The following is a 57,671-nucleotide window of genomic DNA, read 5'->3' as shown; positions in this document are numbered from 1 at the left end:
GAAAGGCCAGAAACATCATCACAAGAAGTCGAGTACACCGCCGCCCGCCTCGCAGACACAATAAAGCGGCGCTGCACGCAAAGGCACGGGTATCCGGTCGCGGATGCCCGTGCCTTTTTTCATGATGGTTCTCCGCGCGATATCGGACCGCTTCGAATCGGTGCGGGCAGAATGCGCAGTGCGTGCGGCGACTATCGCGGCGCTGACGCGACGCGCCTACGCATCGCGTCGAGGCGCGCGGCGTCGACATGCCCTCGCGTCGCCATTGCTTCGAGCGCCGCCAGTGCCGATGCCGGACCGCAAAGCGACGCGGCTTTGGCGTCCGCATCGAGTTCGAAAGCGGCCGCGCGCTTTGCGCCGTGGGTGCGCCAGAACTTCCGGCACGCGAAGAAGGCCAGCACGAAGCCCGCTCCGGGAATGCTTACGCGCCAGAGTTCGTCATCGGGCGCGGTCGCGAATACGATGCACGGTATCGACAACATCGCCATCACCGATAGAACCGTGCACGCGAAATCGAGCAGCATCGCCTTGCGTTGCGTCGCGTGCCCGACTTCGTGCGCCACGACGATCCGAAGCAACGGCTCCGGCAATGCGAGCGTGGCGCCATCCACTTCGATCCGGTTGAACAAGGCTTCGTAGCAGGGACCGGCCGAGGTCGTCACGAAGCGCACATGCGGCGGCGCGACGTGCAGAAGCGCGGCGTCGTCGGCGACGAGCGCGAGAATGCGCCGTTCTTCCGCGCGAAGCCGCTTCATGATCACTGATCCGGATTGTCCGTCCACTGGCTGCGCGCCTGCCACGCATCGATCTCGGCGTTGAGCTTCGCGAGTTTGGTGCGCACCAGTTCGAGCCCGGGTCCGCCCAGCACGAGATGCCCGGGCGGCTCGGGCGATGTGACCGCTTCGATGATGACCTGCGCGGCCCGCGCCGGATCGCCCGGTTGTTTGCCACTGCGCTCCGCGATGGCCGCGCGCCGCGTGCCCGAGGTCTGCGCGTAATCGTCGATCGGATTGCGCGTCTGCTTCAGCGACCGACCCGCCCAGTCCGTGCGGAACGGGCCCGGCTCGACCGCGGTGACCTTGATGCCGAGCCCTTCGGTTTCGCGCGCGAGCGCTTCGCCCAGACCTTCGAGCGCGAACTTCGTCGCCGCGTAATAACCACTGCCCGGATTGCCGACCAGTCCGCCCACTGACGTGATGTTGACGACATGGCCCGAGCGACGCTCGCGCATGCGCGGCAGGACAGCCTTGATCATCGACGCCGCGCCGAAGAAATTCGCTTCGAACATCGCGCGCACCTCTTCGTCCTCGCCCTCTTCCACTGCCGAGAGATAACCGAAGCCCGCGTTGTTCACGAGCACGTCGATGTGATCGAAAGCGGCGTAGGCATCGTCGATTGCGGACTTGATTTCGTCCGCGCGCGTGACGTCGAGACGCACCGCGATCGCGCGGCCTTTGCCGCGTTCGACGAGATCCGCGACGCTATCCGGATTGCGTGCGGCGACGACCGCACGCCAGCCCTTGTCGATCACGGCGCAAGCGAGTTCGCGGCCGAAGCCGGTCGAGCATCCGGTGATGAACCAGACAGGCGTGTCGTGGTTGTCGTTGGAAGCGGACATCTCGATTCTCCATGAATAGCGCGCGGCACCCGGTCATGTCGGCCGGCATGCGCGCGCACGGGTTCGGGGTTTCGCCACATGGTGAAGCAAATTCGAGAGTCGCGCAGAGGCGCACCGCTTTGTACGGCGCGTGGCAAAGCCGAATGATCAGCGCAGTGCGGGCATGCGAATGGCGCGATACGTGCGCGGTTCGAACAGCACAGCCTGCTCCACGCGCGCGGCGACGTTTCTCCATCCCGCAAGCTCCTCGTCGAGCACGGCGAGCGTGAGAAGAATGCGTTCACGGTCGTGCTTCGTTTGCGCGAGCGTCGCGCTTTCGCGCAGGGATTCGAGCGCCGCCTCACGCTCCGCGATCTGCTTTGCGATCTTTTTCCTCAGGCAAATCAGCGATTCGTCCATTTTTGGTGTGTGCGAAGGTGATGTCCCCGAACCCTGCGCAAAGGCCGCGCCTGAGCGTCGAAATTTCGTCGGGACGTCATCCCGCGTCGCCCGCGCTGATTGCCGATTGCATGCTCTTCAACACCTTCGTCAGATAGCGCAGCAAGCCAACGACGTCGCCGAATTCGATGAAGCCCGGCTTCACACCGTCGCTGAACAGCAGCGTGCCGTCCAGCGCGTGATCGACGATCAGCCCGGCATACGCGGCATGCGGCATGTAATCGTCGCCTGCGAGGCTGAACGTATTGCCGTTAGCGGCGGCATCGCGCAGACGCATGAGAAATTGCACCTCCGGCGCGCGCGACGCCGAAAGCCGGTGAATGTCGAAGTAGTCTGCAATCGCGACAATCGCATTTGTGCACGGGACGATCAGTGCGAAGGCGACGCGCTTGTCCGCGGTGTCGAGAGACGGCCACGACAACTCGAATTGCGCGGGCGCACCTTTGGTCGGCGTGCCGTCCTCGCTGTGCGTGTGCGCTTCGGGGTGCGAGCGCTTGCGCGCGAGCAAAGGCTGCGCTTTCGCGAAGTCCGGCGGCGGCGCACCGCGTTCGATCCAGTCGGACAGCAGACTCGCGTAGGCATACAGCGCCGTCAATTGCGCTTCTATAAAGGCGACGCCTACCCGGCAGGCATCGGGGCTCTTGTGTTCGGACATACCGTCTCCCGGTCGTTTCCTGAATGCCATGGTGTTGCAATGTCCGGACCCGTCCGAAAGCCGTGGCGTTCTACGCAAGACCGTTAGTTGCACGATGGCGCACGTGTCGAATGCCCGTTCGTGACACGACTGTGGATGAAATGATACAAAATCCCTTACACGAATTTACCAATATCTGACGAAGCGCTATATTTCATCGACTACAGCGTAAGTCATCGGCTCAGGGCGCCGAGGCAACGCTGCTCACCCGCTTGCCCGGCAGCGGGATTTCTTCCGCTTCACCAGAAGCAGCACCCTGCACATCTCTAAGCACTCGACCTTCGCGCGATTTCTCGCGAAGCCGGGACGATCACGCTCGCGCTCATCGAATGCGCGGCGGCGTTCCTCAACAGGCCGCGTCGAGCGGCATTTCGCGTCACGCGGACAACACCAAGGAAAAGAAGAATGAAGAAGCACATCGTATCGGCTGCCGTACTCGGCACGTTCGGCATCGCGGCGCACGCGCAAAGCAGCGTCACGCTGTACGGGATCATCGACGCCGGCATCACGTATGCGAACAAGGTCGCGATCTCGACCGGTCATGACAGCGTCGTGAAGTATGGCGACGGCGTCGCTCAAGGCAGCCGCTGGGGCTTGCGCGGCACCGAAGATCTAGGCGGCGGTCTCAAGGCGATCTTCGTGCTCGAAAGCGGCTTCAACAGCGGCGACGGCACGCTCGGTCAGGGCGGCGCGGAATTCGGCCGTCAGGCGTATGTCGGTCTTACGAAGAACGAGTTCGGCTCGCTGACATTCGGTCGTCAATACTCGTTCTCGACCGACTATCTCGGCGGCAGTTACACGATGGGCAGCCAGACGCCCGCCGGCAACTACGCGTATCACATCAACGACCTGGATCAACTGACGTCGAGCCGCATCAACAACTCAGTCAAGTTCAGCAGCGCCAACTTCTACGGCGTCACGTTCGGCGCGATGTACGGCTTCTCGAACTCGACGAACTTCGCGGGTTCGCCCACGACGGGCACCGGCGCAACGGCCGTGCAAGGCTCGTCCAGCGCGTACAGCTTCGGCTTGAACTACGCGCAGGGCCCATTCGGCATCGGTGCGGCGTACACGAACATCCGCTTCCCGAACGGCGCGACGCCGCCGTTCAGCGTGAGCATCGCGAATGTGAACACGGGCGGCTTGCGCGACCTCGAAACCTATGGCGTCGGTGCGCGTTACACGATCGCAGCCGCGACGATCTGGGCGAACTGGACGCATACGAAGTTCGAGCCGATCACCGCCGCTTCGTCGAACCTGAACAACTATGAAATCGGCGGCAAGTACGCGTTCACGCCCGCTCTGAGCGGGGGCCTCGGCTACACGTTCTCGGATCTCGGCGGCAACTTCGATGGCAAGTGGCATCAGGTTAACGCCGTGATCGACTACGCGCTGTCGAAACGCACCGACGTCTATGCGATCGGCGCATACCAGAAGGCGTCGGGTAGCAACAACGGTACGCCGGTGCAGGCGGAAATCGGCTCGTCGTCGTCGTTCATCGGCAATGCGGGTGCGAACACGCAGTTCGTGACGCGCGTCGGCTTGCGTCACAAGTTCTGATCGAAGGCCGATACAGAAAAAGCGCGATGCCGTATCGAACGGCATCGCGCTTTTTGTATTCTGCGGCCAAAGAGAACGCCGGAAAACGCGTTCCTTCGCGCGGCGTTTCGCGCTACTTGCCGGATTCCGCTGGTTTCGGAGCCGAATTCGACCGCGCCAGACGATTCGTTTCCAGATACACGGCGCGCTCCGCGTCCGCCGGCGTCACTTCACCCGCCTTGCCGCCCGTGAGATCGATTCGCGGCGCGCCATTGACGAGACAGGTCCAGTATCGGTTGCCACGGCACCAGACCTTGATTGCGCTGCGCAGTTCTTTCTCGTCGAGTCCCATTTCCTCCGCGTGCTTCATCAGGTCCTCGAAAATGCCGACCTTCAGCGGGACCTTCGGCGCGGGATTCTTCGGAAATGCGAGCGGAAAGCGCTTTTGCAGCTTGCCGATGGTATGCACGACGGGATCCACTGGTTTCGATGGCGCCGCGGCAGGCCGGGACGCAGCCGCCGGTTTCGAAGGCGCCGCGGCAGGCCGGGACGGACCCGCAGCCTTCGATGCGCCCGCCGGCGCGGGACGCCGCACGCGCGGCGCCTTCTTCGCTGCGTTGCTGGCAGCCTGTTTTGCGAGTTGCTCTTTCAGTCCGGCGAGTTGTTCGAAGCCCATCACATCGTGCCCATAAAAAACGTATCGGAATTTTAACAGCCTCCGGTGACGAGCTCATTGCGGACGACCGCGGCGGTCTTTCCGGGCGACGATCAGAGTGCGAAAAGACCGCCCGCCAGCGTCATGCTCACTGCCCGCCCGAATAGATATTGCAGAATGGCCGCGGCGTACAGTTGGGCGATATGCCCTTCCAGTTCGACATGCTCCCGCTCGCGCTCTGGCCTGCGGTTACGCCGCCAAAGGCCGTGTCGCCGGAAGGCGCCGCGCTTTGCGCACTCTGTTGACGGGGTGCGGGGATGGACTGCAAGGTATCGGTGGGCTCTTGCGCCTGAGCCAGATCGACGAGTGAAAACGCGGCCACGAGTGTGGTCGTTATGAGGACGGTCTTCATGACTTTCTCCTTCAACGAAGGCTTACCGCTGCCTGACGATGGAATCGCCAGGTGAACCAGGTGCGCAGGAACAGCGCACTCGTAAACCATATACCCGGACCGACGCAAAAGTAATCCTGTGGCCCGGGAGAAACGGCACTGCGATTCGAATTCGATTCCGTGCATGAACGTTCGGCATATCGGCGGCAGGCTCGCGCCGGCGTCGCCGTCAACTGCTCGATGCGTGCTCAGGCGTCGCGCGCATAGCGTGCGAGGAACATTTCGGCGGCCGCTTCCGCTACTTTCTTTTGCTCGGCCTTCGATAAAGGCGGCTGCCCCATCGTCACTTGCGGCCAGAACGCGAAACCCTTGACGATCCCGTGCAGTTGCTGCCCGGCGAAGACCGGGTCCGCGACCGCGAGCCGGCCGTCGGCGGCCGCTTTTCTGATCCACGCCGTCACGTCTTCCTCGCGCTCGCCGATGCGCGCCACCATGTCTCGCGCCCGTTCCGGCGAATGAATGCCCGCCGCGATCGCCACACGCGCGAGCGATAGAAAAGCCTCGTCGTTCATGAGACGCAGCTTGCGCGACAAGAGCACGAGCAATTGCGCGCGCAGCGGTTCATCGGTGCTATAGACGGGCGCATCGCCGGTTTCGCTCGCATCCCACAGTCGATGAAGGATCGCGGCGAACAAGGTCTCCTTGCTGTCGAAGTGGTTGTACACCGTGCGCTTGGACACGCCCGCGCGCGCGGCGATCCGGTCCATGCTGGTTGCGTCGTAGCCCGCGGCGATGAATTCCTCCACGGCCGCGTTCACGATCGCGGCGCGTTTCCGGTCGGTCAGGCGCTGGGGAATGTCGTTCATGTCGCTCGAATCCATCCTCATATTTTACACCGTCCGGTTTACTTTTTTCTCGAAATTAAACTACACTGCTCAGTCTACTTTCCGCTTCGGGCTCACGCCCCACCACGCCCATGATCTGGTTCGCCGACAACATCAGCCGTGCCCTGGGTCTCGCCGCAGCAAAGCGCGGTCGCGCGTTATCGAGCGCGTCGCCGCAGCATGATGGCGAGCGTTTTCGCAATGTGAAGCCGCGTCCGGTCGAAGGCATCGGCAAGACGCTGCGCATCGTGTGGAACGTGCTCTTCAACAAGCCGCGCAGTACGGTGCCGGCGCAGGCGCCCGTCGTCGATACGCTCACGCGCGCGGCGCTCGATGCCGCGCCCGAGCGCAGCCTGTTCCGTCTCGGCCATTCGACGATGCTCTTCAAGCTGCGCGGCGAATACTGGCTGACGGATCCGGTGTTCGGCGAACGCGCTTCGCCGTTCAAACGTGTCGGGCCGAAGCGCTTTCATGCTCCGCCGATCGCGCTCGACGATCTGCCGCCGTTGCGCGGCGTGATCCTGTCGCACGATCACTACGATCATCTCGATCGCGAAACCGTGCTCGCGCTCGCCGCGACGACCGAAGTCTTTCTCACGCCGTTGGGCGTCGGCGACCGCTTGATCGACTGGGGCATCGATGCAGCGAAAGTGCGCCAGCTCGACTGGTGGCAGAGCGCGCGGATCGAAGGCCTCTCGTTTACCGCGACGCCCGCGCAGCATTTCTCCGGCCGCAGCCTCTTCGACGGCAACAGCACGCTGTGGGCGTCGTGGGTCATCGTCGACGATGACGTGCGCGTGTTCTTCAGCGGCGACACCGGCTATTTCGACGGCTTCAGGACGATCGGCGAGCGTCTCGGTCCGTTCGACGTCACGCTGATCGAGACCGGCGCTTACGATGCGCAATGGCCGTACGTCCACATGCAGCCCGAGGAAACGGTGCAGGCGCATATCGATCTGCGCGGACGCTGGCTCGTGCCGATTCATAACGGCACCTTCGATCTCGCGATGCATTCGTGGCAGGAACCCTTCGAGCGCGTGACGGGGCTGGCGCTCGCGCGCGGTGTCGCGGTGGCGACGCCGCGCATGGGTGAGCGGCTCGATCTCGAAGCGCCGCATCGTGGCGAGCGGTGGTGGCGCGAAACCGCCGATGCGCCGAAGCCGGCGTCATCGTGGCGCTTGTGCGCATCGCGGGCCGAGAGCGTGAAATAAGGGGCTGGCGATCACGCGCCGTCGAACAGCTTCGGCAAGTCATCGAGGCCGGCCAACTCCCAATCCGGCCGCTGGCCCATTTCGTCGAACGTGCTGCCGCCGCGGTTGATCCAGCCCGTCGGAAAACCGAAGTAGCGCGCGCCGGTCGCATCCCACGGATTCGACGACACGAACAGAATCGCCGCGCGCGAAAGCCCGAACGCCTGCTCCGCAAGCGCATATGCGCGGTCGTGCGGCTTGAAGATGCGCGCCGGATCGACGCTCAGCAGATAGTCGAAACGATCGCGCAATCCGGCATGACCGACCACCGAGCCGATCGAATGCGGCGAGCCGTTCGACAACACCGCGAGTTTCAGTCCACGTTCACGGAGCCTGAGAAGCGCATCGGGCACTTCGGGAAAGGAACGCAGTTCGAGATACGCGTTGCATAGCGCTGCGCGCGTTTCATCGTCGAGATCGAGCCCGAGATGGCGGCATGTGTAGCGCAATGCATCTTCGGTTGCCTGCTCGAACGTGACATAGCGATTCATCAGGCTGCGCAGCCATGTGTATTCGAGCTGTTTCTGCCGCCATAGCGCGCTGATTTCGCGGCCGCGTCCGGCATAGCGTTGCTCGCATCGATCGACGACGGAATGCACGTCGAAGAGCGTGCCGTAGAGATCGAACGCAATCGCCTTGATGTGGTGCATGCTGCCTCCTCGTGAACGATGTCAACCGCCCTTTCCTTCTCTCAGCCGCGCCCGATGCGCGGCCACCTTCGCGCGATTTCCGCAAATCGCCATGCTGCACCAGCGCCGCGCATGCCCGCGCGTATGATCCGCGAACAGCAGCGTGCATGTCGGACCTTCGCACGCCTTCACGTACGTAAAGTCTTCTTCGCAGACGAGCTTCGCAAGCGCTTCGACGATCGGCATCAGCAATGATTCGGCCGTCGGCCAGCGGCGCTGCATGCCGAACGCGAGACCGCTTGCGGCATTCGCATCGGCGACGATCGCACCGTGTTGCTCATCGCGCTGCAACACGCGATTGAGCGGCTCTAGCTCCCTCAAATCCTTCACCGACAACGGCCTGCCTTTTCTCTTGTGCACGAACGCGCGAAACCACTCGCGCAATCCGCGCGCCTTCGCCGCGACCTCGTCGAGTTCCGCGGGCGCGATGTGCGAACGCATATACGCAAGCACCTCGGCGGGCACGAGCTGCGCCTGTTCGAGCCACGACAGCAGGCCTTCGCCGTCGCCTATCCAGTCGACGGGCTCATCGACCGGGGTGGCGATCGAGTTCAGAAAGTCGAGGCCGGGCGCGTCGGCCAGAAAAATCGCGGGAATGGGACGGTAGTCCATTTTTCTCTGTCGAGGCGGGTGTCATCGATGATTTCATCGTAACCGCTAAAAAAGCTCTTGACAAGTTACTTCTTCGATTTGTAACCTCAATATCACTGTTTTAACGGTTACACAATATTCTCACCCGGCATCCGGAGAAACGCTCATGTCCCACATCGCGCATCGCCATATCGAGGTCGACGGCTTCAACGTGTTCTATCGCGAGGCCGGTCCGGCAAACGCGCCGAAGCTTCTGCTCCTGCATGGTTTTCCGAGTTCGAGCCATATGTTTCGCGACCTGATTCCGCTGCTCTCCGATCGCTTTCATATCGTCGCGCCCGACCTTCCCGGCTTCGGCCTCTCCGATATGCCGAGCCGCGACGCGTTCTCGTACACGTTCGAAAACATCGCCAGCGTGATCGGCCGCTTTACCGAAGTGATCGGCTTCGATCGCTTTGCGGTGTACGTGTTCGACTACGGCGCGCCGACCGGCTTCCGCCTTGCGCTGAAGCATCCCGAGCGCATCACGGCGATCGTTTCGCAAAACGGCAACGCTTATGAAGAGGGTTTGAGCGACGGCTGGAATCCGATTCGCACGTACTGGCAGGCGCCGACGCAAGCGAACCGCGATGCGCTGCGTGCGCTGCTCACGAAGGACACGACGAAATGGCAATACACGCACGGCGCGCCCGATGCCTCCGCGATCTCACCCGATGGTTATTCGCTCGACGATTACTACATGAACCGCCCCGGCGCGCATGAAGTGCAACTCGATCTCTTCGCCGATTACCGCAGCAACGTCGCGCTCTATCCGGCGTTTCAGGCGTATTTCCGTGAGCATCGGCCGAGGTTGCTCGCCGTGTGGGGCAAGCACGATCCGTTCTTCCTGCCATCCGGCGCCGAAGCATTCAAGCGCGATATTCCGAATGCCGAGGTGCGCTTCTTCGATACGGGCCACTTCGCGCTCGAGACGCACGCCGCGCCGATCGCAGCGGCCATCATCGGGTTCCTCGCCCGCTGACACGCGGGTCCATCACCGCGCTCATTTCTCAGGGAGAAGCATCATGCGTGCAATCGTGCTCGACAAGTTCGGCGGTCTCGACAGCCTCGTCCATGCCGAGATTCCAGAGCCGGAACCGCTCGCGGGACATGTCGTCATCGAGATCAAGGCGTTCGGCATCAACCACGCCGAAATGCATATGCGGCGCGGCGAATGGGCCGAGGCCGCGAAGGTGAGCGGCATCGAATGCGTGGGCATCGTGAAATCGTGTCCGGGCGGCGAGTTTGCCGTCGGCGCAAAGGTGGCCGCGTTGATGGGCGGCCTCGGACGCACCATCAACGGAAGCTATGCAGAATTCACTCGCGCGCCGGTTTCGAACGTGGCGCTGATCGAATCCGATCTGCCCTGGGCGGAGCTGGCCGCGATTCCGGAAACCTATGCGACGGCGTGGACATGTCTCTTTCGCAATCTCGAGATCGAGGCGGGCCAGACCGTCGTGATTCGCGGCGCGACTTCGTCGTTCGGGCAAGCCGCGGTCAATCTCGCGGTGAACGCGGGTGCGAAGGTCATCGCGACGACGCGCAATCGCGATCGCTTCGCGAAGCTCGAAGCGCTGGGGGCATCGCGTGTGGAGCTCGAAGGGCCGGAGCTGGGCAAGCGCATCGCGGAATCGAAGCAGATCGACGCGGTGCTCGATCTCGTCGGCAACAGCACGATCCTCGATTCGCTCACGATGTTGCGCCGTGGCGGCCGCGCGTGTCTTGCGGGCTGGCTCGGCGGGCTCGCGCCGATTGCCGATTTCAATCCGCTCCTGCAAATGTCGAGCGGCGTGCATCTGACTTTCTTCGGCAGCTTCGTGTTCGGCACGCCCGGCTTTCCGTTGTCCGATGTGCCGTTGCAGGCGATCGCCGCGGATGTCGCCGCAGGACGCTTCAGCGCGAAGCCATCGCGCGTGTTCTCGTTCGACGAGATTCACGAAGCGCATCGCGTGATGGAAGCGAACGAGGCGAACGGGAAGATGGTCGTCGTTCACTGAAACGGGAGAGATTCGCCTCGCGCGAATCTCGATGAAACGGGCCGCAGCTTCGAGCGAGGCTACGAGCGTCTGAGCCGACGTCCGAACTCTTCGAGATGGGCCTGAATCTCGGCTGCTTTCTCTGCGTCGATATCCCCTAGCATCTCCCGCTCGATCAGCTCGATCGCTTTCATGCAGCGGCGCACGACCGTGCGTCCTTCATCCGTGAGACGCAACACGACGATCCGTCCGTGATTCGGATCGGGTTCACGCGTGACCCAGCCGCGCGAGGACATCGCGATCATGACTTCATTGGCCGATTGCGGCGTGATGAACGAACGCTCCGCGAGTTGCGCGTTCGACGCCTCCCCACGCGCCTCCAGCACGGACAGCGCCGTGAATTGCGCGAGCGTGAGGCCGAACGGCACGAGCGCATCGGTCAGGCGGCGCTTCAGAATGCGGTCCAGGCTGCCGATCAGATACGTGAGATGCGGCCGCGACGCCGCTTTGCGCGCGGGTCGCGGCGCGGTTGTCTCGGATGCAGCTTTCTTCGGTACTTTGCCATTCATCGCGGTGGTTCCTTGCGTCGTGGAGTGGCATCTTACCGCGCCCGCTCCGCGACGTTCCCGCGCGCTCAGGCGTCGCGCTCCGGCCGCGCCAGGATCACGGCCGCATCGTCCCGCCCGGCGGCATGCAGCGCCTCCACCTGCGCCGCGCGATGCGTCAGCACCGCACGCTGATTGATCGAGCCTTTGTCGGTGATTTCGCCCAGATCGAGTGACGGCGCGATATCGAGCAGACACAGTCTCGCGACGGTTGTCGCGCTTCCCGTCGAGGTGCGGTTCAGACGCGTCAGCAGTTCTTCGAAATAGGCGCGCACCGCCGGCGCGGCGACGACATCGCGCGCGCTCGCGACGTCGGCCAGGCCCGCGAGCCGCCTGCATGCGTCGAGCCGTGGAAACACCAGCAGCCCGACGTCATCGCGGTTGAGCCCGGTGACCACGACATCCTGAATGTACGCCATGCCTTCCGAGATCACACGCGCGCGCATCGGACCGACGCTGACGAAAGTGCCTGAACTCAGCTTGAAATCCTCCGCGATGCGGCCATCGAACAGCAAGCCCGACTCGGGCCGCTCGGGATCGGCGAATTTCGCGGCGTCGCCGCTGCGGTAATAGCCTTCCTCATCGAATGATTCGGCAGCGGCTTTCGCATCGGCCCGCCAGTAGCCGCGCATCACATTCGGGCCGCGAAAGCGCAGTTCCAGCTTGCCGTCGACCGGCGCGAGCTTCACTTCGCAACCAGGCGCAGGCACGCCGATATAGCCCGCAGTCGTCACGGCGCCACCCGTGGTGAACAGGCACGACGGCGATGTCTCCGTCATGCCGAGCCCTGCCATGATGCGGATACGCTCGCCGCAATGCCGCTGCGTCACGTCATCGAGCCGGTTCCACGCGGCCTGCGAAAGCCCCGCGCCCGCGAAAAAGAACATCTTCACGCGGGAGAAGAAGGTGTCGCGCAGCGACGCGTCGTTTTCGAGCGCGTTCGTCAGTTCCTCCCAGCCCTTGGGCACGTTGAAATACACCGTCGGCGCGATCTCGCGCAGATTGCGCAGCGTTTCGCCGAATGCCTTGCCAGCCGGCTTTCCATCGTCGATATAAAGCGTGCCGCCGTTATACAGCGCGATGCCGACGTTATGACTGCCGCCGAACGTGTGATTCCACGGCAGCCAGTCGACCAGAACCGGCGGCTCGATGCCGAACTGCGGGAAGGTCTCGAGCAGCATCTGCTGATTGCTGCACAGCATGCGATGCGTGGTCGGCACGGCCTTCGGCATGCGCGTCGAGCCGGACGTGAAGAGCAGCTTGGCGATGGTGTCCGCGTCGAGCGACACGTTGACCGCGTCCACGCTCGATGGCGTCGTGTCGAGCAATTGCCCGAGCGACGTGTGCACGCGCGCGCCTTCCCCGAATGCGCTGACGAGTTCGATGTCGGGCGCGACCGTAGCCTCGATTGCAGCGCTGTATGCCGACGCGTCTGTCGCGAATACGAGTCCCGGCGTCAGCAGTGCGATCGCGTGGCGCAGCTTGCCGTAGTCGCTCGACACGAGCGAGTACGCCGGCGATATGGGCGCATACGGCACGCCGGCCCACATCGCGCCGAGCGCCATTTGCATATGTTCGAGATCGTTGCCCGACAGAACGACCAATGGACGCTGGGCGGACAGCCCGCGATCGTGCAGCGCCTGGCCGATGCGGCGCGCACGCTCCAGCATCTGCGCGTAGGTGATGCCGCGCCATTCGCCCTGCCCGCCGCGGCGCGCGATCAGCCAGCGCTCCGGATGACGCCGCGCGCCCTCGACGAGGCGATCGGTCAGACGAACCGGAAACGCGCCGAGCGGCTCGGCCGCTTGCATATACCAGTTGCCGTGGCGCGACCGCACTTGCGCATGCGGTGTGCCGATCGATACGGCGCGCAAAGGCGCGCGCATCGCTTCGCTCGTTGAAAGCAAATTCGTCTCCTTCATGTTCGTGCGCCGATGCACGGCGCGCCGGACTTTCGTCGCGTTCTTTTGTTTTCAGATGGGATAGTGGCGCTCGCCGGTCTGGATCGTGATCCAGCGCAACTCCGTGAATTCCCCGATCGACGCCTTGCTGCCGAAGCGGCCATAACCGCTCGATTTCACGCCGCCGAACGGCATCTGCGCCTCGTCGTGCACGGTCGGCCCGTTGATATGGCAGATGCCCGACTCGACGCGCTTCGCCAGCTCCAGTGCCCGCGCGATATCGCGGCTGAAGATGGCCGCGGACAATCCGAATTCGCTGTCGTTGGCGACGCGCACCGCTTCTTCGTCGTTCTCCACGCGTTGCACCGTCACGACCGGCGCGAACGATTCCTCCGCATACAGCTTCATCTCCGCGCGGATGCCATCGACGATGACGGGCTGCATCACCGCGCCCTTCGTCTCTCCGCTCGTGATGATGCGCGCGCCCAGCGCGCGTGCGTCGTCGATCAGCGCGGCCACGCGTTCGGCCGCCTGCGCGCTCACGAGCGCGCCGAGCGCCGCGCCCGCGTCGGTCGGCGGCGCGGCGACGAGCCCGCGCGCCTTGTCCGCGAGCTTTTCGACGAGCGCCGCCGCGACCGCGCGATGCACGATCACGCGCTCCGTCGACATGCAGATCTGCCCCTGGTTGAAGAATGCGCCGAAGGCGATCGCCGATGCGGCCGCGTCGAGATCCGCGTCCTCGCGCACGATGACAGGCGCCTTGCCGCCGAGTTCGAGCAGCGCGGGCTTCAGATGCTTCGCCGCGTGCATCGCGATGATGCGGCCGACATGCGTCGAGCCGGTGAAGTTCACGCGCCGCACGGCCGGATGCGCGATCAGCCGTTCGACGACAGCGGCGGCATCCTCGGGCGCGTTGGTGACGACGTTCACGACGCCATCGCCCAGTCCCGCGTCCTGCAGCACGGTCCCGATCATCCGATGCATCGCGGGGCAGGCCTCCGAGGCCTTCAACACCACCGTATTGCCGCACGCGAGCGGCATCGCGAGCGCGCGCGTCCCGAGAATCACCGGCGCATTCCACGGCGCAATACCGAGCACCACGCCGCAGGGTTGCCGCACGGCCAGCGCCATGTTGCCGGGGGTATCAGTGGGAATGATGCTGCCGTCGATCTGCGTCGTCATCGCGGCGGCTTCGCGCAGCATGTTCGCCGCGAGATGCACGTTGAAGCCGAGCCAGTTCGGCTTCGCGCCGGTCTCCGCGACGCCCGCTTCGATGAAGCGCTGCGCGTGCGCATCCATCAGATCGGCCGCCTTCAGGAGACGCGCGCGGCGCTCGGTGGGCTTGAGGGCTGCCCACGCGGGGAACGCGGCAGCGGCAGCCTCGACGGCGGCGTCCGCATCCTCGAGTGTTGCTGCTGGCGCGCGCGATGCGAGCTCGCCCGTCACCGGATCCAGGCGCTCATACACCGCACCGTTCGATGCGGCCACATCGCGGCCGCCGATCAACATGCTCACTTCACTCACGATGACTGTCTCCGTTGATTGACCGTGCGCTTCGCTCAGCGCTTGTAAGCCTGCAAGCCGGGTTTGATCGACTTGTCATCGAGGAACTGCTTCAGGCCCTGCTCGCGGCCATGTTCGGGATCGCGCAGTTGCGCCTGATCGAGCTTCGCGTACAGATAGTCTTCATTCTGCTCCCATGTCAGTTCGCGGCTGCGCTTGAAGCCGTTCTTCGCGGCGCGCAGCACGACCGGATTCTTTTCGAGCAGCTTGGCGGCGAGCGCGATGACTTCCTCGCGCAATTGCGCGCGCGGGACGCTCTTGTTGACGAGGCCCATGTCGGCGGCTTCTTCGCCCGTGAAGGTGTCGCCGGTCATGATGTAGTGCAACGCACGGCGATGCCCGACGGTATCCGCCATCGCCTTGCTGACGAGATTGCCCGGCGGAATGCCCCAGTTGATCTCCGAGAGACCGAACACGGCTTCGTCCGCGGCGATCGCCAGATCGCATGCGACGAGCGGCGAAAAGCCACCGCCGAAACACCAGCCGTTGACCATCGCGATGGTCGGCTTCGAATACATGCGCAAGAGCTTCCACTGCCATTGACAGGCGTCGCGGCGAATCTTTTCCTGCACGATTTCCGGGCTCGAATCGACTTCCCGGAAATACTCCTTCAGATCCATTCCCGCCGTCCAGGCATCGCCCGCGCCGGTCAGCACCAGCACGCGCGCTTCCTCGTCGAGCTCGACCGCCTCCAGCACCTGGATCATTTCGCTGTTGAGCGTGGGACTCATCGCATTGCGCTTCTCCGGACGATTGAACATCACCCAGGCGATGCCGCCCTCCACTTTGACATCGACCGTTGTGTAGCGTCCTTCGTAATTCGCCATGTTTCTTGCTCCTGCTTGCGGTTTGGTGTGCGCGCCCTGAGATGCGTGCTCCGGCGACGCTTGACGTTGAATCAGGCAACCTGATGAATCGAGTTTAATATCAGGCTACCTGATATGCAAACACTTTCGAGTGCGCGTAAACGCTAACCCGCTCGCCTAGGGTATTCACCGAACGCAACGCGCTTGTACAAATCAGGTTACCTGATATTAAATACGTCCAATCCAGTCGAAGCAAAACCGCACTGCGGCCATGTGGATCGCTCGAATCGTTCGCGCCTGTTCGCATGTCCGCATTTTTATGGCTTGAATATCAGGCTACCTGATAGTTAGCCGGCGGGCGGCGCCCGTCGCGATCAATCATCCAGCGAACAACCCCAACCGACATGAAAACGACCAGAACAGTATTGACAGGAGACGGCACAGTCGCGCCTTCGAGCATTTCGAGCAGCGCCGTCGCCACACTGAGCCTGTGTTTCGCCATCGCTTTGCTCGAAGGACTCGATCTGCAATCCGTCGGCGTCGCGGCGCCGCGCATGGCGCGTGAGTTCGGCTTGTCCGTCGCGCAGATGGGTCTCGCGTTCAGTGCCGGCACCTTCGGCCTGTTGCCCGGCGCGATGTTCGGCGGGCGCCTCGCGGACCGTATCGGACGCAAGCGCGTGCTGATGCTGTCTGCGTGCATCTTCGGCCTGCTTTCCATCGCAACGGCGTTCGCCACGAGCTTTCCGGCGCTCGTCGCCGTGCGCGTGTTGACGGGCATCGGGCTCGGCGGTGCGCTGCCGAATCTCATCGCGCTCTCTTCCGAAGCCGTGCCGTTGAAGGCGCGCAACACCGCCGTCAGCGTGATGTATTCCGGAATTCCGCTCGGCGGCGTCATTGCGTCGATCGTCGGCATGATGAGCGCGGGCGATGCCGGCTGGCGTCATATCTTTTATGTCGGCGGCGCGGGGCCGCTGCTGTTCGTCCCGCTGCTGTTCGCATTCCTGCCCGAATCGAAAGCGTTCAGCCGCGCTGCGGGCCGTGCAGCGAAACCCGCGCCCGTCATCGACGTATTGTTCGGCGAGCAGCGCGCGCGCTCCACGATGCAAATCTGGATCAGCTATTTCTGCACGCTGATCGTTCTCTACTTCCTGCTCAACTGGCTTCCCTCGCTGATGGCCGCGCGCGGGCTCGGACGCGGCGAAGTGGGCTTCGTGCAGATCTTCTTCAACGTCGGCGGCGGTCTCGGCGCACTGTTCATCGGCATGTTGATGGATCGCCTGCGCGGCGGACTCGTGGTGTCGGGCATGTATGTCGGCATCATCGCTTCGCTCGCTGCGCTCTCGATCGCGCCCGGTTTCGCCGCGCTCACGGCGTCGGCGTTCTTCGCTGGCATGTTCGTGATCGGCGGGCAATCCGTGCTGTATGCGCTTTCCGCCGCGTTCTATCCGACCGCGATGCGCGGCACCGGCGTCGGCGCGGCGGTCGCCGTGGGGCGCATCGGCTCGGTGATCGGGCCGCTCGCCGCCGGGCAATTGCTCGCGATGGGACGAAGCGCGTCCGTCGTTATCGGCGCGAGCATTCCCGTGACGCTGATCGCCGCAGCCGCCGCACTGATGCTGATACGCCGTCCCCGCGCGGCCGACTGAAGTTCACCCCACCCATCACAACAACGAAAGCACCATCGGAGACGCGTCAATGCAGGTCATTCATCGGAACAGGAAGCTCTTTCTCGGCGGCGCGCTGTGCGCATTCGCGGCGAGCGCGGCGGCGCAATCGAGCGTCACGCTGTATGGGATCGTCGATACCGGCATCGAGTACGTGTCGCACGCGAATGCAGCGGGCGATCACGTGTTTCGCATGCCGGCGGTGACCGGCGAATTCCCTTCACGCTGGGGCCTGCGTGGCGCGGAGGATCTCGGCGGCGGCTATAGCGCGGTCTTCACGCTCGAAAGCGGCTTCAATATTCGCGACGGCAGCCTCGGTCAGGGCGGGCGCCTGTTCGGAAGACAGGCGTTCGTGGGCCTCAAGGCGCCCTACGGCACGATCGCCTTCGGCCGGCAATACACGATGACCTACCTCGCGTTGATGAATGCGGACGTCATCGGACCCGACATCTACGGCATGGGCTCGCTCGATGCCTACGTGCCGAACGCGCGCTCGGACAACAGCGTGACTTACATCGGCGCGTGGCAGGGCGTGACGCTCGGCGCAAGCTACTCGTTCGGCCGCGACGCCGCCGGCAATAACTCGCCAGGTCAAGGCTCGTGCGCGGGCTCCGTGCCCGGGCACGGCACCGAATGCCGGGACTGGTCTGTGATGCTCAAGTACGAGGCGCAGTATTTCGGCGCGGCTGCATCGTACGAGGAGCAGCGCGGCGGCTCGACGGCGGCCGCCAATTTCTTCGATGGCGTCACGCCCACGCCGCTCATCAACGCCGCCGACAAGGATGCGCGCACGCATGTGAGCGCCTGGGCGCAGTATGCCAGCGCGAAGATCGGTCTCGGCTGGCTCGGACGGCGCGTCGTGACCGATTCGCCCGCCTTGCCGAACGCGCGCTCGGATCTGTTCTTCGTCGGCGCTTCGTATTTCGTGACGCCGGCGTTCATCGTCGATGGCGAGGTGTATCGCATCGTCAACGCGGATCACGACACGCGCGCGACGATGGGCACGCTGCGCACCACGTATCTGCTGTCCAAGCGCACCGCGGTGTACGCCCAGGGCTCGTATCTCGCCAACAGCGCGAAGGCGCGCTACTCGGTGAGCGGCGGTGGCGGCGGCACGACGCCCGCGGCGGGCGCGGGACAGACCGGCGTCATGATCGGCGTGCGCCATTCGTTCTAGGAGACTATGCATGAACAAGACGATGATCGCGGCAATCGCATCGACGATGCTCGCCGCATGCGGTGGCGGCTCGGATGACAACGCGAACGCCCTTCCTCAGTTGAGCGCAGCGACGCCCGCGAATCTTTCCGGCACGTGCGACGCGCTCGCGGCCAGGCTCGCATTCGCGAATACGTCCTTTACTTCCGTACAGGATGTCCCGGCCGGAACACTGAGTATCGCGGGCAAGGCGGTGCCCGAGCATTGTGTGATCGCGGGCAAGATGAACGAGCGCGTCAGTTCCGTCGACGGCAAGACTTACGCGATCGGCTTCGAGATGCGTCTGCCGCTCGCATGGAACGGGCGCTTCTTCTATCAGGCCAACGGCGGGCTCGACGGAAATGTCGTCGCGGCGACGGGGGTCATCAGCGGCGGCGGCCCGCTCAATAACGCGCTGAACATGGGCTTCGCGGTCATCAGTTCGGACGCGGGGCATTCGGCCGCGCAGAATCCGCTCTTCGGGCTGGACCCGCAGGCGCGTCTCGATTACGGCTATCAGGCGGTCGCGAAGCTCACGCCGATGGCCAAGCAGGTTATCAAGACCGCCTATGGAAAGGGCCCGGATCGCAGCTATTTCGAAGGTTGCTCGAACGGAGGCCGTCACGCGATGGTCGCCGCCGCGCGCTACGCAGCGGACTACGATGGCATCATCGCGGGCGATCCGGGCTTTCATCTGCCGAAGGCGGCGATCGGCGAGATGTGGAGCGCGCAGCAGTTCGCCAAGGTCGCGACCGCGAACACGACCGGCGGCCTGCCCGACATCAAGACGGGCTTCACCGCGCAGGAGCGGCAACTCGTGGCGTCGCGCATCATCGCCAAATGCGATTCGCTCGATGGCGCCGCCGACGGCATGGTGCAGGATATCAAGGCGTGTCAGGCGAACTTCGACCTCGCGCGCGACGTGCCCACGTGCTCGGCCAATGTGCGCGACGGGTCCTGTCTGACGGGCGCGCAGAAGGATGCGATAGGCCAGGTGTTCTCGGGCGCGCACAACAGCGCGGGCACGGCGCTCTATGCAGGCTTTCCCTACGATGCGGGCATCAGCGGCGCGAACTGGGCACTGTGGAAACAGAGCAATTCGATCACGCTCGATCCGGGCGCCGCGGCGTTCACGTTCACGACGCCGCCGCAAAGTGCATCGCTTCTGAGCCAGTTGTCGGCCTACGCGCTCAACTTCAGCATGGACAACGACGCGCCGAAGATATTCGCGACGAGCGGCGTGTACGGTGAGGCCTCGTGGTCGTTCATGCCGCCGCCTGACGAGACCAACCTTTCCGCATTGAAAAAACGCGGCGCGAAGCTCATCGTCTATCACGGCACGAGCGATCCGGTATTTTCCTCGAACGACACGACGGACTGGTATCAGCGACTGACGACCGCCAACGCGGGCGACGCCAGCGGCTTCGCGCGTCTCTACACGGTCGCGGGCATGAACCATTGTTCGGGTGGCCCGAGCGCCGATCAGTTCGACATGCTCACGCCGATGATCGCGTGGGTCGAGCAAGGCAAGGCGCCCGACAGCGTGACGGCGACCGCGCGCGATGCAAGCAATGCCGTCCCTAACAGCGAAGTGCCGGCTGACTGGGGCGCCGGACGTGCGCGACCGCTTTGTCCTTATCCGAAAGTGGCGCGATACAAGGGCGGGGACTTGAATTCGGCCGGCAGCTTCAGTTGCGGTTGAGCAGTTCAAGGCTTTCGACCCAAGCAGCGTAACCGGCGCCGATAGTCGAACGCCGGTTTCAAAGGACTTGGAAGAGTGCGAACTTCCATCCATCGGCCGGGCGCTCTTTTCGCCCGGCCTCGCAACATCGGCAACGTCGTTCAATCAATGCAGTTCTGCTTTCTGACGTGCCGCGGTCTTCTTCCGGTCCAGCGCAAGCGCGGCAATGAGGCTGATGGCGGCGTTCACCGCAAGCCAGACGCCGACCATCGCACTGCTATGGAAGGCATGCGTCAGCCAGGTGAGAATCGCGGGCGTGAAGCCGCCCAGCACCGCGGCCGCCACTGCCTGGGCGAACGCATAGCCGGAGGTGCGCGCATTGGGCGGAACCAGTTCGACCATCGTCGCGACCTGAACGGCGCTGTACGACGCATAGATGAACGAGAACCACAGTTCGACGACCGCGAACTTGAATACGGTGGCATGCGCGGCGAGCCATGCCATCATCGGATACGCGGTCAGTGCGGCCAACAGCGTGACGACGATCAGCACGGTGCGGCGATTGAAGCGATCGGCCACCGCCGCCATGATCGGCAGCCACACGAGGACGGACAGGCCGCCGAAAAACAGAATGAGGAAGCCGGCCGCCTCGCCGAGGTTCAGGCTCTTGATGAAAGTCGGTGCATAGGTGGTGATGGTTTGGGACGTGACCGTCGCCATGGACACCATGCCCATGCAAAGGATGATGGTCCGCCAGCCCGATACGAGACTGGTGCAGATCTCGGAGACCTTGGGCGCCTTCTTTTTCGCCGAGAACACCGAGGTTTCGGTGAGGCTGGAGCGCAGCCAGAACATGACCGGGATCACGAGACATCCGAGCATGAGCGGGATACGCCATCCCCATGCGTGCAGTTCGCTCGGTGCCAGCCAGTAAAGCAGCACGAGGCCGACGAGCGATGCAGCCATCACGGAGATCTGCTGGCTGCCCGCTTGCCAGCAGGTGTAGAACGCGCGCTTTCCGGGCGGGGCGATTTCAGCGAGATAGACCACGACGCCACCCAGTTCCGCGCCGGCGGAAAAGCCTTGCAGCAAGCGGCCGAGCAGCACGATGACCGGAGCGGCGATGCCGATGCTCGCGTACGAAGGCGTGCATGCCACGGATATGATGCCGAGCGACATCAGCGACAACGCGAGGATCAGGCCTTTGCGACGGCCATGACGATCCGTGTATGCGCCCAGCACGATGGCGCCGACGGGCCGCGCGAGAAAGCCGAAGGCGAAGGTCATGAGCGACATCATCAGCGAGATGTATTCGTTGTCGCTCGGGAAGTAGGTCTGCGCGATGTATCGGGCGTAGTAGCCGTAGATCATGAAATCGTAGATTTCGAGCGCATTGCCCGCCACGACCTGGATGATCGGTTTGACCGCTACTTTCGATTCCCGGGCGCTCGCGTCGGTGGGCGGCGCTAGGTCCGTGGAGGCGACCGCAGTATTGTCCATCGTCTACTCCTGTCAAAGTGAATCACCGCCGAACCGCCCGCGCGATGATGATTGCGCAATCATTTAAACGAATGATTGCGCAATCTTTTCATCGTGGCAAGTCGGGTTAACGTGCAACGCACACCCTCTCGACGGGCAGCATCGCGTGAATTCAGCTTTTCTTGGAGACCATGCCGACGGTGGCGAAGCACGCACAGCGTGTAGCACGCGTCACGCGCTTTGCCGATCGACGATCGAAAAACCGGTATCCAGCCGCACGGCGACCGGGTGTGTGTCCGATTCGGCGGCAAAGCGGGCGAGCAATGCGGCGGCGGCGTTCTGCCCGATCGTCGCCCCGTCCACGCGAACCGTCGATAAGGACGGATAGACATGCGCGGCGGTGCTCAGATCGCCGAAGCCCATCACGGCGATGTCGCGCGGCACTTGCAGGCCGCGGCTCGCGGCCTCGGCGAGCACGCCCTGCGCAAGAGTGTCGGAACTGCAGACGATGATTTCGGGGCGTGCCGAAGCCATCATCCTGCTCAGCCCTTCCCGGCCTTGCTGCAAGGTTGCCGGCGCCTGCAGCACTTCGAACGGCACATCGGTGTTGCCGTGGCGGGCCAATTCGTCGATCAGGCTTCGGCAACGGCGCAGCCCGCGCGGATCGTCGACCGACACGACCCCGAATCGCCGATATCCCTTGCCGAGCAGATGCCGCGCCACTTCGACCCCGACTTTCTCGTGCGAGAAGCCGATGACCATATCGATAGGCTCGTCCGTCAGATCCCATATCTCGACGACCGGAATCCTCGCTTTCGTCAGCCGGTCGATGGTCGCGTCGGTGTGATTCGTTCCGGCGAGCACGATGCCGTCCGGGCGGCGGCCAAGGATCGCTTCCACGAGCGTCTCTTCGGTCGAGGTGGAATAACCCGTGAGCCCGAGCAATGTCTGGTAGCCCGACGCGGTCAAGCCGTCCATCAGTGCCTGCACGGTGTCCGAAAAAATGGAGTTGGCGATCGTCGGCAGCAGAATGGCGACCAGACGGCTCCTGTTGCTCGCCAATCCACCCGCCAGCATGTTCGGCACGTAGCCCGTCGCTTTCACGGCGTCGAGCACCTTTTTCGCGGTGTCGCTGCGTACGAGCTCGGGCCGATGCAACGCTCGCGAAACCGTCATCGGCGCGACGCCGGCCACGCGGGCGACATCGATCAAGGTCACGCTCGCCGCCTGATCCGACAGCCCGGGAGACGGTTCGCGTGCGGACTTCTTAGCCATGCCGGTTCCTGTTTGTCACTCACCGTATCAGTGTAAACCACGGTGATTGCGCAATCAAATTCGCTTGAATGATTGCGCAATCATTGTATGATCGAGTCATGCGCCTGGAGCTCGAAGCTCCGCTTCCCTTCGCTTCCGACAGGACACCCGTTCATGAACATGATCAACTCGCTGCCCGAGACCGCCACGACCAGCTGCATCACGTGGATAAGGATCGCCTCCACCTTTCTGCCACTGGCGAACCCGATCAGCGACGCCAAGGTGCTCACCGGCCGTCAAAAGCCGATGACTGAAATCGCGATTCTCTTTGTCGAAATCGAGACGTCCGACGGCCATCGCGGTCTGGGCTTCAGCTATTCGAAACGCGCCGGCGGTCCGGGCCAGTTCGCGCACGCCAGGGAAATCGCACCGACGCTGATCGGGGAAGATCCGAGCGACATCGCCAAGCTCTGGAACAAGCTCGCGTGGGCGGGCGCGTCGGTGGGCCGCAGCGGCATGGCGGTGCAGGCGATCGGCGCGTTCGACGTCGCGCTGTGGGATCTGAAGGCCAAACGCGCGAACCTGTCGCTGGCCAAATTGCTCGGCTCGCAGCGCGACTCCGTGCGCTGCTACAACACTTCCGGCGGCTTCCTCCACACACCGCTCGACCAGTTGCTGACCAACACCGATGCTTCGCGCGAAAAGGGCATCGGCGGCATCAAGTTGAAAGTCGGCCAGCCCGACTGCGCGCTCGACATTCATCGCGTCGAAACGGTGCGCGAGCATCTGGGCGACGCGTTCCCGCTGATGGTCGACGCGAATCAGCAATGGGACCGGCCGACGGCGCAACGCATGTGCCGCACCTTCGAGCAATTCAATCTGGTGTGGATCGAGGAGCCGCTCGACTGCTACGACGCCGAAGGTCATGCCGCGCTCGCCGCACAGTTCGACACGCCGATCGCCACCGGCGAGATGCTTACCAGCGTCGCCGAGCATTGGGAGTTCATCCGCCAGCGCGGAGCCGACTATCTGATGCCGGATGCGCCGCGCGTCGGCGGCATCACCCCTTTCCTCAAGATCGCCGGACTGGCCGAACACGCAGGCCTGATGCTGGGCCCTCACTTCGCGATGGAACTGCACGTGCATCTCGCCGCCTGCTATCCGACCGAACCGTGGGTCGAGCACTTCGAGTGGCTCGAACCGCTGTTCAACGAAAAGCTCGAGACGCGCGACGGCCGCATGATCGTGCCGACACGCCCCGGACTGGGATTGACGCTCAGCGAGCGCGTCGGCGGATGGACGGCCCAGGAAGTCGAGATCGGCCACCGCGCCTGATTCCCCGAACAAGACGGCAGCGGTGCGGATATGCGCGGCCGTCCGTATAAACATTAATATGCATATCTAATCATGTCAGACATCCTGCTGATCAATCCCGTTCTTCCCGACATCGACGCTTCTCTGTGCGCGTCCTATCGCGTGCATCGCTATTACGAGCAGGATGACAAGGACGATTTCCTGCGCGCGGTCGGCAGCCGGATTCGCGGCGTCGTGACGGGCGGCGCCTCCGGCATCGACAGAGCCTTGATGCAGAAGTTGCCTGCGCTCGAAGTGGTGGCGGTCAACGGCATCGGGACCGATGCCGTCGATCTCGAACAGGCCCGCGCTCGCGGCATTCATGTGTCGACGACACCCGGTGTTCTGACCGATGACGTCGCCGACCTCGCGATCGGCCTCCTGATTGCCGCGTGCCGCGGTCTCTGCGCCGGCGATCGCTACGTTCGTCAGGGCAAGTGGGGCAAGAGCGGCTTGCCGCTTGCCCGCAGGTTCAGCGGCATGCGCGTCGGCATCGTCGGGCTGGGACGCGTCGGCCGCGCAATCGCCACGCGCGCGGCGGCCTTCGGCTGTCCCGTCAGCTATACAGACTTGCGCGAAGTTCCGGATGCGCCGTACGCCTACATCGATGATCTCGCAGACCTCGCGCGCGCGAGCGACGCACTCGTGCTCGCCGCATCGGCCGACGACGCCGAAGGCATCATCGATGCCCGTGTGCTCGACGCGCTCGGTCCGACGGGCTATCTCATCAACGTCGCTCGCGGCAGGCTCGTCAACGAACGGGACCTGATCGAAGCGCTCGAAGCGGGTCGCATTGCGGGCGCGGGCGTGGACGTTTTCGTGGACGAGCCCCATGTTCCGCCCGCCCTCTTCGACATCGAGCAGGTGACCCTCCAGCCGCATCGCGGCAGCGCCACGGTCGAGACCCGCAGGGCGATGGGTCACATCGTGCTCGCCAGTCTCGCCGAGGCATTCGCGGGCCGCAGGCCGGCGACCAGCGTCACGACCTGAGCGTATGTCAACGCCCGTTTCGCGTGCCCATCCCCGGTAGACGGAACCGTTCCCCCGAACAAGGAATGACCATGGAAGCAGAGTCGCCGCTCACCGTGCGGACAAATAGAATGTCTGGTCCCGTTGCGGGGTCACGCCGACGATAGTGAGCTGGCCGCTTATGACGGTCGCTTCGACGGACATCGACACGTTGTTGAGCGCACACAAGGCGCCAGTAAAGGTCAACGTGCCGTCAAGCAGATGCTTGCCGGTCGATCGCGGTTTGAAGCTGCCGGTGAACGTACAGGCACTTTGCGTGCCTGTGGCCGTGCCGTCGGTGGCGAACGTAATCGTCGAGATCGGCGTGACGCCCGACTCGCTGGTCCACGAGCGCGCGACATCGCTGATGGCGATCGGCGTATCGTACGTCGCGTTGTAGTTGCCGTTAAAGCTCGTGGCGGTCGTATCCGGGGCGACGTAAAGGCTCGTAGTCGCTGCTAGCGTGCTCTTCGTAGAGAAGTTGCCGGACAGGGAGCCGGCGCGAATCGCGCCAAGAGTGTGGAAGCCGACCGTCGCCGAATCGGTGAATGCGCCGTCGGTTGCCGTCATGATGCCCTCGATCAGCCAGACGAACGAGCCGCCGTTTGTAAAGATGCTGTAGTACTGACCGGTCTCGAGAACGATAGTCTGCGCCGCAACCGACTGCGACGAATTCACCGAGCCGTACCAGATGCCTTCCGGCAACGCATGGGAGGTGTTAGCGACGCAAGACTTCTGCAGAGTATTGAGGTCGGAGACGCAAGTCTGGTCGTCATTCCCGCCGCCACACGCAGCGAGTACGGGAAAAGCGAGCAGCGCGAGCTTCGATACAAGTTTCATGGCGTATTCTTAGTGTTCGGAGTGAGCACAGGCTGCCGCCCTTCAGGGCGCGCCGACAATGAGATAACGGAAGATCACCCGAAAACTTTAATGCGGGGACGCGCGATAGCTTGTCGAGTGATCGAAAAATGCATCCCGCGATGTCAAGTCGAACACTTGTCGGCGTCAAAAGGCTTCTGTCCTCCGCGAGGCAGTCGCTTGAATGGTTGAGTCACGGTGCTGGCGAATGGCTGCAAATGGCCGGGCCCCGCCGAAGACCGACGGGCGCGCCCTCACAGTCCTCGGACGGCGCTTCACAACCTCCTCGTTCGCCTCGGGCTGTGACCTCGCCGGTCAGCTCTCCGGGTCGTATCCGAACTCGCGGAGTTCCTGCGAGCAGCGGCAGGCTTCGGCGATCTTCGCGGCCCATAGGACGGCGGCTTCGCGCGACGGCAGTTCCAGGACACAGAAGCCGCCGTCGAACTCCCTGGTCTGCGGGTAGGTCTCGTTCGTGACGGTGCCGTCGGCGGCGACCATCAGCGGCGCGACGTCCCCATTGATACCGCCGCCGAACACATAGACGCCGGCATTCTTCGCCTCTCTTATGACGGCGTGAGCCGCTTCGCTGACCGCGGCCATGTCTTCGTCGGCGATGTTCATCGCCGATCCGGGGAAGGAGATAAGGAATTTCGTCATCGTTCGATCCAGGCAAGAGACATTCAAGCGGCTCGATTTCAAACGGCACCGGCCGCTTTCAGCGGTACACGGATGAAGAAGGGGATAACGCTGGCGTGGTTTCTCGCGAGCATTGCCCGCATCGGGCGGGTGACTGCTCGGTGAAGCAAATGAAGCCGATGCAAAGTTATGCGGACCGCAATCGCACCGGCGAGCCCTATCCTCATATCTTTTACATCAAACGTGTGAACAGCAGACCATAAAATTTTTTCGTTCTGAACTACACGCCCTCTCCTTCATTGCCAGAAGGCGCTCCTGCATATTCCAACCATGGATTGTCAGAGGCAGCGCCCTACTGCCTGACTGCGGTCCGGTCCGAGCGATTCACCGAAATCTGAAAGTCAACAGTGCAGGCTGAGCGCTCCCAAAGCACGAGGGGCGGCATGCCGTCGTCGAACGCTCAAGGTACGACGATAAATCAGGAGACAACGATGTTCTCACACCCCGCAATGTCTGTGGACGCTAATCGCGCCTCCGCGGATGCTACGTTTCGAAAGGCGGCCTGGCGCTTCATGCCGCTTCTGTTTGTCTGCTACGTTGTCGCTTATCTGGACCGCGTGAACGTAGGGTTTGCAAAGCTCCAGATGCTGAACGACCTGAACTTCAGCGAGGCTGTCTACGGTCTGGGGGCTGGCCTGTTCTTCGTCGGCTACTTTTTCTTCGAAGTTCCCAGCAACCTTTTGCTTCACCGCGTCGGTGCGCGCCGCTGGATCGCCCGCATTATGGTGACCTGGGCGATTCTCTCGCTTGCAACTGCGTGGGTCACAACCCCGACGATGTTTTACGTTGTCCGTTTCCTGCTTGGCGTTGCCGAAGCAGGATTCTATCCGGGGATGATTTTGTACCTGACTTATTGGTTTCCGTCTCACCGTCGCGGAAAGATGATGGCCGTTCTCACTGCGGGCAATCCTGTCTCAGGAATGCTGGGCGGCCCTCTCTCGGGCCTGATCATGCATTCTTTCGCCGGACTGCTGGGTCATGCCGGATGGCAGTGGCTCTTCGTTATCGAGGCCGTACCGGCGATCGCGCTTGGGATCACCGTCTATTTCTTCCTGGACGACCATGTGAAAGATGCGAACTGGCTCAGTGAAGAAGAGAAAGCGCAGATCATGCAGGAAATCAACGGCGACGCGGCCAGGCGCACGCATGGCTCGGTCAAGGACGCATTCTCCTCCGGTTGGGTTTGGCTGCTGTGTCTCATCCTTTTCGGAATCGTTATGGGTTCCTATGCAATCGGCTTCTGGCAGCCGACCATCATCAAGGCTTCCGGCGTGAACAATCCGCTGACGGTCGGGTTGCTCACCGTGATACCGTACACCTGCGCTCTTATCTCCATGATTCTGGTCGGTCGTAGTGCGGATCGTAAGCGCGAGCGGCGCTGGCACGTTAGCGCTCCCGCGCTCGTAGCAGCGCTTGGGTTCTGTGTCTGCGCCGTTAGCGGCAACCAGTTGTTGCCAGCAATGATTGGCCTGTCACTCGCTGCGGCGGGCATCATTTCGGCACTACCGATGTTCTGGGCACTGCCCACCTCGTTCCTCGGCGGCACCGCTGCGGCAGCGGGTATCGCACTCATCAATTCGACGGGCAATCTAGCCGGATTTGTAAGTCCTTCGGTGATGGGCTGGCTCAAAACCGAGACGCATTCCTTGACCTCAGGCTTGTACCTCGTCGCAGGATGTCTGACACTCTCGGCAATACTGATTCTGGCGTTCCTTCCAGCAAAGGTGGTGAACCGGTGACGGATGCAGGTTGGCTGCAAAGCGTCGTGGTCGATCGTTGAACGTTGAACGTCAGTTCGCCATAGTGCGCAAACTTTCCACAGCGCACGTAATGAAGTGGGCGCCAGCAAGCAAGTGCAAATTTTGGAGAAAGTCATGGCTGAAAAAAAAGTTGTACCGCAGACCCCCGCAGAAACGACTGGCATGAAGCGTGGACTGACCTCATACGGTGATCAAGGGTTCTCGCTGTTCCTTCGGAAAGCATTCATCAAAGGTGCTGGCTACACCGACCAGGCCCTTGACCGCCCCGTCATCGGAATCGTGAATACCGGCAGTGGCTTCAATGCATGCCACGGAAACATGCCGCAACTCGTCGAGGCGGTGAAGCGTGGTGTCATGCTGGCGGGTGGCTTGCCGGTCGACTTTCCGACCATCTCGATTCACGAGAGCTTCTCTTCGCCCACATCGATGTATCTGCGAAATCTGATGTCGATGGACACGGAGGAGATGATTCGTGCGCAACCGATGGATGCAGTCGTGCTCATTGGCGGGTGCGACAAGACCGTGCCGGCGCAACTGATGGGCGCCGCTTCTGCCGGCATTCCCGCCATCCAGCTCGTCACCGGTGCGATGCTCACAGGGTCTCATCGAAGCGAGCGCGTTGGCGCATGTACGGACTGTCGCCGCTACTGGGGCAAGTTTCGTGCAAACGAAATCGACCAGGAAGAGATCAACGACGTCAATAACCAACTCGTGGCGAGCGTGGGAACGTGCTCGGTCATGGGTACGGCTAGCACGATGGCGTGTATTGCCGAAGCCCTGGGCATGACTGTTCCTGGCGCAGCGACCCCGCCCGCGGTTACGGCCGACCGAATCCGGGTCGCGGAGCAAACAGGCACGACCGCTGTCAAACTAGCCAGTGAACGACTGACCATCGACAAAATTCTTACGCCAGAGGCATTCGAGAACGCGATGCGCGTGCTGCTGGCTATTGGTGGATCGACCAACGCTATCGTGCATCTCAGCGCAGTAGCCGGTCGTCTCGGTCATAAGATCGACCTCGACGCACTCGACCGGATGGGGAAGGAAACCCCAGTCTTGCTCGACCTGAAGCCGACCGGTCAGCACTATATGGAGGACTTTCACAAGGCGGGTGGAGTCGCCACTTTGCTGCGTGAATTGAAGCCCTTGCTGCATCTCGACGCACTGACCGTAAGCGGTCACACGCTCGGCGAGCAGATTGAGGCGAGTGGCCCCGGTTTCAGGCAAGACGTGGTGCGCCCGATGTCGCAACCTATCTATCCGCAGGGTGGATTGGCGGTTCTCCGTGGCAATCTCGCGCCGGGCGGCGCAATCATCAAACAATCCGCAGCTGACGCAAAGTTGATGGAACACGAGGGCCGTGCGGTCGTGTTCGAGAATGTCGAAGATCTTATCAACCGCATTGACGACGAAGCATTGGATGTGAACGCTGACGACGTCCTGGTGCTCAAGAACATCGGGCCAGTAGGTGCGCCGGGAATGCCGGAGGCCGGATACATTCCGATCCCCCGAAAGCTCGCACGGGCCGGCGTGAAAGACATGGTCCGCATCTCCGACGGCCGAATGAGCGGAACTGCGTTCGGCACGATTGTCTTGCACGTTACACCCGAGGCAGCCGCCGGTGGAACGTTGGCATACGTTCGAAACGGCGACCGAATTCGTCTCAGCGTATCGAATCGAGAGGTGTCGCTGCTTATCTCCGACGAAGAACTCAAGCAACGCGCAGAGGATACGCCGATTGTTCGGCCGACAGCCGACCGCGGTTACCGCAAGCTCTTCTTGCAAACAGTGACGCAGGCAGACGAAGGGGTGGACTTCGATTTCCTGCGGGCGGCCAGTCTTCAGAAGGACAACCCCTCTGCGTGAGCAAGCAGGTCCGAGGCAATGCAAGACGCCTCGGACCTCGCGGGGTCGAAGTCTCGCGCAGTTCCAAGACTTCTCGCGGTTATACCGACCTCACGATGGCATGTCGTCGTGAGGTCGGTTGAACGCGGTCGCCGCGGCCTCTGAGAATAACTTCACTAACGCAAACCGAGGCGAGTGCCGCGCGATAGCGAGCCCGATACGACGTACCGGTGCGCGTTCGGGAAGTGAAATGCGAGTAATGGCCAGGCCGCTCGTCCACAACGAAGGCCAATCGGGCACCAACGATACGCCGAGCCGCTTGTGAACGAGCGTCGCGATTGCGAGCAATCCGTCAATTTCGAGTCGCTGCCTCGGGTGCAGATCGTTGTCGCGCAAATAGCGATCTGCCAATTGGCCGCCGAGGACGGAACGGGCGTATCGAACGAAGGGCTCGGACGTCAGCAGCTCATGTGCGTCTCGCCCGGCCATCGATACAGGCGCCACCACAATGAGTGGTTCTTCAGTCAGTGGGTGCCATTCGCATGTTTTGGGCATCGCGAATTGAGGCTCGACGACGATGGCGACGTCGAGCTCCCCAGAACAGACTTTCTTGCAGAGATCGATCGAGCTTCCCGTGTCGACGAAAATCTTCAGATCGGGATACGAGGCGTAGACGCGCTGCAAGACGGACGGCAAGACGCTGACCATCGCCGACTGGAACACGCCGACTCTCAGTTCGCCTATCTGCATTTGGCCATCTTGCGCCATGGCCTGCATATCCCGGACGGCACGAAGCAGTGCATGCGCGCTGTCCAGCACTTTCACGCCTTCCGCCGTCGGTCCAACGTTGCGCCCTGCGCGTTGAATCAACGTCGTTCCGAGGCTTTCTTCGAGCGAGCGAATTCGCGCGGCAACGGCTGTCGCCGTCAGCCCAAGGCGTCGCGCTGCTTCGGCGATGGAACCACTCTCCACCACGGCGACGAAACTCTGCACATAACGAATGTCCATGATTGATTTTATGACACAGGAGAGTTCCCCGGTAGTCGCTATCGCTGGCGCTTTTCGCAATGGGTCAGAAAAGCTATCGGACCGCACAAATATTCTTCGGTCTGAATTAAAGGATTTATGGTTCTTCGAGGCGACTCTTTGACGATACTTCTGGCTTCGAAGTGCCGGCGCCTCCAAGAGGCCGCATAAACACGAGACCATGATGAAAGTAATCGATGACAAGCGACGTAGTGGCGTTTCACTCGTCGGATGCGCGCATGCACCTTCAAGTTCGGTTAGACGCTGGTGAAGGCGAATGATCGGAGTTCCGTTTGAGTCGTCGAGCCTGCTGAATGACCGCAAGGCGATATCCACACGCGGTCGCGCGACGATTCGGTTCCGGCTGCGCCCCTGGACTCGCGTTGTCCCGGCCATCAAGCATCGAACGAATCGACGGGCCCGATGAAGTCCTTCTTCACGAGGTCGACACCATTCGTGCGCAAGATCGCGTAAGCCATTGCGACATGGAAGTAGATATTCGGAATCACGATCTGCAGCAGGTAGTTTTCGCCGGTCAGCTTTCCGGGCACCCACGACACCTTCACGATCCGATCGGCCGCGTCGGCGTATTGCCCGGCTGTCACGCTTTCGGCGAAGTCGATCGTCTTGCGCAGGCGCGCACGCGCTTCGCCCAGCGTTTGTTCGTTGTCTTCATGTCGCGGAGGCTCCTGTCCCGACAGCCACGCGGCCCCACCCTTGAGATAGTCGCAGGCGCTTTGTATCTGATAGAGCAACCCGCCCATGTCGGGCGCGAGCCGGGTCGACAGCAGCACGGCGACATCGAATTTCTTCGCGTTCGCGAAGCGCTCGGCCTTGTCCAGATATGTCTCCATCGATCGAACGGCCTCGATGCATTGCGCGATAGCTTGTGCATACATGGGGAATCTCCAGAAACAGATGCGGACGCAGTTGCGCCGCTGCGGGCCACTTCACCTACAATACTGCGACGAAATTCTGCGTGAGCAAGCGCTGTGGACCGACTGGAAGCCATGGAAATGCTGGTGACTGCCGTGGACAGCGGAAGCCTGTCGGCGGCGGCTCGCGAGTTGAAGATCCCGGTCAGTACGCTCACCCGCAAGGTAGCCGACCTCGAGGCGTTGCTCGGAACCCGGCTGCTCATACGAACCACGCGCAAGCTCACGTTGACCGATGCAGGCATGACTTACGTCGCAGCCGCGCGACGCATTCTCGAACTCGTGCGTGAACAGGAACACGAAGCCACAGGCGAGTTTTCGACCGCGCGAGGCGAACTGGTCGTCACCGCGCCCGTGCAGCTTGGCCGCCTGCACGTGTTGCCGGTCATCAACCGGTTCCTCGCTCATTACCCGGATATTACGGTTCGACTCCTTCTCTCCGACCGAAACATCGACCTGATCGATTCGCACGCGGATCTCGCCGTGCGGATCGGCGAGCTGCCGGACAGCAACATGATCGCGACGCGCATCGGCTCTTTGCGTCCGATCGTGTGCGCGAGTCCGGGCTTCCTCACCAAAATCACGCCTCCGCGCGAACCCGACGAACTGCTGAAGCATGCATGCGTGGTCTTCAACAGCCCGTATCTGTCGCCGTGGCGCTTTCGGCTTCCGTCGACTCAAAAGGTCTACCTGCTGGAAGTGAAGCCCCGGCTCGAAGTCACCTCGCCCGACGCGGCAGTCAGCGCCGCCGCGGATGACGCAGGCTTCACCTACGTGTTCGAGCACGACGCCGATGAAGCGCTCCGTAGCGGACAACTCGAAATACTTCTGCCGCAATTCGAGATCGATCCCGTACCCGTTCATCTGGTTCATGTATCGAGAAATCTCATGGCGATCAAGCTGCGGCATTTCATCGACTTCGCTGCTCCGAGACTCAGGGAATCGCTGTCCCGATTCGGCAGGCAGAAGCGGCGCTGAGTCCCGACCGCCAACGCTCACGATTCCTCGGCCGGGTCGCCCAGCACCCGCTCATTGCGATTCTCGATGACATCCCGCGTTTTCTTCGTCGCGCCGGGGCCGGCGGCAAAGCGGACGTCGCGGTAGCCCAGCGGCTGTCCGTCCGTGCCGCGAACCTTCAGTGTCTCGACCGGCCTTCCGTTCGCATCCTCGACCAGTTCGATGGGCGGCTTTCCGTTCGGCCTGAGCCATTTGTCGCCCCATTGCATCAGCGCGACCAGCACCGGGTATAAATCCGCGCCTTTAGAAGTCAGACGATAACCGAACGTATTCGCGCGTTCCGCCACCGGGAAGCGTTCGAGGATATCCAGTTCGATCAAGCGCTCGAGCCGTGCCGTCAGAACATTTCGGGCGATACCCAGCCCGCTCTGAAACTCGTCGAAGCGCCGGCTGCCCTGCGTGCACTCGCGCACGATCAGCAGCGTCCACCACTCGCCCACTTCATCGAGGGCGCGAGCGATCGAACAATCCATTCCGTCAAAGCGTTTTCTATACATGGTGCACAGATGCTAACTCAAGTTTCATGACGCAACTTAACCGGTTTTCAGGGAAGAGTTTCCCGGTTTCGGCCCGTACCGTGACGCGACGGCCTTGCCTATAGTTGCGTCACGAAACTTAAACGGCTGTCGTCACCCCGAAGTCGGCCGGGATCGACGCCACACACTGAAGAGCCCCGTTGTCCGCTGTCGGGACGACCAGGATCAACACCAATGGGCGCGAAGGCACGAGCATCGATCTTCGGCCGATAACCTGAGTTATTTAGGATTGCAATGGAAAACAAATTTGATCAGGCCGAGATGGAAGCCGTGGCTCCAGACATTCCGGCGGAGTCGCGTCCGGTTCGATGGATCGGCAAAGGCATTGCCGGCGCGATGATCGTGGCCGTGGCTGCGGCGGCGTTTCACCTCCATGGGTCCGGCGCGGCGCCGGTTGTCGTACCGGCGCCGCCGTCGGTCACGATCAGCGCTCCGTTGCAACGCGACATAGAAGACCGCCTCGGGTTTCTCGGACAGTTTTCAGCGGTGAATCGTGTCGAACTGCGCGCACAGGTGGGCGGTACGCTGACGCAGATCCGCTTCAAGGACGGTGACATCGTTCATCAGGGCGATCTGCTCTTCGAGATCGACCCGGAACCGTATCGGATCAAGCTCAGCGAGGCGACGGCCGAACTCGAAGCCGCCGACGCGCGGCTCGCGCTCGCCACGCGCCAGTTGGCCCGTGCGCAGGAACTGCAACGCTCGGAAGCGGGAACCGTCGAGAACGTCGATCAGCGAGTGGCCGAGCAGCGCGCCGCGCAGGCGGCAGTGGATCGCGCGATCGCGCTGGTTCGCGATGCGCGCTTCGACCTGGATCGCTGCAGGATCGCGGCGCCGTTCACCGGCCGCATCGGCACGCATCTCGTGTCGACCGGCAATCTGGTATCCGGCAGCCGCGCCGGCAGCGGGCCGACGACGCTGCTCGCCACGATCGTTTCGCTCGATCCGGTCTATCTGGATTTCGACATCAGCGAAAACGACTATGCCGTGTTCCAGCGTTCGCGTGCAGACCGGCAAGGGCCGCTGGCCGACACCGTCAACATCTCGCCTACCGGCGACAGCGGATTCACACGCACGGGCAAGCTCGATTTCATCGACAACGCACTCGACCGTTCGAGCGGGACCATCCACGCACGCGCCACGATTCCGAATCGCGATCTGTCGTTGACGCCCGGCGGCTTCGCTCGCGTGCGGCTGGCGACGACTGCGCCGCAACCGGCGCTGCTCGTGCCCGATGCCGCCGTGCTCGACGATCAAACGGACCACATCGTGTACGTGGTGGGTCCGGACGACGTGGCCACGCCGAGAAAGGTCCAGACCGGCGACCTTCGCGGCGGCCTGCGCGTGATCCGTTCCGGACTCGCGCCGACCGACCGTGTGGTGATCGACGGTATTGCCGCTGTGCACCCCGGTTCGAAGATCTCGCCTCGCGCCGGCAACATCCGGTTCTCTGCGGAACAAGTGGTCGACGGAGCGAAATCATGAAACTCACGCACTTCTTCATCGAGCATCCGCGCTTTGCCGCGGTGCTCAACATATTCGTGGTGCTCATCGGTCTCGCGACGATGATCAAGCTTCCGGTGGCGCAGTATCCGAACATCGTTCCGACGACGATTCAAATCACGACATCGTATCCGGGCGCATCGGCCGATACGATCGCTCGCACCGTTGCGACGCCGCTCGAACAGTCGATCAACGGCGTCGAGAACATGGACTACATTTCGAGCCAGTCGACCGGCAACGGCCAATTGACGATCACGGTGATCTTCAAGGTCGGCACGAATCCCGACACCGCGCTGCTTCTGACACGCAGCCGGGTGGAAGACACGCTCTCGCGCCTGCCCGCCGACGTGCAATTGCAAGGCGTGCAAGTGAAGAAGACGATTCAGGCGCTGCTGCTCGGCGTTCACGTCTATTCGCCGGATGGTTCGCGAAGTCCGGAGTATCTGTCGAACTACATGCTGAAGGTTCGCGACCAGATCGCGCGCTTGCCGGGCGTATCGGACTTCCAGTTGTTCGGCGAGCGTCAGTACGCGATGCGAATCTGGATCGATCCCGACAAGGCCGCTTCGTACAACATCAGCGCGAGTGAAATACTCGCCGCGCTTCGCGCACAGAACGCCGCCGTGTCCGCCGGGGTCCTGAATCAGCCGCCCGTCTCGAACCAAGGCACGGGCGCGTATCAGATCAACGTCGAGGCGCTCGGCCGATTGAGCACGCCGGAGCAATTCGGCGACGTGATCGTGAAGTCCGATTCGCAGGGACGCGTCACGCGGATTCGCGATATCGGCCGGGTGGAACTCGGATCGGTGGACTACGGTTCGAAGGCGTACGCCGACCGGTACGCGGCCACGCCGTGGTTCGTGATCGCGACGCCGGACGCCAATGTCGTACAAGTCGAGCACGACGTCTGGGCCAGGATGGCCGAGCTGAAAAAGAGCTTTCCGCCCGGCATCGACTACATGAAGATCTACGACCCGACCACGTTTGTGTCGCAGTCCATTCATGAAGTCGCCAAGACGATCGGCATCGCGATCCTGCTGGTCGTCGGCGTCGTGTATCTGTTCCTGCAGAACTGGCGCGCGACGATCATTCCGGTCGTCGCGATTCCGGTGTCGCTGGTCGGAACGTTCACCGTCCTCTCGCTGTTCGGTGCATCGGTCAATAACCTGTCCTTGTTCGGACTGGTGCTGGCCGTCGGGATCGTCGTGGACGATGCCATCGTAGTGGTCGAGAACGTCGAGCGGAACATGGCGCTCGGCATGACGCCACGCGAGGCCGCGCATCAAACGATGAACGAAGTCTCGACCGCCATCATCGCGATCGCGCTCACGTTGTGTGCCGTGTTCGGGCCGACTGCGTTGATGTCGGGCATCTCGGGACTGTTCTTCAAGCAGTTTGCGATCACCATCGCGGCGTCCACCGTCATTTCTTGCTTCGTGTCGCTCACGCTCAGCCCGGCGCTCTGTGCGGTGCTGCTCAAGCCGCACGAGATGGAGAGGACGCACGGTAGCTCCACCGCATCGGGTCGCTTGCATCATGCGGTTTTCGGGCGCTTCAACGCGTCCTTCGAATGGCTGTCGTCGAAATACGGAAAGGTCACCGGCCGCGCCGTACGCGCGACGACCGTGATGCTGCTCGTCTATGCCGGCCTGATCGCGGCGACCGGTCTGCAGATGTCGAGAATGCCCACGGGATTCATTCCGGAACAGGACATCGGCTATCAGGCGGTGATCGCGTTTCTTCCTCCCGGCTCGAGTCTGGAGCGTACCGACAAGGTGATTCGCGAGATCAACGAGATCGTGCTCGATACGCCCGGACTCAAGGGCGTCACGCATACGTCGCCCGTGTCCGGCTTCGACGTCACGACCGGCACGATCGCACCCAACGTCGGCACGCTGTTCTACGGCCTGCCATCGCTGTACGACAAACATGTACCCGGCGTCAATGCGGCGTCGATGCTGGTCGAACTGCGCAAGCGCGTGGCCGTGGTCAAGGACGCAGTCGTCGTCGTCGTGAATCCGCCGCCCGTGCAGGGGCTGGGCGCGGCGGGCGGCTTCAAGCTGATGCTCGAAGATCGCGGCGGACTGGGTCCGCAAGCGCTCGCCGACGCAGCGCACGCACTCGTGGCCGCAGCCAACAAGGACAAGACGTTCGGCGGCGTGTTCACGCTCTACGACGCAGGCGCGCCGTCGGTCTATGCGGACGTCGACCGTCTCAAGGCGCAGAAGATCGGACTCACGCCAACGGACGTCTTTTCGACGATGGAGCTTTACCTCGGCTCGCAGTACGTCAACGACTTCAACTTCATGGGACGCACGTATCAGGTCCGCGTTCAGGGCGATGAAGCGTTTCGCCGGACACCGGAAGACATCGGCAGGCTCAAGGTGCGCAACGCGGCGGGCGACATGGTGCCGATCAGCAGCGTGGCGACGTTCCACAACGACACGCAGCCGTATCGCGTGCCCCGCTACAACATGTATCCCGCAGCCGAAATCATGGGCGCGGCAGGCCCGGGCCTCTCCTCCGGCGATGCGATCGAACGCATGGAACAGATCGCTCAGCAAGTGCTGCCGAACGGCATCGCCTACGAATGGACCGATCTGGCTCATCAGCAGAAGGAACAGACCATGTCGCCGCTCGTGATCTTCGCCGCATCCGCGCTGTTCGTGTTCCTCGTGCTGGCTGCGCAGTACGAGAGCTGGAAGACGCCGCTCGCGATCGTGCTCATCGTGCCGATGTGTCTGCTCGCAGCATCGATCGGTTTGAACGTGCGAGGCATGCCGATCGACATTCTTGCGCAGATCGGCTTCGTGGTGCTCGTGGGGCTTGCGGCCAAGAACGCGATTCTGATCGTGGAGTTTGCCAAACAGCGTCAGGAGGAAGACGGCGCCAGCGCGGAGGACGCCGCCACTCACGCAGCTCACGTGCGCCTGCGGCCGATTCTGATGACGTCGCTGGCCTTCATCGCAGGCGTGGCGCCGCTCGCCATCGCGAGCGGCGCGGGCTCGGAGATGCGGCAATCGCTCGGCACGACAGTCTTCTTCGGCATGCTCGGCGTGACGCTGTTCGGCCTCGCCTTCACGCCGGCGTTCTATGCCTTCGTTCGCAAACTCGTTATTCGGGACGTGCGCGCCCTGCCGCGCAAGCTCAGCAGTGGAGAAGCAAAATGAACAAGCTCATGGCCAGGACTTCCAAAGCACTTGCAGGCGGTCTGTTCGTCAGTGCATTCCTCGCGGCGTGCGCGGTCGGGCCGAACTATGTCGCGCCCGAAACCCAGATGGCGCCGTTTCATAACGCGCAGCAAGTTGCGCAGCGGCAAACCACGCTGCCTGCGCCGCGCATCGACGACTGGTGGACCGGATTCGACGATCCGGAGCTGGTCACGGTGGTGCAGCGCGCGCTGGCGCAGAACCTGAGCATTCAGGCTTCGATCGCGCGCGTCGCGCAGGCGCGGGCGGCGGCTCAGGCGGCCGGCGCCCGGTTGCTGCCAACAGTCGATGCCGGTGCGTCGTATTCGGTGCAACACCAGAGTGTGGAGAGTCCGCTCGGTGCGATCGCGAGCGCGTTTCCGAACTACAGCCGCGATCAGAAGGAGTATGTGGCGGGCGCAACGGCAAGCTGGGAAATCGATCTCGCAGGCGGCCTCAGGCGCGCGCATGCGGCCGCCACGGACGAAGAGCAGGCCGCGGAGGCCGAGCAACTCGGAACCCGCGTCACCGTCGCCGCCGATGCCGCCGACGCCTACCTGCAAATCCGCGGTCTGCAAGCGCAGCTTGCCGTCACGCAGGATCAGGTGAACACGGACGCGCGTCTGCTGGAGCTCGTGAAAGCGCGCAAGCGCGCCGGTGCATCCGACGAACGCGAAGTCGCTCAGGCCGAAGCGTTGTTGCGCCAGGCGCGTGCCGCCGTGCCGAGCCTCCGGATCGCACTCGAAGCGCAGTTGAATCGGCTCGACGTGCTTCTCGGCGCGCAGCCCGGCACCTATGCGGCGGAACTCGGCGCGCATGCCGGGGCGATTCCTGGCGTGCCGGCGATCGGGAGCGGCGATACGCCGGTCGATGTCTTGCGGCGACGCCCCGACATCATCGCGGCCGAGCGGCATCTGGCGGCGTCCAACGAAGCGATCGGCGTGGCGCTGGCCGAGTATTACCCGAAGATTTCGCTCTCCGGCGCGCTCGGATTCGACAGCCTGTCGGCCAGTCGCTTCCTCAGTGCGAAGGCGTTCCAGGCGGTCGGAACAGGCGCGCTGCGATGGCGCCTGTTCGATTTCGGCAAGGTGGACGCCGAGGTCCGAAACGCGCGAGGTTCGTACGCGGAGGCGCTGGCGCAGTATCGGGAAGCGGCGCTCAAGGCGGCCGAGGATGTGGAAAACGCTTTCATGGCGCTCTCGCAAACGGAGATTCGCGCGCAAGAGATTCAGCAGGAAGTCGATGCCTTGACGAAAGCGCGGGACCTGTCGGAGAAAGCGTATCGCGCAGGTTCGATCACGCTCACCGACGTACTCGACGCCGACCGGCAACTTCTCGATTCGCGTGCCGATCTCGATGCAACAAGGGCGGACGCCGCACGCGCCGCGGTGAGGACGTTCCGCTCGCTGGGAGGCGGATGGGATGCGCCGCAGCAGCAAGTGGCCGGGAATGAATAGCGCGCGCTTCGCCGATTCGCGACGAACAGCTTCCCACTTCCGGCCGGTAGTGCGATCCGGTTCGCTTCCCTATAGTTTCGTCACGCAACGTAATTCGCCATCCTTCCAGAGAGGTTCAAATGGATCGCCGTCTACTCACACTTGCACTCGGTATGTTCGCGCTGGGAACCGATAGCTTCGTTTTCGCGGGCATCCTGCCTGAAATCGCCCATTCGTTTGGCGTGAGCATCGGTGCGGCGGGGCAGTTGATCAGCGTCTATGCGCTGAGCTACGCGCTGCTGGGCCCGACCATCGCCGCGCTCGCCGCGAACGTCGGGCGCAAGCGCCTGCTGCTCAGCGGAATCGGTCTTTTCGTGCTTGCCAATCTCGGGACCATCGTGGCGCCGAACCTCGGCATCGCATTGGCCACGCGCGCTCTGGCGGGCCTCGGCGCAGCGATGTTTTCGCCGACGGCCAGCGGCACCGGCGCGGCGCTCGTGCCGCCGGAGCGGCGCGGCTATGCGTTGTCGATCATCGTCGCAGGTCTGACCACTGCTACCGCCCTGGGCTCGCCCATCGGCGCGGTCATCGGCGGGCTCGCCGGCTGGCACTGGACCCTGGTTCTCGTTGCCGCGCTCGGAGCGGCCGCATTCTTCGGCATCCTGGCGTTCATGCCCGAGGTGCCGCTGCCGCCGGCCATCTCGCTGCGCGAGCGTCTGTCGCCGCTGACCGATTCGCGCGTCGGACTCACGCTCGCCACGACCGTGCTCGCTCAGACCGGCACCTTCATCATCTTCAGCTACTTCTCCGTCGTGTTCGACCGTGCGACCGGCCATGGCGCCATGGTGCTCGGCGGACTGCTGGTGCTGTGGGGGCTGGCCGGAACGTTCTCGAACCTGCTGACGGGACGCATTCTCGACCGGATCGGTTCGCACAGGGTCGTGCTGATCAAGCTGGCCATCGTCGCACTCGTCATCGTCACCATGCCGATCACCAGCGCGCACCTCTGGAGCGCGGCCATCGCCGTGACGATCTGGGGTGCGGCTGCGTGGGGCGTGCTGGTGCCGCAGCAATTCCGCCTCGCAAGCCTGAATCCGCCGATGACCGCGGTGCTCGTCGGCCTCAACACGTCGGCAACGTATGTGGGCGTGTCGATCGCCGGTACGCTCGGCGCCGTCGTCATCCCGCTGACCGGCAGCCACGACCTGGGTTACCTCGCAGCCATTCCGGTCGTCATCGCGATCGTGGTGTCGGGGCTTGCGACGCGCCGCATCGCATCGTTCGCGGGTTCCAAGCGCGCGGTAGCGGCCTGAATTCCCGCTCATTTGAAATCGGAGAAAGCCATCATGTCCAAAACAAGCACGTTCCGTCAGTTGCACACCCGTTCGATACCGCTTCTGTTGCCCAATGCCTGGGATGCCGGCAGCGCACGTCTCATCGAGGCGCAAGGCGCACCCGCGATCGCCACGACAAGCGCGGGCTTTGCGTGGGCACTGGGCTACGCCGATGGTCGAAAGCTTCCGTTCGATGAGGTCGCGGCTTCGGTTCGACGTATCGTGCGCGTCCTCGAAGTGCCCTTGTCCGTCGATGTCGAGAACGGCTATTCCGACGATCCCGCAATCGTCGCGGACCATGTGATGCAGCTGGCGGATCTGGGTATTGCCGGTATCAACATCGAAGACGGTGCGGACGCGCCATCGCTTCTTGCCGCGAAGATCGAGGCGATCAAGGACGCGCTTCTACGAGCCGGCATGGATGTGTTCGTCAACGCGCGCAGCGACGCGTTCCTTGCGAACCTCGTCGAAAAAGCAAAGCAGCCACAGGAGGCGATTGCTCGCGGCAATGTGTATGCATCGGCAGGCGCGGATGGTCTCTTCGTTCCGGCGCTCGTGCAGCCGTCGGACATCGAGACGATCGTGGACGGCATCCGCCTGCCGCTGAACGTCATGGCATTCCCCGGCCTCACCGATGCCGTGACGCTCGGGAAACTCGGGGTTCGCCGGCTCAGTGCGGGCAGCGTCATCTCGCAGGTCGTGCTCGGCCGCGCGAAGGCTTTGGCGGCAGAGTTTTTGGCGCACGGTCGTTCCGAGGCGCTCGACGACCGGCCGTTGCCGTACTCGGAAATTCAGGCGCTGTTCGCATGAAGAACTAACCCCGGTCAGATACCGACCGCTGTGGAGGAATAAAGGAGCGCGCGTACATCGAAGTCTCGTCTCATCACTCAGGTGATGATTTCCAGAAAGTCTTTGCCCCGGCCCATGCGATATGCACGGGCACATCGCAACAGTTCGACCTTCCTGATCCAATTGTTTCCTGTAACCGAATTCGCGGACGGGTGCCCCGGAACAGTCGAGACTCCCGTAGCGATGGGCCGGGACATGCCGAGTCGTAGCGAGCCTGCGGAAAAGTGAGTTGTTCGTAGAGCACGAATCGCTGGCGGCGTCATTCGACGGTCGAAGGAAAAGGAATTCGCGGGACGCCAAATCATCCGTTATCCTTAACATAGGTGATGGCGTCACGCATCGCGCCGAAACGGCGACGATATTGCGCCGGCGTAAGACCCACCTTCCGTGTGAACAGACGGCTAAAGAATCCCGCGTCTTCATAGCCGACTTCATTGGCAATGGCTTCGATCGGCTGGCTGTCGGTTTCGAGCATCTGCTTGGCTTCTTCCAGCCGAAGCGTATGCACATAAGCGAGCGGCGACATGCCCGTCGCCTGCTGAAAACGTCGCTTGAACGAGCGCTCGGGCACGCCGCTCACTTGCATCATCGCGCTGACGGGCGAAGGCTGGGCATAGTGATCGGCGATCCACGACTGGCATCGAGCGATGACAGCATCTTCCGCCTGACGCGTGCGCGCCAACCGCGCGAACGGTTGCTGGCCGACGTCGTGCCAGTCGACGAGATTGATGCGCGCCGTCTGCATGGCCGTTTCGATACCTGCCAGCCGCGCGATCAGATACAACGCCAGATCCAGCCACGACGTGCCGCCGCCCGCCATGATGAGCCGTTCGCCATCGCCCGATGCCACGAGCGCCCGATGCGCGCGCACCTTGATCGACGGATATCGTCGTGACATGAAATCGCAGTACGCCCAGTGTGTCGTCGCGTCGAGGCCGTCGAGCAAGCCGGCTTCCGCGAGCAGAATCGCGCCCGAGCACGCGGTTGCCACGATCTTGCCCTGTGCATGACAGCGTCTGAGGCACGCGATTTCGTCATCGAAGCGGCCCTCGAGCGGCTCGCCGGGTGGAACCAGCAGTTCGGGCACGCAGATGACGTCGGCATCCTCGCACGCATCCAGCGGCGCGTCCGCCGTGATGCGCACGTTGTTGCCGGCGACGAACGCGCCTCCGTGGCGCGACACGACGCGCGGCACGATCGGCGCGCGCCCCGGCGAGCCTTCGACGATAAGCCCCCAGTCGCGCCCCGCCGACATGAACATGTCGAACATGCCGTACACCACCGAGGCCGACGTCTCGGGCAGCGCGAGGATGCAGATGCGCACGGGTGAGGGGTCGTTCATGGCCGTTTTGTCCGGTAAGTTGCCGAAATGGCTTTAGCGTCGGGCGCGCGCTCGCCGTATCGTGGCTCCGTCGCAATGTTATTTAAGTGTAAGGAAGGCTTTCGCGCCAGCGCGTCACGCAGCAGCGCGCGCCCGCGCGCGCATGTTGTATTCCCTCCTTTCATTCGGCGAATTTGCCGCCCATGCATCGCGACGATTTCTCCGATATGGACCTCGTTGACGGAGCATGACCATGAGCCAGTACCGCACTCACCTTCCCCAACTCGATGACGCGCTTTTCATGACCGATGGCGGCATCGAGACCACGCTGATCTTTCACGACGGCATCGAGCTGCCTTGCTTCGCCGCTTTCGATCTGCTGAAGGACCTCGCGGGCACCGCGCGCCTCGAAGCGTATTTCCGGCGCTATGCGAGTCTTGCCCGCACAGAGCGCATCGGTCTCGTGCTCGAAGCGCCGACCTGGCGCGCGAATCAGGACTGGGGCCGCAAGCTCGGCTATTCCGAGGCCGAACTCGACAAGGTCAACCGGAAGGCGATCGAACTTCTCGTGCGCGTGCGCGCCGAGTTCGAGACGCCGGACACGCCCATCGTGATTAGCGGTTGTCTGGGTCCGCGCGGCGATGGTTACCGGATCGATTCACGCATGAGCCGCGACGAGGCGCGCGCCTATCACCAGCCGCAGGTCGACACGCTGGCAGCAACCGAAGCGGACATGGTCGCGGCCTTCACGATCACCTATCCGGAAGAAGGCATCGGCGTGATCGATGCCGCAAGGAGCGCCGGCATGCCCGTCGCGATTTCGTTCACGCTCGAAACGGACGGACGCTTGCCGTCGGGCAATGCGCTGCGCGATGTCATCGAGCGCGCCGATGCGCAAACCGACGCCTATGCGGCGTACTACATGATCAATTGCGCGCATCCATCGCATTTCGAAACCGTGCTGGGCGATGGAGGCGCGTGGCTCGACCGCATTCGCGGCATCCGCGCGAACGCGTCACGGCGCAGTCACGCAGAGCTGGACGAATCCGCCGACCTCGACGATGGCAATCCTGAAGAGCTCGGCGCGCAGTATCGCGCGCTGAGCGCGTTGTTGCCGCGCATGAACGTGGTGGGTGGATGTTGCGGCACGGATCATCGCCATGTCGGCGCGATGTGCAGCGCATTGAAGGGCACGAGAGGGCAGTATGCCGGCGCGTGAAAGCGTCGGTGCACATGGCGCGTGCGCGCGTTCGTCAGCGTCGCGCGCGCTCTTCGCACCCACAGCGCCGCGGCCTGCTCGCGGCAAACCCGGACATTCACCTATATCCCATAGATCGTTGATTTTATTGCCACATTTATAGTCACGCACACGCCATGCCGTTTTTGTGACAAACAATGTCGGCTCGATGGTAGCCCTATCTCGCCGCTCCGCTCTATCGTTTAGGCCATAGCGACACCAAACGCAAACATGGCTCTCAAGAGCTCAGGAGACATAGTGGAAACCCTTGCCTTCATCTGGGACAACCTGGCCAGCATCGCCAGGATGACCGGCGAGCACATCGAGATCGTCGGTGTGGGCGTCGGCCTTGCGATCGTCACCGGCGTGCCGCTCGGCATTGCGATCACGGTCAACCAACGGCTCGCGAAGATCGTGCTGTATGTCGCGGCGATCATCATGACCATTCCCTCGGTCGCGCTGTTCGGCCTCATGATCCCGCTCCTCTCCGTGATCGGCCAGGGCATCGGCTTTCTGCCGACGGTCATCGCGCTTTTCCTTTACTCGCAGTTGCCGATCGTGCGCAACACCTACACCGCGATCACCAACATCGACCCGGCCTTGCGCGAAGCGGCGCGCGGCATGGGCATGACCACCGGCGAGCGTCTGCGCAAGGTCGAGATTCCGATCGCGCTGCCGATCATCATGGCCGGCGTGCGCATGGCGGTCGTGATCAACGTCGGCATCGCGGCGATCGCGGCTTATATCGGCGCGGGCGGTCTCGGCAAGCTCATCAGCCGCGGCATTTCGCAGTCGGACCCGCGACAGTTGATCGCCGGCGCGATCCTCGTGAGCGTGCTCGCCATCGCCGCCGACATCGGTCTTTCGTGGGTGCAACGCTGGCTCACGCCGAAGGGACTTCGCGCCCCTTCCCGCGCCGCCAGCCTCGCGCTGCGCCTCACCGCCATGACGGGCTTTCGCAAACAAACCGGACACGCGCAATAAATCATGATCAAGCTCACCAACCTTACCAAGCGATACGACGGCGCGGCGAGCGCGGTCGTCGACGGCATCAACATGGAAGTGGGCGCGGGCGAGATCTGCGTGCTGCTCGGGCCATCGGGCTGCGGCAAGACCACGACGCTCAAGATGATCAACCGGCTCGTGCGTCCGACCTCCGGCAAGATCTATCTCGAAGGGCGCGACACCGACGAGTTCGAAGTCGTCGAGCTGCGCCGCCGCATCGGTTATGTGATCCAGCAGATCGGGCTGTTTCCGAACATGACCGTCGAGGAAAACATCTGCGTGGTGCCGACGCTGCTCGGCTGGGACAAGGCGAAGGCGCGCCGCCGGGCGGCCGAGTTGCTGGAAATCGTCGCGCTCGATCCGGCCACGTATCTGACGCGCTATCCAAAGGACCTTTCGGGCGGGCAGGCGCAACGTGTCGGCGTGGCGCGCGCGCTCGCCACCGATCCGCCCGTGATGCTGATGGACGAACCGTTCGGCGCGATCGATCCGATCAACCGCGAGCTGATTCAGGACGAGTTCCTGCGCATCCAGAAGCAGGTGAAGAAGACGATCATGTTCGTGAGCCACGACATCGACGAAGCCGTGAAGATGGCCGACAAGATCGCGATCTTCCGCAACGGTCATCTCGAACAGTTCGACTCGCCCGACAACATTCTCGCGCGCCCGGCGACGCCGTTCATCGCGGGCTTCGTCGGCACGGATCGCGCGCTGAAGCGTCTGCGTCTGTTGCGTGCGCGCGATGCGCTGTCCGCCTGCGATTGCCTCGTGCGCGTGGGCGAGGACAGCACGCGCGCCCGATCGATGATGGAACGGCACGGCGTCGAACAGATCGTGCTCGTCGATGCCGCCGACAAACCGCACGGCTATATCACGATGGAACGCCTGCTGAACGTGGACGGCGCGGTCACGGCGGCGCACGCGCTGCCAGTGCAGGCCATCGCGAGTCAGAAGGACGATCTGCGCACCGTGGTGTCGACCATGTTCGCAAGCGGCGCGTCCTGGATGCCGACCGTCGATGACGACGGACGCTTCGTCGGCTATGTCAGCCAGGAACGCATCGTCGACATGCTGAAACTGCCTGCGGGAGAACACGCATGAAACGCCTGCTTTCACTCGCGCTGCTTGCTGCGATCAGCACGCAGGCGCATGCGGACAGCTGGTGGGAAAGCATCAGCCAGTATCGCGGCGACATCGTCTATCAGGGCCTTCACATGATGATGATGGTCGCCGTCGCGGGCGTGCTCGCGATTCTCGTCGCGGTGCCCGCCGGCGTCTACCTGAGCCGTCCGTCGCAAAAGCGCGGCGCGGCGATCGTGATGCAGTCGCTCAACGCAGGACAGGCCGTGCCGAAGCTCGCGCTGCTCGCACTCGCGATGAGCGTGATGGGCATCGGTGCGATACCGGCGATCTTCGGCCTGTGGGTCGCCACGCTCCTGCCGATCGCGCTGAACACGTACGAAGGTCTGCGCGCGGTGCCCCCGGCGCTGATCGAAGCGGCAACCGGCATGGGCATGACGCCGTGGCAGATTCTCTGGCGCGTCGAGCTGCCCAACGCGCTGTACGTGATCTTCGCGGGCGTCCGCACGGCGCTGGCGATCACCGTCGGCACGGCGCCGCTCGCGTTCCTGATCGGCGGCGGCGGGCTCGGCGAACTGATCTTCACCGGCATCGACCTGAACGACTTCGGCATGCTGCTCGCGGGCGCTGTTCCGACCGCGCTGCTGGCGATCCTGACCGATGCGTTCATCGGACAGATGCAACGCATGCTGGTTTCGCGCGGCGTGAATCCGCAAGCCTGATCCATCCACCTCGAGAGAGACCATGAGAAAGTTACTCGCAATATCATTCGGCATCCTTATTTCTCTGTTTGCAAGTTTCCCGGCGAGCGCCGCTTCGGTGGTCGTCGGCGGCAAGAACTTCACCGAGCAGCAACTGATGGCGGAAATGACCGCGCGCTATCTGGAGGCCAAGGGCTTCACGGTGACGAAGAAAGACGGCATGGGCAGCGCGGTGCTGCGTCAGGCGCAGGAGAACGGACAAGTCGATGTGTACTGGGAATACACCGGCACGTCGCTCATCACCTACAACAAGATCAATGACCGCCTCTCGCCCGACGACACCTACAAGAAGGTCAAGGAGCTCGACGCGGCCAAGGGCCTCGTGTGGCTGAATCCGTCGAAGGCGAACAACACGTACGCGTTCGCGATGAACCAGGACGAAGCGAAGAAGCTCGGCATCGTCACGATGAGCGATCTCGCGAAGGCGATCAAGGACGGCAAGGAACTCACCTTCGCGTGCAACTCGGAGTTCTATGCGCGCCCCGACGGCTTGCGCCCGCTGATGAAGCAATACGGTTTCGAGTTCAGCCAGGGCGACGTGAAGCGCATGGATACGGGCCTCACGTATCAGGCGCTGAAGGATCGCCAGGTGAACATCGCGCTCGTGTTCGCCACCGATGGCCGCGTGCCCGCGTTCAACTTCGTGCTGCTCAAGGACGACAAGGGCTATTTCCCTTCTTATGCGCTGACGCCGGTCATCCGCAAGGCGACGCTCGATGCGAATCCGAACCTCGGGCCGCTGCTCAACGCGCTGTCGGCGAAGCTCGATGCATCGACGATGGCGCGCCTCAACGCCAGCGTCGACGTGCAGAAGAAATCCTTCTCCGATGTCGCGAACCAGTTCCTGAAAGAGTCCGGGCTGATCTGACCCGCGCCTCGGCAAAACCCAAGGACCGACCTCATGACCACGATCAAAGTGGCCGCCGCACAGACCGATACCGCATACGGCGACATGCACGCGAATCTCGCGCGGCATCTCGATCACATCGCCGATGCGAAGAAGCGCGGCGTGCGCCTGCTCGTCTTCCCCGAGCTCTCGCTGCACGGCCATAGCGGCGGCAAGGACGCGCTGCGTCTCGCGATGACGCGCGACGACGCCGCCATCGGCCAGCTCGCCGAGGCGAGCGCGGGCATGCAAGTGTCTTTCGGCTTCATCGAGGAAGCGCCGGGCGGACAGTTCTACAACAGCCAGGCGACGGTCGCGAACGGCAAGCTGGTGCACGTGAATCGCAAGACGATGCTCGCCACCTACGGCAAGCTGCGCGACGGTCTTTACTTCGCGGCAGGCACGAAGCCCGGCGGCTACGCGATCGACGGCGACTGGCGTGTCGCGACGCCCATCTGCAACGACCTGTGGAATCCCGCGCTCGTACACGACCTGCTGTGCGACGGCGTCACGCTGCTGGCCGCGCCGATCAGCTCGGCGCGCGAAGCAGTGGGCGAAGGCTTCGACAATCCTTCTGGCTGGGACCTGAACCTGCGCTTCTACGCACTCACCTACGGTGTCGCGATCGTGATGGCGAACCGCGTCGGCACCGAGGGAATGATGACCTTCTGGGGCGGCTCGCGCATTCTCGATCCCTTCGGCAAGACGATCGCGCAGGCAGAAGGCGAGGACGAATGTCTCGTCGTCGGCGAGCTGGATTACGAAGCAGTCCGCCGCGCGCGTTTTCTTCTGCCCACCGTGCGCGATGCGCGCATCTATGCACAACGCACCCGAACCTTCACGACCGACAACCATGCGTGATTATCTCCTCAACGACGCTGACCGCGCCTTTCGCGCCGAAGTCCGCGATTTCCTGCAGCGCGAGCTCGCGCCGCGCGCCGCCGATATCGAAGACCGTCAGGACTGGGACGCGGTCAGGCATGTCGTGCGCGCGCTCGGCGCGGCGGGCTATCTGAAGCTGATGTTCCCCGATCTCTATCGGGGCGCGCTGACGCATCCGGGCCTCACACACGCGACGATCCTTTCCGAAGAAGCGTCCTACATCAACTACGCGTTCGAGACGACCATCGCGACGGCGCTGTCCTGCGCATATCCGCTGCATCGTCATGCGAGCGCGCGTCTGCGCGACACCTATCTGTCGCCGATCCTCGAAGGCACGGCGATCGGCGCGATCTGCGTGACCGAGCCGAATGTCGGCAGCGATTCGGCGGGCATGGAGACGCGCATCGATTTCGATGAAGCGCGCAACGAATGGGTCATCAACGGCTTCAAGCGCTATATCTCGAACGCGTCCGTCGCCGACGTCTACATCGTCTACGGACTCACCGGCGACGGCATGACCGCGGTCGCGGTGCCGAAGAAGGCGAAGGGAATCAGTTTCCCGCGCAACTATACGTTCATGGGCCGGCGCGGCTGCATCGTCGGCGAAGTGAAGTTCGAGGACTGCCGTGTGCCGGCGGATCATCTGCTCGGTGAAAAAGGCGGCGGCTTTCGCATCATGCGCGGCATGTTCAACTTCGAGCGCGCGATTCTCGGCGGCTCGGGTCTGGGCGTGGCACGCAGCGCGTTCGATATCGCCGCGGCGCACGCGCAAACGCGTAAATCCTTTGGCGAACCGTTGGGTTGCAAGCAGCTCATCTGGGACAAGATCGCGCAGATGAGCTGGCGTATCGACGCATCGGAACTCATCACCTATCGCGCCACCAAGATGTACGACGCAGGCGTGGACGGCAAGGCGCTGATGAAGGAAGCCGCGATGGCCAAGCTCGTCGCCACCGAAACCGCCAACTATTGCGCCAACGAAACCGTGCAGATTCTCGGCGGCGACGGCATCACCAAGGAATACGGCCGCGCGGAGCAGCTCTATCGCGACGCCCGCGCGCTGACCATCGTCGGCGGCACGTCGGAAGTCGCCAAGTATCTGATCGCGGGCCGCGATCTTCCCGATATCCGGATCACCCTCTAGAGAGCACCACCACGCATCATGCTCACGATCACGTCGCTTTTCGAAAACACGGTCGCCAGATATCCGGACCGACCCGCGCTGACCTGCGGCGCTGTCTCGCTCACCTATGCGCAATGGAGCACGCGCGTGCGCCGTCTCGCACAGGCGCTGTTCGATCTCGGCGTGCGCCAGATGGACCGCGTCGCCATCCTGCAGAAGACCTCCGATGCGACGCCGACCGCCTATATGGCGTGCCAGTTGCTCGGCGCGATCGCGGTGCCGATGAACTTCCGTCTCTCCGCGAACGAAGCCGCCTTCATTCTGCGCGACGCGGGTGCGCGCGCGCTGATCTATGACGACTCGATGTTGCCGGTGATCACGAAGATCGAGCAGTCGGTGCCCGATCTGCGCACGTACGTGTGCGTGAACCAGGGCGCGGCGTCGCCGTCGCATCACCATTCGCTCGACGCGATCATCGAGGGTGCGGGTGCGCTGGATGCGCCTTTGCCGCGTCTCGGACCAGACGATGTCTCGGCGCTGGTCTATACGTCCGGCACCACGGGCCGCCCGAAAGGCGCGATCCACACGCACGGCAACGATGTCGCCATCGCGACGAACTGCGTGATGGAGTACAGCCTGACGAGCACGGACGCGGCCTTGCATATCGCGCCGCTCTATCACGTCGGCGGCATGCAGGCGTATTTCGTGCCGCACATGATGGTCGGCGCGCACAACGTGATCCTGCCGCGCTATGAACCGCTCGCGACACTGCAGGCGATTGCGCACTACGCGATCACGACGCTGTTCGCGGTGCCGACGCAGATTCAGGACATGCTGTTTCATCCCGACTTCGCCTCGATCGACACGCACAGCCTGCGCATGATCACGACCGGCGGCGCGGCGATTCCCGCCAGAACCATGCAGCGCGTGATCGACGAGTTCTGCCCGAGCATCTTCAACGGCTACGGCATGACCGAAGCGAGCCTCACGCTGCTGCTGCATCCACGCGACGCGCTCACGTATCTCGGCTCGTGCGGCAAGCCCACGCTCATCAGCACGTGCCGCGTGATCCGCAACGATCCCGAGCGCGTGATCGGTCCGCATGAAACGGTCGCGCCGGGCGAGGTCGGACAGTTGATCGTGAAAGGGCCGCAACTCGCAGCGGGTTACTGGAACAATCCGGTCGAAACGGACAAGAAGTTCAAGTCGGGCTGGCTTTACACCGGCGACCTCTTCAGCGTCGACGAAGCGGGCTACTTCCACTTCCAGGGCCGCGCGGACGACATGATCGTGTCGGGCGGCGAGAACATCTATCCGCGCGAGATCGAGGAAGTGCTGTATCACTGTCCCGGTGTGCAGGAGGCCGCGGTGATCGGCGTGCCCGACGAAAAGTGGGGGCAAGCGGTGACCGCGTTCATCGTGCGCAGCGTCGCAACGCTGACCGAGGAGGATGTCGCCGCTTTCTGCAAATCAGGCGACGACCTCGCGCCCTACAAGCGCCCCAAGAAAATTTTCTTCGTCGAGAAGCTGCCGCTGAACCCGAGCGGCAAGGTGCTGCGTCACGAACTCGCCGGAGCCGTTTATCAAAGCATGCTTGCAGGAGCCCACCAATGAGCGACCCCGTACTGTACGAACAGGACGGCCACATCGTCACGATGACGCTGAACCGCCCCGAAACCCGCAACGTCATCACCGAGATGGATATGGTCGACGCGATCGTCGCCTGCCTCGAGCGCGCGCAAGGCGACATGTCCGTGCGCGCCATCGTGCTGACCGGCGCGGGCCCGGCCTTCTCGTCCGGCGGCAACATCAAGCACATGCGCGACGACGTCGGCACGTTTTCCGGCAACTCCGCGCAGATCCGCGAGAACTATCGGCGCGGCATCCAGCGCATCCCGCGCGCGTTTCATGAACTCGACGTGCCGTGCATCGCGGCCGTCAACGGTCCCGCGCACGGCGCCGGCTGCGATCTCGCGCTGATGTGCGATATCCGCATCGCCGGAGAAAGCGCGCTTTTCGCGGAAAGTTTCGCGAAGGTCGGGATCATCCCCGGCGATGGCGGCGCATGGCTGCTGCCGCGCGCAATCGGTCTGTCGCGCGCGAACGAGATGATCTTCACCGCCCGGGCGATCGATGCGCGGCGCGCCGAGGAATGGGGACTCGTGTCGCGCGTCGTGCCCGATGCGCAATTGATGGAGACCGCCCTCACGCTCGCGCGCGACATCGCCGGCAATCCGCCTGACATCCTGCGCATGTCCAAGCGTCTCGTGCGCGAAGGACAGCGGATGGACCTGCCGAGCCTGCTGGAGATGTCGGCGGCGTTTCAGGGCATCGCGCATCGCACGGCGGATCATCGCGAGGCGATCGCCGCGACGTTCGAGCGCCGCGCGCCGGTCTACAAGGGAGCGTGACGGATGGGCACATCCGCTATCGCGTTCATTCATGAGCTGACCTTCGACGCGCTGCCGCCGACGGTCGTCGAACAGGCGAAGCTGTGCGTGCTCGATCTGCTTCGCGTCGCGCTCGCGGGCACGCAGACAGCGTTGTCGGCTATCGCGCGCGATCATGCCGCCGAGTTCTTCGCGCCCGGCACGTTGCGCTCGCGCATGCTCTTCGATGGCCGCCTCGCCAGCCCGCCCGGCGCCGGTCTCGCGGGCGCGATGACCATCGACAGTTGCGACGGCCACGACGGCCACGCGCAGACCAAAGGCCATGTCGGCGTGACCGTGCTGCCCGCGCTGCTCGCGCTCGCCGACGCGCGGCAGCACATGAGCGGCCGCGAGTTCCTCGCGTGCGTCGTGCTCGGATATGAGTTCGGCACGCGCGCGGGCATTGCGCTGCACGCGAGCGCCTGCGATTATCATACGTCGGGAGCATGGAATGCCCTGGCTGCGGCGGCACTCGCGGCGCGCGTCCTCTCGCTCGACATGCGGCAGACGCGCGAGGCGCTCGGCATCGCCGAGTATCACGGGCCGCGCAGCCAGATGATGCGCTGCATCGATCATCCGACCATGGTGAAGGACGGCTCCGGCTGGGGCTGCATGGCGGGGCTGTCGGCGGCCTTTCTGGCGCAGCGCGGCTTCACGGGTGCGCCGGCCCTGACCATCGAACAGGAACAAACTCGCAGCCTCTGGAACGATCCCGGCGAACGCTGGTGCATCATGGAGCAATACTTCAAGCCACAGCCAGTCTGCCGCTGGGCGCATCCCGCCATCGATGCGGCGCTCGCGCTCAGGTCGAGACACGGCTTCACGAGCGCGCAGATCCGCGCGGTGAAGGTGCGCACGTTCCATCATGCGACGCGTCTCGCGCACGCCGCGCCGGCGACCACCGAGGCGGCGCAGTACAGCCTGCTCTTCCCGGTCGCGGCGGCACTGAAGCACGGCGCGGTACGCTTCGACGCGCTGCATGGCGACGCGCTGCGTGACGACGAAGTGCTGCGCCTGAGTCATCTCATCCAGACCGAAGAGCACGCGGCGTACACTTCGCGGTTTCCGAACGAGCGCATCGCCGAGATGAGCATCGAACTATTCGACGGCCGGCGTTTCGATTCCGGTCCCACAGAGGCGCTGGGCGACCCCGATCGCCCGCTCGGCGCCGAAGCGATCCGCGCCGGATTCCGCAGTACCTTCGGTGCGTCGGCGCGCGAACTGGAGCATGCCATCGACGTGCTCGATTCGCACGACGTCAGCGCGACGCCCCTGCTCGATCTCGTGCTGACGCGCCCGCGCCCGGCCTGACGCATGAACGCGAACGACATTCCGCCTATCGCACGCGCTGCCGGTTCGGGGCGCGCGCCGGCGACTGTCGCTGCGCAGGCGGCGCTCAAGCCCCAGCGCATGGGCTTCTTCCTGGTTCCGCATTTCTCGATGATGGCGCTCAGCTCCGTCACCGAGCCGCTGCGCGCGGCCAATCGCGTGAGCGGCAAGGAACTGTATAGCTGGCATCTGATCAGCGCGGACGGCGAGCCGGTTTCGTCCAGCTCGGGCTTCGCGCTGCTGCCCGACTTCGCGATCACGTCATCGCCGGAATTGAGTCATGTGTTCGTGGTGGCGAGCATCGGCGTGGCGAATTATCGCAATGCGCAGGTCTTCGAGTTTCTGCGCCGCTATGCCGCGAAGGGATCGACACTGGGCGGCATCAGCCTCGGCACGATGATCCTCGCGCGCGCGGGCCTGCTCGACAAGCGCCGCTGCACGATCCACTGGGAAGCGCTCAAGGAACTCGCCGACGAATTTCCGTCGCTGGACGTGAGCCGCGATCTCTACTGCATCGAAGGCGACCGCATGACATGCAGCGGCGGCACGGCCGCCATCGACATGATGCTCGACCTGATCGCGCGCCAGCACGGTCACCAACTGGCCGCGGAAGTGGCCGACCAGTTCATCCATACGCGCATGCGCACCGCGCAGGAAAGCCAGAAGATGGCGATTCAATGGCGCTATGGCGTGGAGGACAGGCGCATCGTGCATGCCGTGACGCTGATGGAACAGAATATCGAGCGTCCGATCCCGATGAAGACGATCGCCTCGCTGGCGGGCATTTCCCCCCGTACGTTCGAACGCATGTGGATCAAACACTTCAATGTCCGGCCGTCGCAGTTCTATCTCGAACTGCGCCTCAAGGCGGCGCAGAAGCTGATTCGCGAATCGTCGCTGTCGCTGCTCGATGTCGCGATGCAATGCGGCTTCGCGAGCGCATCGCATCTCGGGCGCTGCTACAAGCAGTTCTTTGCGAAGACGCCCGGGCAGGAGCGTGCTTCGGGGGAAGCGCGCTAACGCGGCGTTTTCATCCCGCGTCGCCGGTCCTGTCGGACTGCAAATTCAATCATCAGACGTTACCGGCTGTTTCATCATATTACGAAAGGTAACGGGATTTTAAGTCTCATTCAAGCATCATTCGTCCGACGTAGAGGCAATCCACCGAAGAATGATGTCTTGCCCCTTCCACTGGACACCCGGTGTTCCGGGTGACTCCCCGTCGTTTCTCCGAGCCCATTTGTCCTGACTCCCAGCGCCGGCAGCCAGCGGGAGCGCATTCGTGCGCGCTCGCTCGCCTGTCCGTTGCCTGAGTCGCCCCCGAATGGAATACATGGCGTCGCTGAGCGTCTGGAAGACCGCTCCGTAATTGAAGTAAGACTTAATGAAAAAGCACTCCCTTTATCTTTCGACCCTGATTCTCGCGCTCGCCGGTTGCGGCGGCGGCAACGATGGTGATACCTCTGCTTCCGCGACCTCCGCGGCAGCCTCCGGCGCGGACGCGACCGCGCAGGCCACCGCCAAGGCAGCGGCGGCGCGTCAGATGACCTGCGCGGCGCCCACGACCGCGGCCGGGTCCTCGGGCAGCGGCCTGATCACCGTCGATACACCGAACTCCGACGGCACGCGCATGTACCCGATCAATGCGAAGGTCAACGTCGCGATCACCACGCGCGCGCGCAGCGCCGACAAGCTCACATGGACCATCGCCGACGTGCTCGGCAATACAGTCGCGAGCGGCAACTTCGCGGTGCCCGCCGGTGCGACGACGAGCACGCTCGCGTGCACATCGACGCTCGCCGGCTATTTTCAGGTTTCCGCGACGCTCGCCACCGCGGGCGGCAAGGTGAGTGCTTCGGGCACGCGCCCGGCGGGCTTCGCCAGTTTCGGCGTGATTCCGGATCTCTCCGCTGCGGTTCCGGCCGTCCAGTTCAAGAAGCAGGACCAGCATCGTTTCGGGATGCAGGGCTTCAACGGCTGGAGCCCGGGGCTGTCCGCGCTCGGCATCTCGTGGACGATCGACGATCGTTCGATGGCGATGATGGAGCAGACCGAGCGCTTCGAGTTCGTTGCATCGGCGGACAATCTCGATCCGTTCTACAAGTCGGGCAAGGTGATGCGTCTGTTGCGTCTGGACGGCATGCCTGTCGGCGCGAGCACGCACGGCCTGCTCCCCGACCGCGCCTATATCCCGAACGACCTCGACTACTTCCAGAACTACATGGCGCGCCTCGGCCAGGAAACGGAGTCGATTCGCGCGAAATACTATCCGACGATGTCGGGCAACTATTACCAGGTGACCTGGGAACCGGAAGTGTTGTGGAAGGACACGGACCGCAATCTCGTCGCGCTTTATCAGCACGCGTATAACGGCCTGCATTCGACGGACCCGCACGCGGTGGTCATGGGCCCGGCCGAGTCGTTCCCGCTGCACACGACGTATCGCCTGAACGCGCTCGCGCCGCTCGGCTTCGCGCAATACCTGGATGGCGTCACGACGCACGGCTACTACGACGATGAAGGCTCGTCGCCGTCGCATCCGCCGGAGCGTCGTTACACCCTGAACAACGGCGCGAATCCGTCGCTCGCGCTGTTCAACCAGATGCGTGGCCTGCGCGCGGAAATGCAGCAGGAGTACAAGCCGAACATGAAGCTGTTCGTCACGGAAACGGGCATCAGCTACGACCTGGGCGCGAGCTACGGCGCGAATTACCCGACGCCGAATATCCTGTTCGCGCAGGGTGCGGTCGTTGCGCGCACGCACATCATCCTGCTGGGCGAAGGCGCGGATCAGACGTACGTGTTCTACGGCCCGGACTATCCGGACGAGATCGGCTTCGGCACGTTCTTCGACCTCGACCACGCGCAAGGCTCGCTCGACGCGACGAACATCGCGCCGAAGCCCGCCGCGATGCAAATCGCCGCGATGACGCGCATCCTCGACGGCACGACGACGCTCGGTCCCGTGAACAACACGCCCGTCGGCGTCTATGCGTACGGCTTCCAGCAGTTGAACGGCGGCCGCGTCATCACCGCGCTGTGGACGCACGAGAACGACGTGTGGCCCGCGTCGAACGGCAAGTTCAGCTCCACCTACAACGTGCGCTACACGCTCAAGGTCGATGCGGCCGGCACTAGCGGCACGGTGCAACTGATCGACGCAATGGGCAACGCATCGAGCGTGCCGTACACGAACGGCTCGGTGACGCTGACGCTGACGGAAACGCCGCAATATGTGGTGTCGACGAACGCGACCGTCGCGAAGAGCAACACGACGAAGCCGGTGGGTTACGTCGGCATGTGAGCGTGATGCGATCCGTTCGGAAGCCCGCGTCGTATGTACCATGACGCGGGCCGGCGAA

At 63.3% G+C, this 57,671-nt stretch carries 51 protein-coding genes (1 of these 51 cut by a window edge); 30 read left to right on the top strand and 21 right to left on the bottom strand.

Annotated elements, in window-relative coordinates; translation table 11 throughout:
• Positions 1-64, top strand: the 3' end of a protein-coding gene (locus U4Y90_RS19465; protein ID WP_321796905.1) for a hypothetical protein. It extends 119 nt beyond the left edge of the window; the window shows 64 of its 183 coding nt (coding positions 120-183); its start codon lies off the left edge, out of view; its stop codon occupies positions 62-64.
• Between the two features lie 127 nt (positions 65-191).
• On the opposite strand, the gene U4Y90_RS19460 is transcribed toward U4Y90_RS19465, so the two are convergent.
• The 4 genes from U4Y90_RS19460 to U4Y90_RS19445 all read right to left on the bottom strand — a co-directional run bounded on the left by U4Y90_RS19460 (position 192) and on the right by U4Y90_RS19445 (position 2,711).
• Positions 192-755 (bottom strand): hypothetical protein, encoded by a 564-nt coding sequence (locus U4Y90_RS19460; protein ID WP_321796903.1) that lies wholly within the window; start codon positions 753-755, stop codon positions 192-194.
• A gap of 2 nt (positions 756-757) precedes the next feature.
• Positions 758-1,618: an oxidoreductase gene (locus tag U4Y90_RS19455; RefSeq protein ID WP_321796902.1), complete on the bottom strand. Its 861-nt coding sequence runs from the start codon at positions 1,616-1,618 to the stop codon at positions 758-760.
• Between the two features lie 147 nt (positions 1,619-1,765).
• Positions 1,766-2,017: a hypothetical protein gene (locus U4Y90_RS19450; RefSeq protein ID WP_321796901.1), complete on the bottom strand. Its 252-nt coding sequence runs from the start codon at positions 2,015-2,017 to the stop codon at positions 1,766-1,768.
• Between the two features lie 76 nt (positions 2,018-2,093).
• A complete protein-coding gene (locus tag U4Y90_RS19445; RefSeq protein ID WP_321796900.1) occupies positions 2,094-2,711 on the bottom strand; it encodes a hypothetical protein in 618 nt (205 codons plus the stop codon).
• Positions 2,712-3,155: 444 nt separating this feature from the next.
• Between U4Y90_RS19445 and U4Y90_RS19440 the strand changes: the two genes are divergently transcribed.
• Positions 3,156-4,310 (top strand): porin, encoded by a 1,155-nt coding sequence (locus tag U4Y90_RS19440; RefSeq protein ID WP_321796899.1) that lies wholly within the window; start codon positions 3,156-3,158, stop codon positions 4,308-4,310.
• Between the two features lie 112 nt (positions 4,311-4,422).
• On the opposite strand, the gene U4Y90_RS19435 is transcribed toward U4Y90_RS19440, so the two are convergent.
• From U4Y90_RS19435 to U4Y90_RS19425, 3 genes are all read right to left on the bottom strand, one after another.
• Positions 4,423-4,965 carry a ProQ/FinO family protein gene (locus tag U4Y90_RS19435; protein ID WP_321796897.1) on the bottom strand — a complete coding sequence of 181 codons (543 nt, stop codon included), beginning with the start codon at positions 4,963-4,965 and terminating at the stop codon, positions 4,423-4,425.
• A gap of 127 nt (positions 4,966-5,092) precedes the next feature.
• A complete protein-coding gene (locus U4Y90_RS19430; protein WP_321796895.1) occupies positions 5,093-5,356 on the bottom strand; it encodes a hypothetical protein in 264 nt (87 codons plus the stop codon).
• 227 nt (positions 5,357-5,583) lie between these two features.
• Positions 5,584-6,201, bottom strand: a complete 618-nt coding sequence (locus U4Y90_RS19425; RefSeq protein WP_321796893.1) for a TetR/AcrR family transcriptional regulator — start codon at positions 6,199-6,201, stop codon at positions 5,584-5,586.
• A gap of 110 nt (positions 6,202-6,311) precedes the next feature.
• Here U4Y90_RS19425 and U4Y90_RS19420 point away from each other — a divergent pair, with 110 nt between their 5' ends.
• Positions 6,312-7,430, top strand: coding sequence for an MBL fold metallo-hydrolase (locus U4Y90_RS19420; RefSeq protein WP_321796892.1), 1,119 nt, complete (start codon positions 6,312-6,314; stop codon positions 7,428-7,430).
• A gap of 11 nt (positions 7,431-7,441) precedes the next feature.
• On the opposite strand, the gene U4Y90_RS19415 is transcribed toward U4Y90_RS19420, so the two are convergent.
• Positions 7,442-8,119: a haloacid dehalogenase type II gene (locus U4Y90_RS19415; RefSeq protein WP_321796891.1), complete on the bottom strand. Its 678-nt coding sequence runs from the start codon at positions 8,117-8,119 to the stop codon at positions 7,442-7,444.
• Between the two features lie 21 nt (positions 8,120-8,140).
• Positions 8,141-8,770, bottom strand: a complete 630-nt coding sequence (locus tag U4Y90_RS19410; RefSeq protein ID WP_321796890.1) for a CGNR zinc finger domain-containing protein — start codon at positions 8,768-8,770, stop codon at positions 8,141-8,143.
• Positions 8,771-8,915: 145 nt separating this feature from the next.
• On the opposite strand from U4Y90_RS19410, the gene U4Y90_RS19405 reads away from it, so the two are divergent.
• Together U4Y90_RS19405 and U4Y90_RS19400 are read left to right on the top strand one after the other, a co-directional pair.
• Positions 8,916-9,770: an alpha/beta hydrolase gene (locus U4Y90_RS19405; protein WP_321796888.1), complete on the top strand. Its 855-nt coding sequence runs from the start codon at positions 8,916-8,918 to the stop codon at positions 9,768-9,770.
• 43 nt (positions 9,771-9,813) lie between these two features.
• Positions 9,814-10,785, top strand: a complete 972-nt coding sequence (locus U4Y90_RS19400; protein ID WP_321796886.1) for a zinc-binding alcohol dehydrogenase family protein — start codon at positions 9,814-9,816, stop codon at positions 10,783-10,785.
• 59 nt (positions 10,786-10,844) lie between these two features.
• Here U4Y90_RS19400 and U4Y90_RS19395 read toward each other — a convergent pair whose 3' ends face one another.
• The 4 genes from U4Y90_RS19395 to U4Y90_RS19380 form a co-directional block, all read right to left on the bottom strand.
• Positions 10,845-11,333: a MarR family winged helix-turn-helix transcriptional regulator gene (locus U4Y90_RS19395; RefSeq protein WP_321796885.1), complete on the bottom strand. Its 489-nt coding sequence runs from the start codon at positions 11,331-11,333 to the stop codon at positions 10,845-10,847.
• A gap of 65 nt (positions 11,334-11,398) precedes the next feature.
• On the bottom strand, positions 11,399-13,255 hold the full coding sequence (locus U4Y90_RS19390; RefSeq protein ID WP_321796932.1) for a feruloyl-CoA synthase: 1,857 nt from the start codon (positions 13,253-13,255) through the stop codon (positions 11,399-11,401).
• A gap of 87 nt (positions 13,256-13,342) precedes the next feature.
• Entirely contained in the window at positions 13,343-14,794 is a 1,452-nt protein-coding gene (locus U4Y90_RS19385) for an aldehyde dehydrogenase (protein WP_321796884.1), read from the bottom strand.
• A 35-nt stretch (positions 14,795-14,829) separates the two neighbouring features.
• Positions 14,830-15,660 (bottom strand): p-hydroxycinnamoyl CoA hydratase/lyase, encoded by an 831-nt coding sequence (locus U4Y90_RS19380; protein ID WP_321796883.1) that lies wholly within the window; start codon positions 15,658-15,660, stop codon positions 14,830-14,832.
• Between the two features lie 383 nt (positions 15,661-16,043).
• On the opposite strand from U4Y90_RS19380, the gene mhpT reads away from it, so the two are divergent.
• From mhpT to U4Y90_RS19365, 3 genes are read left to right on the top strand one after another with little or no spacing between them, the layout of a single operon-like run.
• Entirely contained in the window at positions 16,044-17,285 is a 1,242-nt protein-coding gene (gene mhpT / locus U4Y90_RS19375; RefSeq protein WP_321796882.1) for a 3-(3-hydroxy-phenyl)propionate transporter MhpT, read from the top strand.
• Between the two features lie 49 nt (positions 17,286-17,334).
• Positions 17,335-18,480, top strand: a complete 1,146-nt coding sequence (locus U4Y90_RS19370) for a porin (RefSeq protein ID WP_321796881.1) — start codon at positions 17,335-17,337, stop codon at positions 18,478-18,480.
• 10 nt (positions 18,481-18,490) lie between these two features.
• On the top strand, positions 18,491-20,200 hold the full coding sequence (locus tag U4Y90_RS19365) for a tannase/feruloyl esterase family alpha/beta hydrolase (protein ID WP_321796879.1): 1,710 nt from the start codon (positions 18,491-18,493) through the stop codon (positions 20,198-20,200).
• Between the two features lie 144 nt (positions 20,201-20,344).
• On the opposite strand, the gene tcuC is transcribed toward U4Y90_RS19365, so the two are convergent.
• Together tcuC and U4Y90_RS19355 are read right to left on the bottom strand one after the other, a co-directional pair.
• Positions 20,345-21,679 (bottom strand): tricarballylate/proton symporter TcuC, encoded by a 1,335-nt coding sequence (gene tcuC / locus U4Y90_RS19360; protein ID WP_321796877.1) that lies wholly within the window; start codon positions 21,677-21,679, stop codon positions 20,345-20,347.
• A 210-nt stretch (positions 21,680-21,889) separates the two neighbouring features.
• Positions 21,890-22,933, bottom strand: coding sequence for a LacI family DNA-binding transcriptional regulator (locus U4Y90_RS19355; protein ID WP_321796876.1), 1,044 nt, complete (start codon positions 22,931-22,933; stop codon positions 21,890-21,892).
• 159 nt (positions 22,934-23,092) lie between these two features.
• Between U4Y90_RS19355 and U4Y90_RS19350 the strand changes: the two genes are divergently transcribed.
• The gene (locus tag U4Y90_RS19350) at positions 23,093-24,247 is read left to right on the top strand and encodes an L-talarate/galactarate dehydratase (RefSeq protein ID WP_415749384.1); all 1,155 of its coding nucleotides are present in this window, start codon (positions 23,093-23,095) and stop codon (positions 24,245-24,247) included.
• Between the two features lie 69 nt (positions 24,248-24,316).
• Positions 24,317-25,255 carry a 2-hydroxyacid dehydrogenase gene (locus tag U4Y90_RS19345; protein ID WP_321796931.1) on the top strand — a complete coding sequence of 313 codons (939 nt, stop codon included), beginning with the start codon at positions 24,317-24,319 and terminating at the stop codon, positions 25,253-25,255.
• A 90-nt stretch (positions 25,256-25,345) separates the two neighbouring features.
• Here U4Y90_RS19345 and U4Y90_RS19340 read toward each other — a convergent pair whose 3' ends face one another.
• A complete protein-coding gene (locus tag U4Y90_RS19340) occupies positions 25,346-26,113 on the bottom strand; it encodes a hypothetical protein (protein ID WP_321796873.1) in 768 nt (255 codons plus the stop codon).
• Positions 26,114-26,446: 333 nt separating this feature from the next.
• On the bottom strand, positions 26,447-26,788 hold the full coding sequence (locus tag U4Y90_RS19335) for a YciI family protein (protein WP_321796871.1): 342 nt from the start codon (positions 26,786-26,788) through the stop codon (positions 26,447-26,449).
• Positions 26,789-27,258: 470 nt separating this feature from the next.
• On the opposite strand from U4Y90_RS19335, the gene U4Y90_RS19330 reads away from it, so the two are divergent.
• Together U4Y90_RS19330 and U4Y90_RS19325 are read left to right on the top strand one after the other, a co-directional pair.
• Positions 27,259-28,566 carry an MFS transporter gene (locus U4Y90_RS19330; RefSeq protein ID WP_321796869.1) on the top strand — a complete coding sequence of 436 codons (1,308 nt, stop codon included), beginning with the start codon at positions 27,259-27,261 and terminating at the stop codon, positions 28,564-28,566.
• Positions 28,567-28,701: 135 nt separating this feature from the next.
• Complete coding sequence (locus U4Y90_RS19325; RefSeq protein WP_321796867.1) at positions 28,702-30,453, top strand: IlvD/Edd family dehydratase; 1,752 nt, start codon at positions 28,702-28,704, stop codon at positions 30,451-30,453.
• 90 nt (positions 30,454-30,543) lie between these two features.
• On the opposite strand, the gene U4Y90_RS19320 is transcribed toward U4Y90_RS19325, so the two are convergent.
• Together U4Y90_RS19320 and U4Y90_RS19315 are read right to left on the bottom strand one after the other, a co-directional pair.
• Positions 30,544-31,440, bottom strand: a complete 897-nt coding sequence (locus tag U4Y90_RS19320; RefSeq protein WP_321796866.1) for a LysR family transcriptional regulator — start codon at positions 31,438-31,440, stop codon at positions 30,544-30,546.
• Between the two features lie 413 nt (positions 31,441-31,853).
• Entirely contained in the window at positions 31,854-32,357 is a 504-nt protein-coding gene (locus U4Y90_RS19315) for a DUF1993 domain-containing protein (RefSeq protein WP_321796865.1), read from the bottom strand.
• Positions 32,358-32,468: 111 nt separating this feature from the next.
• On the opposite strand from U4Y90_RS19315, the gene U4Y90_RS19310 reads away from it, so the two are divergent.
• Positions 32,469-33,371, top strand: a complete 903-nt coding sequence (locus U4Y90_RS19310) for a LysR family transcriptional regulator (protein ID WP_321796864.1) — start codon at positions 32,469-32,471, stop codon at positions 33,369-33,371.
• A 17-nt stretch (positions 33,372-33,388) separates the two neighbouring features.
• Here the strand turns inward: U4Y90_RS19310 and U4Y90_RS19305 are convergent, their stop codons facing one another.
• Positions 33,389-33,850, bottom strand: coding sequence for a helix-turn-helix domain-containing protein (locus U4Y90_RS19305; RefSeq protein ID WP_321796863.1), 462 nt, complete (start codon positions 33,848-33,850; stop codon positions 33,389-33,391).
• Positions 33,851-34,180: 330 nt separating this feature from the next.
• Here U4Y90_RS19305 and U4Y90_RS19300 point away from each other — a divergent pair, with 330 nt between their 5' ends.
• From U4Y90_RS19300 to U4Y90_RS19280, 5 genes are all read left to right on the top strand, one after another.
• Entirely contained in the window at positions 34,181-35,431 is a 1,251-nt protein-coding gene (locus U4Y90_RS19300) for an efflux RND transporter periplasmic adaptor subunit (protein WP_321796862.1), read from the top strand.
• Complete coding sequence (locus U4Y90_RS19295) at positions 35,428-38,619, top strand: efflux RND transporter permease subunit (protein WP_321796861.1); 3,192 nt, start codon at positions 35,428-35,430, stop codon at positions 38,617-38,619. Before U4Y90_RS19300 ends, U4Y90_RS19295 begins: the two co-directional genes overlap by 4 nt.
• Positions 38,616-40,094, top strand: coding sequence for an efflux transporter outer membrane subunit (locus tag U4Y90_RS19290; RefSeq protein ID WP_321796859.1), 1,479 nt, complete (start codon positions 38,616-38,618; stop codon positions 40,092-40,094). Before U4Y90_RS19295 ends, U4Y90_RS19290 begins: the two co-directional genes overlap by 4 nt.
• A gap of 119 nt (positions 40,095-40,213) precedes the next feature.
• On the top strand, positions 40,214-41,386 hold the full coding sequence (locus U4Y90_RS19285) for an MFS transporter (protein WP_321796857.1): 1,173 nt from the start codon (positions 40,214-40,216) through the stop codon (positions 41,384-41,386).
• 33 nt (positions 41,387-41,419) lie between these two features.
• Positions 41,420-42,217, top strand: coding sequence for an isocitrate lyase/phosphoenolpyruvate mutase family protein (locus U4Y90_RS19280; protein ID WP_321796856.1), 798 nt, complete (start codon positions 41,420-41,422; stop codon positions 42,215-42,217).
• Between the two features lie 340 nt (positions 42,218-42,557).
• On the opposite strand, the gene U4Y90_RS19275 is transcribed toward U4Y90_RS19280, so the two are convergent.
• Complete coding sequence (locus U4Y90_RS19275; protein WP_321796855.1) at positions 42,558-43,598, bottom strand: GlxA family transcriptional regulator; 1,041 nt, start codon at positions 43,596-43,598, stop codon at positions 42,558-42,560.
• A 232-nt stretch (positions 43,599-43,830) separates the two neighbouring features.
• Between U4Y90_RS19275 and U4Y90_RS19270 the strand changes: the two genes are divergently transcribed.
• From U4Y90_RS19270 to U4Y90_RS19215, 12 genes are all read left to right on the top strand, one after another.
• On the top strand, positions 43,831-44,796 hold the full coding sequence (locus tag U4Y90_RS19270; protein WP_321796854.1) for a homocysteine S-methyltransferase family protein: 966 nt from the start codon (positions 43,831-43,833) through the stop codon (positions 44,794-44,796).
• A 276-nt stretch (positions 44,797-45,072) separates the two neighbouring features.
• Positions 45,073-45,798 carry an ABC transporter permease gene (locus U4Y90_RS19265; RefSeq protein WP_321796853.1) on the top strand — a complete coding sequence of 242 codons (726 nt, stop codon included), beginning with the start codon at positions 45,073-45,075 and terminating at the stop codon, positions 45,796-45,798.
• Between the two features lie 3 nt (positions 45,799-45,801).
• Entirely contained in the window at positions 45,802-46,920 is a 1,119-nt protein-coding gene (locus tag U4Y90_RS19260; protein WP_321796852.1) for an ABC transporter ATP-binding protein, read from the top strand.
• Positions 46,917-47,621, top strand: coding sequence for an ABC transporter permease (locus tag U4Y90_RS19255; protein ID WP_321796850.1), 705 nt, complete (start codon positions 46,917-46,919; stop codon positions 47,619-47,621). The genes U4Y90_RS19260 and U4Y90_RS19255 overlap by 4 nt, the downstream gene beginning before the upstream one ends.
• 22 nt (positions 47,622-47,643) lie before the next feature.
• Positions 47,644-48,528 (top strand): glycine betaine ABC transporter substrate-binding protein, encoded by an 885-nt coding sequence (locus U4Y90_RS19250; protein ID WP_321796848.1) that lies wholly within the window; start codon positions 47,644-47,646, stop codon positions 48,526-48,528.
• Between the two features lie 33 nt (positions 48,529-48,561).
• The gene (locus U4Y90_RS19245) at positions 48,562-49,407 is read left to right on the top strand and encodes a nitrilase-related carbon-nitrogen hydrolase (protein ID WP_321796847.1); all 846 of its coding nucleotides are present in this window, start codon (positions 48,562-48,564) and stop codon (positions 49,405-49,407) included.
• On the top strand, positions 49,400-50,572 hold the full coding sequence (locus U4Y90_RS19240) for an acyl-CoA dehydrogenase family protein (RefSeq protein ID WP_321796845.1): 1,173 nt from the start codon (positions 49,400-49,402) through the stop codon (positions 50,570-50,572). The genes U4Y90_RS19245 and U4Y90_RS19240 overlap by 8 nt, the downstream gene beginning before the upstream one ends.
• Positions 50,573-50,590: 18 nt before the next feature.
• Complete coding sequence (locus tag U4Y90_RS19235; protein WP_321796844.1) at positions 50,591-52,165, top strand: class I adenylate-forming enzyme family protein; 1,575 nt, start codon at positions 50,591-50,593, stop codon at positions 52,163-52,165.
• Positions 52,162-52,962: a crotonase/enoyl-CoA hydratase family protein gene (locus U4Y90_RS19230; RefSeq protein ID WP_321796842.1), complete on the top strand. Its 801-nt coding sequence runs from the start codon at positions 52,162-52,164 to the stop codon at positions 52,960-52,962. The genes U4Y90_RS19235 and U4Y90_RS19230 overlap by 4 nt, the downstream gene beginning before the upstream one ends.
• A 3-nt stretch (positions 52,963-52,965) precedes the next feature.
• Positions 52,966-54,291 (top strand): MmgE/PrpD family protein, encoded by a 1,326-nt coding sequence (locus tag U4Y90_RS19225; protein ID WP_321796841.1) that lies wholly within the window; start codon positions 52,966-52,968, stop codon positions 54,289-54,291.
• Positions 54,292-54,294: 3 nt separating this feature from the next.
• Positions 54,295-55,329 carry a GlxA family transcriptional regulator gene (locus U4Y90_RS19220; RefSeq protein WP_321796840.1) on the top strand — a complete coding sequence of 345 codons (1,035 nt, stop codon included), beginning with the start codon at positions 54,295-54,297 and terminating at the stop codon, positions 55,327-55,329.
• Between the two features lie 364 nt (positions 55,330-55,693).
• A complete protein-coding gene (locus U4Y90_RS19215) occupies positions 55,694-57,613 on the top strand; it encodes a hypothetical protein (protein WP_321796839.1) in 1,920 nt (639 codons plus the stop codon).
• The last annotated feature ends 58 nt before the right edge of the window (positions 57,614-57,671 follow it).

The sequence above is a fragment of the Caballeronia sp. J97 genome, from assembly GCF_905220305.1.
Classification (GTDB): domain Bacteria; phylum Pseudomonadota; class Gammaproteobacteria; order Burkholderiales; family Burkholderiaceae; genus Caballeronia.
This window is presented reverse-complemented; position numbering and strand designations above follow the sequence as displayed.

Coding starts and splice junctions, on each gene's coding strand:
- U4Y90_RS19460 (WP_321796903.1), bottom strand. CDS start 755: ATGAAGCGGCTTCGCGCGGAAGAACGGCGCATTCTCGCGCTCGTCGCC.
- U4Y90_RS19455 (WP_321796902.1), bottom strand. CDS start 1,618: ATGTCCGCTTCCAACGACAACCACGACACGCCTGTCTGGTTCATCACC.
- U4Y90_RS19450 (WP_321796901.1), bottom strand. CDS start 2,017: ATGGACGAATCGCTGATTTGCCTGAGGAAAAAGATCGCAAAGCAGATC.
- U4Y90_RS19445 (WP_321796900.1), bottom strand. CDS start 2,711: ATGTCCGAACACAAGAGCCCCGATGCCTGCCGGGTAGGCGTCGCCTTT.
- U4Y90_RS19440 (WP_321796899.1), top strand. CDS start 3,156: ATGAAGAAGCACATCGTATCGGCTGCCGTACTCGGCACGTTCGGCATC.
- U4Y90_RS19435 (WP_321796897.1), bottom strand. CDS start 4,965: ATGGGCTTCGAACAACTCGCCGGACTGAAAGAGCAACTCGCAAAACAG.
- U4Y90_RS19430 (WP_321796895.1), bottom strand. CDS start 5,356: ATGAAGACCGTCCTCATAACGACCACACTCGTGGCCGCGTTTTCACTC.
- U4Y90_RS19425 (WP_321796893.1), bottom strand. CDS start 6,201: ATGAACGACATTCCCCAGCGCCTGACCGACCGGAAACGCGCCGCGATC.
- U4Y90_RS19420 (WP_321796892.1), top strand. CDS start 6,312: ATGATCTGGTTCGCCGACAACATCAGCCGTGCCCTGGGTCTCGCCGCA.
- U4Y90_RS19415 (WP_321796891.1), bottom strand. CDS start 8,119: ATGCACCACATCAAGGCGATTGCGTTCGATCTCTACGGCACGCTCTTC.
- U4Y90_RS19410 (WP_321796890.1), bottom strand. CDS start 8,770: ATGGACTACCGTCCCATTCCCGCGATTTTTCTGGCCGACGCGCCCGGC.
- U4Y90_RS19405 (WP_321796888.1), top strand. CDS start 8,916: ATGTCCCACATCGCGCATCGCCATATCGAGGTCGACGGCTTCAACGTG.
- U4Y90_RS19400 (WP_321796886.1), top strand. CDS start 9,814: ATGCGTGCAATCGTGCTCGACAAGTTCGGCGGTCTCGACAGCCTCGTC.
- U4Y90_RS19395 (WP_321796885.1), bottom strand. CDS start 11,333: ATGAATGGCAAAGTACCGAAGAAAGCTGCATCCGAGACAACCGCGCCG.
- U4Y90_RS19390 (WP_321796932.1), bottom strand. CDS start 13,255: ATGCGCGCGCCTTTGCGCGCCGTATCGATCGGCACACCGCATGCGCAA.
- U4Y90_RS19380 (WP_321796883.1), bottom strand. CDS start 15,660: ATGGCGAATTACGAAGGACGCTACACAACGGTCGATGTCAAAGTGGAG.
- mhpT (WP_321796882.1), top strand. CDS start 16,044: ATGAAAACGACCAGAACAGTATTGACAGGAGACGGCACAGTCGCGCCT.
- U4Y90_RS19370 (WP_321796881.1), top strand. CDS start 17,335: ATGCAGGTCATTCATCGGAACAGGAAGCTCTTTCTCGGCGGCGCGCTG.
- U4Y90_RS19365 (WP_321796879.1), top strand. CDS start 18,491: ATGAACAAGACGATGATCGCGGCAATCGCATCGACGATGCTCGCCGCA.
- tcuC (WP_321796877.1), bottom strand. CDS start 21,679: ATGGACAATACTGCGGTCGCCTCCACGGACCTAGCGCCGCCCACCGAC.
- U4Y90_RS19355 (WP_321796876.1), bottom strand. CDS start 22,933: ATGGCTAAGAAGTCCGCACGCGAACCGTCTCCCGGGCTGTCGGATCAG.
- U4Y90_RS19350 (WP_415749384.1), top strand. CDS start 23,093: ATGATCAACTCGCTGCCCGAGACCGCCACGACCAGCTGCATCACGTGG.
- U4Y90_RS19340 (WP_321796873.1), bottom strand. CDS start 26,113: ATGAAACTTGTATCGAAGCTCGCGCTGCTCGCTTTTCCCGTACTCGCT.
- U4Y90_RS19335 (WP_321796871.1), bottom strand. CDS start 26,788: ATGACGAAATTCCTTATCTCCTTCCCCGGATCGGCGATGAACATCGCC.
- U4Y90_RS19330 (WP_321796869.1), top strand. CDS start 27,259: ATGTTCTCACACCCCGCAATGTCTGTGGACGCTAATCGCGCCTCCGCG.
- U4Y90_RS19325 (WP_321796867.1), top strand. CDS start 28,702: ATGGCTGAAAAAAAAGTTGTACCGCAGACCCCCGCAGAAACGACTGGC.
- U4Y90_RS19320 (WP_321796866.1), bottom strand. CDS start 31,440: ATGGACATTCGTTATGTGCAGAGTTTCGTCGCCGTGGTGGAGAGTGGT.
- U4Y90_RS19315 (WP_321796865.1), bottom strand. CDS start 32,357: ATGTATGCACAAGCTATCGCGCAATGCATCGAGGCCGTTCGATCGATG.
- U4Y90_RS19310 (WP_321796864.1), top strand. CDS start 32,469: ATGGAAATGCTGGTGACTGCCGTGGACAGCGGAAGCCTGTCGGCGGCG.
- U4Y90_RS19300 (WP_321796862.1), top strand. CDS start 34,181: ATGGAAAACAAATTTGATCAGGCCGAGATGGAAGCCGTGGCTCCAGAC.
- U4Y90_RS19295 (WP_321796861.1), top strand. CDS start 35,428: ATGAAACTCACGCACTTCTTCATCGAGCATCCGCGCTTTGCCGCGGTG.
- U4Y90_RS19290 (WP_321796859.1), top strand. CDS start 38,616: ATGAACAAGCTCATGGCCAGGACTTCCAAAGCACTTGCAGGCGGTCTG.
- U4Y90_RS19285 (WP_321796857.1), top strand. CDS start 40,214: ATGGATCGCCGTCTACTCACACTTGCACTCGGTATGTTCGCGCTGGGA.
- U4Y90_RS19280 (WP_321796856.1), top strand. CDS start 41,420: ATGTCCAAAACAAGCACGTTCCGTCAGTTGCACACCCGTTCGATACCG.
- U4Y90_RS19275 (WP_321796855.1), bottom strand. CDS start 43,598: ATGAACGACCCCTCACCCGTGCGCATCTGCATCCTCGCGCTGCCCGAG.
- U4Y90_RS19270 (WP_321796854.1), top strand. CDS start 43,831: ATGAGCCAGTACCGCACTCACCTTCCCCAACTCGATGACGCGCTTTTC.
- U4Y90_RS19260 (WP_321796852.1), top strand. CDS start 45,802: ATGATCAAGCTCACCAACCTTACCAAGCGATACGACGGCGCGGCGAGC.
- U4Y90_RS19255 (WP_321796850.1), top strand. CDS start 46,917: ATGAAACGCCTGCTTTCACTCGCGCTGCTTGCTGCGATCAGCACGCAG.
- U4Y90_RS19250 (WP_321796848.1), top strand. CDS start 47,644: ATGAGAAAGTTACTCGCAATATCATTCGGCATCCTTATTTCTCTGTTT.
- U4Y90_RS19245 (WP_321796847.1), top strand. CDS start 48,562: ATGACCACGATCAAAGTGGCCGCCGCACAGACCGATACCGCATACGGC.
- U4Y90_RS19240 (WP_321796845.1), top strand. CDS start 49,400: ATGCGTGATTATCTCCTCAACGACGCTGACCGCGCCTTTCGCGCCGAA.
- U4Y90_RS19235 (WP_321796844.1), top strand. CDS start 50,591: ATGCTCACGATCACGTCGCTTTTCGAAAACACGGTCGCCAGATATCCG.
- U4Y90_RS19230 (WP_321796842.1), top strand. CDS start 52,162: ATGAGCGACCCCGTACTGTACGAACAGGACGGCCACATCGTCACGATG.
- U4Y90_RS19225 (WP_321796841.1), top strand. CDS start 52,966: ATGGGCACATCCGCTATCGCGTTCATTCATGAGCTGACCTTCGACGCG.
- U4Y90_RS19220 (WP_321796840.1), top strand. CDS start 54,295: ATGAACGCGAACGACATTCCGCCTATCGCACGCGCTGCCGGTTCGGGG.
- U4Y90_RS19215 (WP_321796839.1), top strand. CDS start 55,694: ATGAAAAAGCACTCCCTTTATCTTTCGACCCTGATTCTCGCGCTCGCC.